This is a genomic window from Streptomyces sp. NBC_00704 (genome assembly GCF_036226605.1).
Classification (GTDB): Bacteria; Actinomycetota; Actinomycetes; order Streptomycetales; family Streptomycetaceae; genus Streptomyces.
Genome location: NZ_CP109000.1, coordinates 1092867 through 1148210, shown reverse-complemented (window position 1 = coordinate 1148210; position 55344 = coordinate 1092867). Strand labels below are relative to the sequence as shown.

Sequence of the window (55344 nt, the reverse complement as noted above, 5' to 3'; positions counted from 1 at the left end):
GCGCAGTTCACGGGCCGTGAGTTCCGTCGTGTTCAGGGTGCCCAGTCCGGCCGGGGCCACGACCAGTACCGGCGCCCGCAGCGACTGCGCCGCGTCGGCCAGCGTGCCGCCCGCCTCGTCGAACCGCACGAGCAGCCCGCCCGCCCCCTCGACGAGCACCAGGTCGTGCTCCGCGGCCAGCTTCTGCGCCGCCTCGGCCACGTCCTGCGGCCGCACCGGAGCCAGCCCCGCCCGGCGCGCCGCCGTGCCCGGAGCCAACGGCTCGGGGTAGCGGGCGAGTTCGGCCGTGGTGAGCGGTCCCACGAGCCGCGCGACCTCGTCGGCGTCCCCGCGCTCGTCCGGCCGCACGCCGGTCTGGGCGGCCTTCAGCACGGCCACCGACCGGCCCGCCGCCAGCGCGCAGGCGGCCACCGCGGCGGTGGTGACGGTCTTGCCGACCTCCGTGCCCGTCCCCGTGATCACCAGGATCGGCATGCTCATCCCTCCCGCGCCGCGGCGCACACCGCGCGCGCGATCCGTGCCACGTCGACGTCGCCGGTGACGTACGGGGGCATCGTGTACACCAGGTCGCGGAACGGCCGCAGCCAGACGCCCTCGCGCACGGCGGCGTCGGTGGCGGCCCGCATGTCCACGGCGTGGTCGAGCTGGACCACGCCGACGGCGCCGAGGACGCGCACGTCCCGCACCCCGGGCAGCTCCCGGGCAGGCGCGAGCCCGTCGCGCAGTCCGGTCTCGATCCGCTTGACCTCCGCGAGCCAGTCCTGGCCGAGCAGCAGCTCGATCGAGGCGCAGGCGACGGCCGCGGCGAGCGGATTGCCCATGAACGTCGGCCCGTGCGCCAGCACCGGCACCTCGCCCCGCGAGATGCCCTCGGCCACCCGGGACGTGCACAGGGCCGCCGCCATCGTCAGATAGCCGCCGGTCATGGCCTTGCCGACGCACATGACGTCCGGTGTGACGGCGGCGTGCCCGGCCGCGAACAGCGCGCCCGTGCGGCCGAAGCCGGTCGCGATCTCGTCGAACACCAGCAGCACGCCGTGAGCGTCGCACGCCTCGCGCAGCACCCGCAGGTACGCCGGGGAGTGGAAGCGCATCCCGCCCGCTCCCTGCACGACCGGCTCCACGACGACCGCGGCCAGTTCGTCGGCGTGCCGCTCGATCGCGGTGCGCAGCGTCTCGGCGTACGCCTCGTCGTACTCGGCGGGCGGGGCGTCGACGAAGACCTGACGGGGGAGCACGCCGGTCCACAGGTCGTGCATCCCGCCGTCGGGGTCGCACACGGACATCGGCTGCCAGGTGTCGCCGTGGTAGCCGCCGCGCCAGGTCAGCAGCCGCTGCTTGGCCGGGCGGCCCAGCGAACGCCAGTACTGCAGGCACATCTTCACGGCGACCTCGACCGACACCGAGCCCGAGTCGGCGAGGAACACGTGCTCCAGACCCTCGGGCGACATGTCGACAAGGAGCTTCGCCAGCCGGACGGCGGGCTCGTGGGTGAGCCCGCCGAACATCACATGACTCATCCGCCCCAACTGCTCGCGCACGGCCTCGTTGAGCACGGGGTGGTTGTAGCCGTGGATCGCCGACCACCAGGAGGCCATGCCGTCGACCAGTTCCCCGGAGCCGTCCGCCATCCGCAGCCGGACGCCGCTCGCCGACTCCACGACCAGCGGATCGACCCGCCCGGGCATCGGACCGTACGGGTGCCACACGTGCCGCCGGTCCAGCTCCAGCAGTTCGGGCACGCCCAGGGGCGACGGCTCAGGCATTGGGCGCGAGATCGGTGCCGGCGCCGCGGCGGCGCACGGCGACCAGATCGGTACGGGCCTCGCCGGCCGCCGCCGCGACGGCCGCAGGCGCGGAGGCGGGCGCGGCGGCCGCGGCCGTGCCGCAGACCCCGCCGTCCTCGTGCGCGCCGCAGCCCGAGCCCTCGTGCCCGCCGCACCCGGCGGACTCCTGCGGGCCGCAGCCGCCGCCCCCGTGGGATCCGCAGCCCCCGCCGGCCGTCGCCCGGTGCCCGGGCAGCGTGACCTGCTCCGCGCCCTCCACCTCGAACCCGGCGTCCGCGATCATCTCCAGGTCGGCCTTGCCGGCCTGGCCCTCGGTGGTGAGGTAGTCGCCCAGGAAGATCGAGTTGGCCAGGTTCAGGGCGAGCGGCTGCATGGTGCGCAGGTGCACCTCGCGGCCGCCCGCGATGCGCACCTCGACGTCCGGGCACACGAACCGGACCATGGCCAGGATCCGCAGACAGCGCTGCGGGGTGAGGTTCCACTCCTTGGCCAGCGGGGTGCCCTCCACCGGGATCAGGAAGTTGACCGGGACCGAGTCGGGGTCCAGCTCGCGCAGCGAGAAGACGACGTCCACCAGGTCCTCGTCCGACTCGCCCATGCCGGCGATCAGACCCGAGCACGCCGACAGGCCCGCCGCGTGCGCCTTGGTGACCGTGTCCACCCGGTCGGCGTAGGTGTGGGTGGTCGTGATGTCGCCGTACGTCGCCTCGGACGTGTTGAGGTTGTGGTTGTAGGCGTCGGCGCCCGCCTCGCGCAGCCGCTCGGCCTGGCCGTCGGAGAGCAGGCCCAGACAGGCGCACACCTCGACGCCCTCGTTCTGCTCCTTGATGGCCTTGATGGTGCCGGCCACCCGGTCGACGTCCCGGTCCGTCGGGCCGCGCCCGGACGCCACCAGGCAGACGCGCTTGGCGCCGCCCGCGAGCCCGGCCGCCGCGGCCCTGGAGGCCTCGTCCGGCTTGAGCCACGTGTACTTCAGGATCCCGGCCGTGGAGCCGAGCCGCTGGGAACAGTAGGAGCAGTCCTCGGGGCACAGGCCCGACTTCAGGTTGACCAGGTAGTTGAGCTTCACGCGACGCCCGAACCAGTGCCGGCGCACCTTTCCGGCCGCGGCCACCACGTCCAGCACGTCGTCGTCGGAGGTGGCCAGCACGGCCAGCGCTTCCTCGCGGGTCGGCAGCTCGCGCCGAAGCCCCTTGTCCACCAGCGTGTTCAGCAGGTCCATGAGAGCCGATCCTGTCCTACGGACCCGCTCCGGGCCAAGGTAGGGATCACACAACACACCCGGTTCGACGTGTGGGTATTGCCACACCGAAGTCAGCCATTGCTGCCGCTAGTGTCTGTCCGCTACCTACAAAAGCCCCGGAGGACCCATGGCGTTCGGCTGGATCGACGAACAGGCGGAGCTGCGCCGCCGGGCCGGGCTCGTGCGGACCCTGCGGCCCCGTCCGGCCGACTCGCCGCTGCTGGACCTCGCGAGCAACGACTACCTGGGCCTGGCCCGTCATCCCGAGGTCGTGGCGGGCGCCGTGGCGGCGGCCCGCACCTGGGGCGGCGGGGCGACCGGCTCCCGGCTCGTCACCGGCACCACCGAACTGCACGGCGAACTCGAGCGCGCGCTCGCGGAGCACTGCGGCTTCGAGGCGGCCCTCGTCTTCTCCTCCGGGTACGCGGCCAACCTCGCGGCGGTGACCGCGCTCGCGCCGCACGGCTCGCTGATCGTCTCCGACGCCGGCAACCACGCCTCGCTCATCGACGCGTGCCGGCTGGCCCGCGGCGCCGCCCAGGTCGTCGCGCACGCCGACCCGGACGCCGTCCGCAAGGCGCTCGGCACCCACGACGGGCCGGCCGTGGCGGTGTCCGACACGGTCTTCTCGGTCGACGGCGACGCCGCCCCGCTGGCCGCCCTCGCCGCCGCCTGCCGCGAGCACGGCGCGGGCCTGGTGATGGACGACGCCCACGGGCTCGGCGTGCTGGGGGAGGGGGGCCAGGGGGCCCCGTACGCGGCGGGTCTGGCGGGGGCCGACGACGTGGTCGTCACGGTCACGCTGTCCAAGTCCCTCGGCAGCCAGGGCGGCGCCGTGCTGGGGCCGGCCCGGGTGATCGAGCACCTGGTGAACGCGGCCCGCACCTTCATCTTCGACACCGGCCTCGCCCCGGCGGCGGCGGGCGCGGCGCTGGCCGCCCTGCGGCTGCTGCGGCGGGAGCCGGAGCGCGCCCCGCGCGCGCGTGCGGTGGCGGGCGAGCTGCACGCACGCCTGACGGCCGCGGGCCTGGAGGCGGTGCGCCCCGACGCCGCGGTCGTCTCCGTGCGCGCGCCGTCCCCGGAGCAGGCCCTGCGGTGGGCGGCGGACTGCCGGTCGGCGGGCCTGGCCGTGGGGTGCTTCCGTCCTCCCTCCGTGCCCGACGGCGTCTCGCGGCTGCGGCTGACCGCCCGGGCGGACCTGTCCGGGGCGGAGCTGGAACGCGCTGTCCGGGTGATCGGCGAGACCCGGCCGTGAGTGCGCGTCACCCGGCCGTGGTCCCGCGGGACACGGCCGGGCACGTGCGGGACGCGGCCCCGCGGGTCCGCCGGGAACCGGCCGACAAGGTTGTCGCGCCGCTCAGCGCAGCGCGGACGTGAAGCCCGTCCAGCTCTCGGGGGAGAAGAGCAGGGCGGGCCCGGCCGGGTTCTTGGAGTCGCGTACGGCGAGCAGGCCGGCCCACGGGCCGGAGTCCGGCCGGGCCGTCTCGACGCAGTTGTTGGCTCCGGTGCTGTAGCTGCTGCGCAGCCATCGCGTCTGCGGGAAATCGTGGGAATCGGTAGGGGAAGGTACGTTCCGCGAAAGTGCGGACATGGTGCCTCCTTATGCGCCGGCTGCTGTCGCGGCGAGGTAATCCGATGAGTCCTCGGGCGAAAGGGCGTGTGCCCGGAGGGCGTTGAAGGCCTCGGTGTAAGCCTGGAGGTCTTCTTTCCGTTCGAGATAGAGGCTACTCGTCAAGTGGTCGAGAACAACCACGTCCAGATCAGAAGTGCGCGAAAATGAGAAGATAACGAAAGGGCCGGTTACCCCGATATGGGCACCGGCCGAGAACGGCAGAATCTGCAGCCGCACCTGGGGCAGCCGGGCGGCCTCGGCGAGCCGGGCGAGCTGGCGGGCCATCACCTCGGGGCCGCCCACCTCCCGCCGCAGCACCGCCTCGTCGAGCACCGCGCTGAGTTCCAGCGGCGGCTGCGCGCGCAGCACGTCCTGCCGTGCGAGCCGCACCTCCACCAGGGTGTCGAGCTGCTCCTCCTCGACGCCCTCCACGGCCGCGCTGGTCACCGCGCGCGCGTACTCGGGCGTCTGCAGCAGACCCGGCACCACGCTCGTCTCCAGCGTGCGCATGGCACTCGCCTGCGCCTCCAGGCTGATGAAGTCCCGGTAGGCGGGCGGCAGCACCCCGCGGTAGGCGTGCCACCAGTGGTCCCGGCCCCCGCCGCCGCCCGCGCCCGCCAACGCCAGCATCAGATCCCGCAGCCGCTGGTCGGTCACGCCGTAGGCGTCGAGGAGTAACCGCACATCGGCCGGTTTCGATCCACTGGTGCCCGTCTCGATGCGGCTCACCTTGGACTGGTGCCAGCCCACGAGCCGGGCCGCCTCACCACTGGTGAGGCCCGCCCGGGCGCGTAAACCGCGCAGTTCGGCGCCGAGCTTGCGGCGGCGCACCGCGGGACCGTGCTGCACAGGCTCCTCCTCGCCCCTCGCGGGGCTCCGTGCGGGCCGACCAAATACGCTCTGTCGTCGCAGAGTTCACCGCATCGGGCGACAGATATATGCATATCTTGGTGGATCGCCACCCGTGACCGGCGCGGTAATGGCAGTCTGGCGAAGAAGCACCGGTCCGGGACCGTACTCGAAACCACACGCACCGTGTCGGACCCCGGTCCCGTGGGAAAGGGACGACGTCGCCATGGCAGATCACCTGGAAGCATCCGTCACTCTGCCGAGCGATCCCGCCTCGGTCTCCACGGCCCGCGGATTCGTGCTCGACACCCTGGCGGAATGGGGTCTGCCGGCGGACACGGAGGCGGCCGACACCGTACGGCTGATCGTCTCGGAACTCGCCACCAACGCCGTACAGCACACCTTCGGGCAGTCACCCACCTTCACGGTGGGTCTCGCCCTCGACCGTGACGAACACCTGCGCGTCGGGGTCACCGACAGCCACCCGCGTTTCCCCCGACGGCTGCCGGCCGCCGTCCAGCAGGACAACGGCCGGGGCATGGTGATCATCCGCTGGCTGACCGCGGAGTGCGGCGGCAGGCTCAGGGTGCGGCCCACCCGGGAGGGCGGCAAGACGGTCACCGTCGAACTGCCCTGGGCCGCTCCGGCGGCGGAGCCGGTGGCCGGGGTGCTCGCGGCTCCGGCGGAGGGCGAGATCCCGGGGCGGTGACGGCGCGTCAGGACGTCGTGCGCCGCCCCGGGAGACCCGGCGGACCTGCGGACCGGCGGTTCAGCGCACCCGGCCGTACCAGACGCTCTTGGTCCAGATCTTCTGCAGCTTCACCACGTCGCCGGTCTTCGGCGAGTGCCAGATCTTGCCCTTGCCCGCGTAGATCCCGACGTGGTACACGTTCGACCCCGAGTGGAAGAAGACCAGGTCGCCCGCCTTGCGGCCGGACGCCGAGATGTGCTTGGTCTTGTTGTACTGCTGGGCCGCCGTCCGCGGCAGCTTCTTGCCGGCCTTCTTGTACGAGTACAGCGTGAGCCCCGAGCAGTCGAACCTCTTCGGCCCGGTGGCCCCGTACCGGTACGGGGCGCCCTTCTTGGACGCGGCGATCTGGAGCGCCTTGGTCGCCGGTGTGGCGGCCGCGGCGTCCGAGGCGAGCCCCGGGACCACGACCGTGCCGCCCACGGCGGCGATGGCGAACGCCGAGGCGGTACCGGCCCGGGCCATGAGCGACGGGACACGATTGAGCGCAGTCATGCGCAACCCTTCGTCAGCCGCCTGTGAAGGATGACCTGTCGGATTCGGGCTGGCGAAGTTGCCCGGCCGCGGATGCGGCTTCACCCCAAGGGCTGCTCGGTCCGACGGCTCCTCGCGGAGCCGGCCGGGCCGGCGACCCGTCATGCTCGGGTCCTCCACTCCTGCCGGTGCACTTCTGTCGACCGGTCATCCGGGCGGCGGCAGGACTCGGCGTCCGCCCGGACCGCCCCGCCGCTTGTGGCGGGGGCTTGTCGTCAGTCAGGGATCTTGGCTCACGGATGTCCGAAAATCCCAACGGAACCGAGCATTTGTGGGGTTACTCACCACTCACCCGTTCGGGTGAACACTCTGATGGATGATCAGGTGGCGTACCGCCGCAGTGGCTCTCACCAGCCATAATGTGATCGATTTCGCTCGCCGGGCGTCCCTGCGCGCAACTTTTCGGTGTCCGGACGGACAGTGGACGTTCTGCCGAACGGGGGTACGCCTTCTGGGTCGTTTGGTCTCCGGCCCGGCCGTCACGCGCGCACCGCGTGACGGCCGGACCGGAGGCGCTCCGGGCCGATGCGGAGTCAACTCTCGGCGAGCGGGGGCAGCGTGACGCGCGCCGTGCGGCGCTCCCCGTCCAGGACCCGCAGCGCCCGCGCCAGCGTCGGCGCGTGCAGCTCGCTCTCGCCCCGCTGGTGCATCAGCGTCAGCGCGTCGCGCAGCGCCGTCGCCTTGGCCACCAGCGCCTGGGCGGCGCGCAGCCCGCGGTAGGTGTCGCCGTGGTGGGCGGGGTTGATGCGCCCGAGCAGGTCGACGACGTCCAGGTATCCGTCGATCAACTCGGCCTCGGCCCGCGTCAGGGCGGGCAGCGGTGGCAGTTCGGGCACCATCGGCGCCTCACCCCCGGCCCTGGGACTCGGCGGACGTCCCGCGGCTCCGAGAACCGGCGGACGTCCCGCGGCCGGGGACGACCCCGTCCAGCGGGCCGCGCTCCACGGCCTCCCGCGCGGTCAGGTCCGGGTCCCGGTGCTCCACGTGCATGAGCCGGGCCGTCACCTCGCCGGCCGAGTCGTCGACGGCCGGCGCCTCCGGCAGGACGATCCGCTCCTCCGGCGGCTCCGCGTACGGATCCGGTGTCCGGCGCCCGGTGCTCGTGCGTTCGGTGAACCCGGGCAGGACATGACGGGCTGACGGCGGTCGCTGCATCGGTGCCCCCTCCTTCTGCGCCTGGCCTCCTGCGCCCGGCCTCCTGCGGCGGGCCTCTGCGTCCGGCCTCTGCGTCTGGCGCCTCTGTCAAAAATGTACAGGACGTACGTGACGTTAGAATGAGGCATGGCCTACGAGATTCCGGTGACGCAAGCCAGGGCGGAGCTCGCCGATCTGATCAACCGCGTGGTGTACGGCGGCGAGCGCGTGGTCGTGACGCGGCACGGCAAACCCCTCGTCGCCCTGGTCTCCGCCGCCGACCTGGAGCGACTCGACGCACTCGACCGGCCGGCGGAGCAGCCGGTGGTCGGCTCGGTCACCGGCGTGCGCGAGGTCGCGTCCGCTCCCCGCGAACAGCACCGCTTCGGCGTCACGGCGGAGTACCGGGGACCGGGCCCGTCGTAGCCGCTCCCCCCGGCCGCCGGGCCGGCCGCGTGGACGCGCCCGCGGCCGTCTCCGCCTGCCGCGCCGCCCTCGGCCCCTCCGTATACGGGCGGCCGCTCCCGCCCCCGCCCGGGTGGCCGCCGGACGGCCCGGACGCCGTCCGGTGACGACCCCGGGCGTCTCGCGACTCCGCTCCGCCGGTGCGGCGGGGCGGTGCGGGACGCGCCGCTTGGTTAACGTGCTCGAAACGCGGTCCCACTAGCCTGCCGATCCAGCCACCAGGGGCTTTCTCCCGTGGCCGCGGCAGCCGGGCCCCGCACGGCCCGCAGCGAGGATGTGAGGTGGGACGTGCAACTGACCCCGCACGAGCAGGAGAGGCTGCTGATCCACGTGGCGGCGGACGTCGCCGGGAAGCGCCGGGCCCGCGGCCTCAGGCTCAACCACCCCGAGGCGGTGGCGCTCATCACCTCGCACATCCTGGAGGGCGCGCGGGACGGCCGGACGGTCGCCGAGCTGATGGCCTCCGGCCGCAAGCTGCTGACCCGCGACGACGTCATGGAGGGCATCCCGGAGATGATCCACGACGTCCAGGTCGAGGCCACCTTCCCGGACGGCACCAAGCTCGTCACCGTCCACGACCCGATCGTCTGACGGGGGAGGCCGCCGTGATTCCCGGAGAGATCCTCTTCGCCGAGGACGCGATCGTGTTCAACGAGGGCCGTGAGGTCACCCGGCTCACCGTGCTCAACGCCGCCGACCGGCCCGTCCAGGTCGGCTCCCACTACCACTTCGCCGAGGCCAACCCCGGGCTGGAGTTCGACCGCGCGGCCGCCCGCGGCAAGCGGCTCAACGTCGCCGCCGGCACCGCCGTGCGCTTCGAGCCGGGCATCCCCGTCGACGTCGAACTCGTCGCCCTCGCCGGAGCCCGCGTCGTCCCCGGTCTGCGCGGCGAGACCGGAGGCCCCCTCGATGCCTGAGATCTCACGGCCCGCCTACGCCGACCTGTTCGGCCCCACGACCGGCGACCGCATCCGGCTCGCCGACACCGACCTGCTGATCGAGATCGAGGAGGACCGCTGCGGCGGCCCCGGGCTCGCCGGCGAGGAGGCGGTGTTCGGCGGCGGCAAGGTCGTCCGCGAGTCGATGGGGCAGTCGCGTGCCACGCGCGCGGACGGCACGCCCGACACCGTCGTCACCGGAGCGGTCGTCGTCGACCACTGGGGAGTGGTGAAGGCGGACGTCGGCATCCGCGACGGGCGCATCACCGGCATCGGCAAGGCCGGCAACCCCGACACCATGGACGGCGTCCACCCCGGCCTGGTCATCGGCCCCGAGACCGAGATCATCGCCGGCAACGGGCGCATCCTGACGGCCGGCGCGGTCGACGCGCACGTCCACTTCATCTGCCCCCAGATCGCCGACGAGGCCCTGTCCTCGGGCGTCACCACCCTGGTCGGCGGGGGCACCGGGCCCGCCGAGGGCTCCAAGGCGACCACCGTGACCCCCGGCCCCTGGCACCTCGCCCGGATGCTGGAGGCGATGGAGCAGTACCCGCTGAACGTCGGCTTCCTCGGCAAGGGCAACACCGTCTCGCAGGACGCGATGCTGTCGCAGATCCGGGGCGGGGCGCTGGGACTGAAGCTGCACGAGGACTGGGGCTCGACCCCGGCCGTCATCGATGCCTCGCTGACCGTCGCCGACCGGACCGGCATCCAGGTGGCCATCCACACGGACACCCTCAACGAGGCCGGGTTCGTGGGCGACACGCTCGCCGCGATCGCCGGCCGCGGCATCCACGCCTACCACACCGAGGGCGCGGGCGGCGGGCACGCGCCCGACATCATGACCGTCGTCTCCGAGCCGCACGTGCTGCCCAGCTCGACGAACCCGACGCGCCCCTACACGGTGAACACCGCCGAGGAACACCTCGACATGCTGATGGTGTGCCACCACCTCAACCCGGCCGTGCCGGAGGACCTGGCGTTCGCCGAGTCCCGGATCCGGCCGTCCACGATCGGCGCCGAGGACGTCCTGCACGACCTCGGGGCCATCTCGATCATCTCCTCCGACTCCCAGGCCATGGGCCGGGTCGGCGAGGTGATCCTGCGGACCTGGCAGACCGCGCACGTGATGAAGCGCCGGCGCGGCGCGCTCCCCGGGGACGGCCGGGCCGACAACCACCGCGTCCGCCGCTACATCGCCAAGTACACGATCAACCCGGCCCTCGCGCAGGGCCTCGCCCGCGAGATCGGCTCCGTCGAGAGCGGCAAGCTCGCCGACCTCGTGCTGTGGGAGCCGGCGTTCTTCGGCGTCAAGCCGCACCTCGTCCTCAAGGGCGGGCAGATCGCCTACGCGCAGATGGGCGACGCCAACGCCTCCATCCCGACCCCGCAGCCGATCCTGCCGCGTCCGATGTACGGCGCGATCGGCCGGGCGCCCGCCTCCAACTCGTTCAACTTCGTGGCGCCGCTCGCGATCGAGGACGGACTGCCCGAACGGCTGCAACTCGGCAAGAAGTTCGTCGCCATCGACTCCACGCGCGCGGTGACCAAGGCGGACATGCGGGAGAACGACGCCCGCCCGCACGTCCGGATCGACCCGGACAGCTTCGCCGTGCACATCGACGGCGAACTCGTCGAGGCGACCCCGGCCGCCGAACTGCCCATGGCCCAGCGCTACTTCCTGTTCTGACCGGCGCGGAGCAGAGGACATCCACGTGACAGCGGCAGCACTTCTCGTCCTGGCCGACGGCCGCTTCCCCGCCGGAGGGCACGCGCACTCCGGCGGGGCGGAGGCGGCGGTGAAGGCGGGCCGGATCACCGACGCGGCGAGCCTGGAGGCGTTCTGCCGCGGGCGGCTGCACACGGCGGGACTGGTCGCCGCGGCGCTCGCCGCCGCGGCGGCCGCCGGGGCGGACCCGGCCCTGCTCGACGCGGCGGCGGACGCCCGCACGCCGTCCCCCGCGCTGCGGGCCACCTCCCGCAGACTGGGCCGGCAACTGCTGCGGGCCGCCCGCGCCACCTGGCCCGGCGACGAACTGGACGCCGTGGCACAGGGGTTCCCCAAGGGCGCCCATCAGCCCGTGGTGCTGGGCCTGACGGCGCGGGCGGCCGGTCTCGGACCGGCCGACGCGGCGTACTGCGCCCTGTACGAGAGCGTGAGCGGACCGGCCACCGCCGTGGTACGGCTGCTGAGCCTCGACCCCTTCGAGGCGACGGCGGTGCTGGCCCGGCTCGCGCCGGAGCTGGACCGGGTGGCGGACCGGGCGGTGGCGTCCGCGGCGGCGGTACCCGCCGAGGGCGCCGACGCGCTGCCCGCGGCGTCCGCCCCGCTGCTGGAGATCGGGGCGCAGGCGCACGCGGCGTGGCCGGTACGGCTCTTCGCCTCGTAGCCCTTCTCGCCCCCGCCCCCGCCCCCCGCCGCCTCTTCCCCTCCCGACCCCGGGGGCTTCGCCCCCCCCAGGCCCCCGTTCGGCCCTGAAAGGGCCGCGTCCCCGAACGCCGGACGGGCTGACAAGACCAGGAGCCGTCAGCCATGCATCTCGACCACACCCCGCACGGTCCCGCCGCCGTCGGCGCCGACGCCCGCCGGCCCGACGGCTCGCGCCGCGCCCTGCGCATCGGACTCGGCGGTCCCGTCGGCTCCGGCAAGACGGCCACCGTCGCCGCTCTGTGCCGCGCCCTGCGCGACCGGCTGTCCCTGGCCGTCGTCACCAACGACATCTACACCCGCGAGGACGCCGAGTTCCTGCTGCGCGAGGCGGTGCTGCCGCCGGAGCGGATCACGGCCGTGGAGACGGGCGCCTGTCCGCACACCGCCATCCGCGACGACATCTCCGCCAACCTCGAAGCCGTGGAGGACCTGGAGGACGAGGTCGGCCCGCTGGACCTGATCCTCGTCGAGTCCGGCGGGGACAACCTCACCGCCACCTTCTCCAAGGGGCTCGTGGACGCGCAGATCTTCGTCATCGACGTCGCCGGCGGGGACGACATCCCCCGCAAGGGCGGGCCCGGCGTCACCACCGCCGACCTGCTCGTCGTGAACAAGACCGACCTCGCGCCGCACGTGGGCTCCGACCTCGCCCGGATGGCCGCCGACGCTAAGGCCCAGCGGGGTGAACTGCCCGTCGTCTTCCAGTCGTTGCGCGGCGAGAACGGGGTCGCCGACGTCGCCGCCTGGGTACGGGCGCGGCTCGCCGCCTGGACGGCGTGACATGGGCGGGGTGCACGCCACCGCCCGGATCGAGGCGCGCGCGGACGCGCGCGGCGGGACCTCGCTGCCCGTCCTGGAGAGCGACGGGCCGCTCGCCCTGCGGCGCACCCGGGGGACCGGCGCCGAGGCGCGCGTCCTGCTCGTCGGGGCGATGAGCGGCCCCCTCGGCGGCGACCGCTTCGCCGTGCGGGCCGACGTGGGCGACGGCGCCCGGCTGCGGGTGGGCTCGGCCGCCGCGACCATCGCCCTGCCCGGACAGACCAAGGACGACGCCCGCTACGACGTGTGCCTGCGCGTCGCCGACGGCGGTGAACTGCACTGGCTGCCCGAGCCGTTGATCTCGGTCCGGGGCAGCGACCTGACCGTCGTCACCCGTGTCGAACTCGGCGCCGGGGCGCGGCTGGTGTGGCGGGAGGAACAGGTGCTCGGGAGGGCGGGGGAGGAGTCCGGCCGGCTCACCGGCCGCCTGGTCGTGCGGATCGCGGGCCGGGTCGTGCTGGACCAGGAACTGGCCTGCGGACCCGGCGCGCCCGCCGGCTGGGACGGCCCGGCCGTGCTCGGGGGGCATCGCGCCGTCGGTCAACTCGTTATCGCGCGACCGGAGTTCGCGCAGCGCCCGGTGGAGCCCGCGATCCTCGGAGAACACGCCTGTGTCATGCCCTTGGCCGGCCCCGCCGCCCTGGTCACCGCCGTGGCGCCCGACGGACTGCGGCTGCGGCGCGTGCTCGACGAGGCGCTCGCCCAGCTGCCCATCCGGTGAGCGGTACTTCTCTTTCCGGTTATCGGATTGGCAAAGAAGGTCAACGACACCTTTTCTCAGGAGCCTCACAGCCGCAAGGATCCTGACTGCCGCCATAAAACAGGGGAGTTTGCACTTGAAGGACATACGACCGAACAAGCGCATCGCAGCGCTGGGCTCGGCGGGCGCACTCGTCACCGCGACCCTGATCGCCGGTGCCGTCGCGGCGCCCACGGCCGGCGCGGCCAGCGGCCGCCCGGGTCAGGACCGCGAGGCCCGGGGCGCCGCCGTCGCCGCCGAGCGCGCGGCGAAGGCGGGCATCGACTGGCAGGCCTGCCCGGCCGACTGGGGCCTGGAGAAGCCGATCCAGTGCGGCTGGGTCACCGTCCCGCTGGACTACGCCCGGCCGAACGGCAAGAAGATCAAGCTGGCCGTGGACCGCATCGGCAACACGGGCACGGCGAAGCAGCGCCAGGGCGCGCTCGTCTACAACCCGGGCGGCCCGGGCGGCTCCGGTCTGCGCTTCCCGCGCCGCGTCACGACCAAGACGCCGGTGTGGGCCAACCTGGCCAAGGCCTACGACTTCGTGGGCTTCGACCCGCGCGGCGTCGGTCACTCCGCGCCGATCTCCTGCACCGACCCGCAGGAGTTCGTCAAGGCGCCCAAGGCCGACCCGGTGCCCGGCAGCGAGGCCGACAAGCTCGCCCAGATCAAGCTCGCCCGCGAGTACGCCGACGGCTGCTACGAGCGCAGCGGCGAGATGCTGCCGTACATGACCACGCCGAACACCGTGCGCGACCTGGACGTCATCCGGGCCGCCCTCGGCGAGAAGAAGCTCAACTACCTGGGCGTCTCCTACGGCACCTACCTCGGCGCGGTCTACGGCACCCTCTTCCCGGGCCACGTGCGCCGGATGGTCGTCGACAGCGTCGTCAACCCGTCCCGCGAGAACATCTGGTACCAGGCCAACCTCGACCAGGACGTCGCCTTCGAGGGCCGCTGGAAGGACTGGCAGGACTGGGTCGCCAAGAACGACGCGGCCTTCCACCTCGGCGCCACCCGTGCCGACGTCCAGAGCAAGTGGCTGCAACTGCGCGCCGCCGCGAAGAAGAACCCCATCGGCGGGGTCGTCGGCCCGGCGGAGCTGATCTCCTTCTTCCAGAGCGCCCCGTACTACGACTCCTCGTGGGTCCCGGTCGCCACCGTCTTCAGCAAGTACGTCGCGGGAGACACCCAGGCCCTCGTCGACGCCGCCGCGCCGGACATGACCGACACGGCCGGCAACATCTCCGCGGAGAACGGCAACGCCGTCTACACGGCCGTGGAGTGCACCGACGCCAAGTGGCCCACCAGCTGGCGGAAGTGGAACGACGACAACACGCGGCTCAACAAGGACTACCCGTTCATGACCTGGGCCAACGCGTGGATGAACCTCCCGTGCGCCTACTGGCCGGTCAAGCAGCAGACCCCGGTGGACGTCACCACCCACAAGGGCCTGCCGCCGGTCATGATCGTGCAGTCGACCGACGACGCCGCCACCCCGTACGAGGGCGCCGTCCAGCTGCACCGCCGCTTCAAGGGCTCGCGCCTGATCACCGAGAAGGACGCGGGCTCCCACGGTGTGACCGGGCTGGTCAACACCTGCATCAACTCCCGGGTGGACGCCTACCTCCTCACCGGGAAGCTGGACCGAGCGGACGTGACCTGCGCGCCGCACGCCACGCCCGCGCCGTAAGCACCCGCGGCAGGCAGTGAGGGGCGGCCGGATCGATCCGGCCGCCCCTTCGGTGTTCCCGTGCGCGTCTGCTGACGTGACGTCAGTCCTGCCGCGTGCGCCGGAACGGGCGCGGCCGCTCCCGCTTCTCGCCCCTGGCCTCGGCCTCCTGGGCCTTGGCGACCGCCGCGTACTGGTCCACGTACTCCTGCCCCGACAGCGTCAGGATCGCGTACATGATCTCGTCGGTGATCGCCCGCAGCACCGCCTTCTCGTTCTCCATGCCGAGGTAGCGGGAGAAGTCGAGCGGCTCGCCGAAGCGGATCGCCACGGGGTGCAGGGTCGGGATCTTCTTGCCGGGCGGCTGCGCCTCGAAGGTGCCGATCATCGCGCAGGGGATCACCGGCGCGCGGGACGTGAGGGCCATCACCGCCACGCCGACCTTGCCCTTGTAGAGGCGGCCGTCGTGCGAGCGGGTGCCCTCCGGGTAGATGCCGAGCAGCTCGTCCTTCGCGAGCACCCCCAGCCCCTCCCGGATCGCCGCCTGGCCGGCCTCCTTGCCGGAGCGGTCGACCGGGATCTGGCCGGCGCTGCGGAAGAAGGCCGCGGTCAGCCGTCCCTTGATGCCGGGACCCGTGAAGTACTCGGCCTTGGCGAGGAAGGTGATGCGGCGTCTGAGGATCGCGGGCATCAGGAAGTGGTCCGAGAACGACAGGTGGTTGCCCGCGATGATCGCCGCTCCCGAGTCCGGCACATGCTCCAGGCCCTCTATGCGGGGGCGGAAGAGGAGTCTCAGCAGCGGCCCCAACACCACGTATTTCAGGAGGTAGTAGAACAAAGGGAGTCGCTCCTCGTGTCCGGCGGATCGGCTCGCCGCCGTGTTCCAGCAGGTCAACCGGCGTGGCGTGGGGTGTCAGTGTAGGGGCAGGCGGCGACCGCCGGAACCGTGCCGATCCGGCCCCCTCGGGCTCGTCCCGTCACAGCCGCACGACGACCAGGGCCGTGTCGTCGGTCGCGCCGCCGGTCGGCAGGAGTTCCCACAGGACCGCGTCGGCGAGGGCCTCGGGCTCGGCGGCGCGATGCCGGGCCAGGGCGTCGGCGAGGCGGTTCAGACCGGTGTCGATGTCCTCCCGCCGCCGTTCCACCAGTCCGTCGGTGTACAGGGCGAGGGTGGCGCCGGTGTCGTACGAGGTGCTCGCCTCGGTCCTCGGGACCGGGTCGGGGAGGGCGTCGAGCGGCGGGTCGGTGGCCCGGTCGAGGAACTCCACGCGCCCGTCGGCGTGGACGAGGACCGGCGGCGGGTGCCCGGCGCTGCTGTAGGCGATGGTGCGGTGGTCGAAGTCGATGAACGTGGTGACCGCGGTGGCCGACTCGGCGCCGTCCACGACGTGCGCGTACCGCCCGAGCACGTTGAGCGCCTCGGCCGGGCCCTCCGCCACCCGGGAGGCCGCGCTCAGCGCGCTGCGCAGCTGGCCCATCACCCCGGCGGCCTCCAGGCCGTGTCCCACCACGTCGCCGACGGACACGCCGATACGGTGTCCGCCGACCAGGTCGACCAGGTCGTACCAGTCCCCGCACACGTTGAGCGAGCCGACCGCCGGCCGGTAGCGCACGGCCGCCCGGTGGTGACCCCCCTGACGGCGGGCCGGCAGCATCGCCTCCTGGAGGGCCAGCGCCACCTCGCGTTCGCGCGCGTGCGCCAGGCGCAGCCGCTCGTTGAGCTCCTGTAGCTCCCGGGCCCTGGTGTACAGCTCGGCCTCCAGGACCCGGCCCCGGCTGCCGGACCGCGCCCCGCTCCCGTGCCCGTCCGCCGCCCGCCCGCCGCGCGCCCGGATCAGCTCGGTGACCTCCTCGACGCGGTGCGCCAGCAGGACCACCGACCCGTCCGGGCCGAGGACCGGCGCGTTGACCGGGCTCCAGTAGCGCTCGTCCCACTCGCCGGGGCGCTCGGCCGACTCCACGTCGTAGCGCTGGAGGGCCATCGCGTCCCGCTCGCCGGTGGCCAGCACCCGGCGCAGGGAGGCCTCCAGGTTGCGCATGCCGTTCGCGGAACCGTCGTCGGGGTTGTCGGGGAAGACCTCGAAGAGGTGCCGGCCGATCATCTGCTCGCGGCTGCGGCCCGTCACCCGCAGGAACTCGGCGTTGACGTCGGCGTACACCAGCTCGGGCGTCAGCAGCGCCACCATGCCGGGCAGGGCCTGGAACACCGCCGCGTAGTCGATCGCCGTGTCGTTCATGGCTCGCGCCCCATCCGCCGGTTTCGCGCCATTTTCTCACGGTGTGCCGCCCATCGGCTCGGCGGTCGGCCCGGCGGTCACCCGTCGGGGCCGGTGAGCGACTGCTCCGCCCAGATGACCTTGCCCTCGGGCAGGAACCGGGTGCCCCAGCGCCGGCTCACCTGGGAGACCAGCAGCAGCCCGCGGCCGCCCTCGTCGGTGGCCCGCGGATGGCGCAGGTGGGGTGCGGTGGCGCCGCCGTCGAAGACCTCGCAGACCAGGGTGCGCTCGCGGATCAGCCGCAGCCGGATCGGTCCGCTCCCGTGCCGGATGGCGTTGGTGACCAGCTCGCTGACCACCAGCTCGGTGGTGAACGACAGGTCCTCGAGCCCCCACTGAGCCAGCCGGCGGCTCGCGGTCTTGCGGGCCTCGGCGACCGCCGACGGTTCGGCGGGCAGCTCCCAGTCGGCGACCCGGTCCGGGCTCAGCCGCCGGGTGCGGGCCATGAGCAGCGCGACGTCGTCGTGCGGCCGGGCGGGCACGAGGGCGTCGATCACGGTCCGGCAGCGCAGGTCCAGGGCGCCCGCGGACCGCTCCAGCGCGCGCCGCAGCCGCTCCCGGTCGCTGTCCAGCGCCCACTGCTCGCCGCGGGCCAGCAGCCCGTCCGTGTGCAGCGCGAGGGTGGCGCCCTCCGGCAGGATCACCTCGGTCGACTCGAACGGCGGGCCGCCCGCGCCGAGCGGCGGCCCCTGGGGCAGGTCGACGAACGTGACGGCGCCGTCGGGGGCGACCACGGCCGGGGCGGGATGTCCCGCCGCCGCCATCACGCACCGCCCGTCGACCGGGTCGTACACCACGTACACGCACGCGGACCCCGCCGCCCGGACGCCCTCGGTCCGGGGGCCCGCGGTCACGTCCTCCTCCTGGTCCATGCGGGCCACCTGGTCGTCGAGGTGGGCGAGGATCTCCTCGGGCCGCAGGTCGAGGGCGGCGAGGGTGCGCACGGCGGTGCGGACCCTGCCCATCGCCGCCGCCGCGTCGATGCCGTGTCCGGGCACCTCGCCGACCACGAGGGCGACGCGGGCCCCGGACAGCGGGATCAGGTCGTACCAGTCGCCGCCGAGCCCGGTCAGCTCGTCGGCGGGCCGGTAGCAGGCGGACACCTCCACCGCGTCCTGCTCGGGCAGCCGTCGGGGGAGCAGGCTGCGCTGGAGCACCAGGGCCGCGTCGCGCTCCCGCGTGTAGCGGCGGGCGTTGTCGACGCAGACGGCCGCCCGCGAGACGAGATCCTCGGCCAGGACGAGATCGTCCTCGTCGAAGGGCTCGCGCCGGCCGTCCCGCAGGAACGTGGTGACGCCGAGGATCGTGCCGCGGGCCCGGACCGGCACGATCAGCGCGCTGGGCGGCTCGGACCCGGCCGGCAGCCGCGGCAGCCAGTCCTCGGCGGCCGGGTCCAGCCGGTCGGCCCGCCAGGGCCGCCCGCCGACCAGACAGCGCACCGGCGGCGAGTCCCCCCGGTAGACGACCACGGGCGGCCCCTCCTCCTCGCCGTCGCCGCTCGCGTCGCCCCCCAGATCCGGGAGCCCGGTCCCGCCGCCGGCCCCGCCCCCGGGGTCGTCGTCCTCGAGGGCTCCGGTCGTGCGGTGGCCCGCTCTGCGCAGGCGGACGTGGTCGCCGGGCTCGTCCGTTGTCGTGGCCGACGCGGGCTCGGCGCCCCGCAGCACCCGCTCCGGCAGGTCGACGGCGACGACGTCGGCGAACCCGGGCACGGCCGCGTCGGCGAGCTCCTGGGCGGTGCGGCCGATGTCCAGGCTGCTGCCGATGCGCCGGCTCGCGCTGTCGAGCACCGCGAGCCGCTGCCTGGCGCGGTGGCGGTCGGTGATGTCGACGACCGTGTAGTAGACGCCCATCGGACGGCCGTGGTCGTCCTCCAGCCGGGTGAACGACAGCATGTGCGCGGTCTCCCGGTGCGGCGCGGCGCGGACGTGCCCCACCTGCTCGTAGCCGACGACGGGCTCGCCGCTCTCCAGCACCTGCCGCATCCGCGCCTCGATGGCCTCGGAGTCCAGACCGGGCTGCACGTCGGCCATCCGCAGCCCCAGCCGCAGCTCGGGCGGGCCCCCGCCGAACGCGGAGAGGGCCTCGTTGGACCACACGTAGCGCAGGTCGGTGTCCACGATCGCTATGCCGACGGGGGCGCCGCCGACCATCTGCTCCAGGACCGAGCGGCTCATGCTCCAGCCGTGCGCGTCGCCCATCTCGTTGAGCATCACCAGCCAGCGCGCCCGGCCGCCCGGCTCGTGCGCCGAGGTGATCCGGGCCATGACCGGGACCGGCCGGCCGTCCCGGCGCAGGGCGGACAGCAGCCCGGCCCACCCGCCCTCCCGCCGGCACCGCTCCAGGACGTCGGGGACCCGTCCGGCGTCCCCGTGCGCGAGCAGACGGGACATGTCCTCGCCCACCGCCTCGGAGGCCGGGTAGCCCAGCAGGCGCTCGGCGTCCCTGGTCCAGCTCGTGACCACTCCCCGCGTGTCCAGCAGCAGGGGGGCGGTGTCCGCCACGTCGAACCGCCGACGGGCAACGTCGTCCTCATCGTGTGCGCCCACGTCGACCTCTCTGTCGCCGAGAGTGGTCTGCCACCTCCTGACCCAGTCCTCACACTGCCCGCACGACAGCGACCGGGCCACCCGAGCGCCGGCCGCGCCGCGCCGCCGTTCAGGCCCCCCGCGTCAGCACCTTCTCCAACGAGGCGAGCGCGCCGGCCAGTTCCTCGGCGGTGATCGTCAGGGGCGGGGCCAGCCGGACGGTCGAGCCATGGGTGTCCTTGACCAGCACTCCCTCCCGCATGAGCAGCTCGCTCACCTCGCGGCCGGTGCCGAGCGCCGGGTCGACGTCGACGCCCGCCCACAGCCCCCTGGCCCGGAAGCCGACGACGCCCCTGCCGACCAGCCCGGACAGCCCGTCCCGCAGGACGACGCCCAGCTCGGCCGCCCGGCGCTGGAACTCGCCCGTCTCCAGCAGCTCCACCACCGCCGTGCCGACGGCCGCGGCCAGCGGGTTGCCGCCGAAGGTCGAGCCGTGCTCCCCGGGGTGCAGCACCGACAGCACCTCACGCCGCGCCACCACCGCGGACACCGGTACGATGCCGCCGCCCAGCGCCTTGCCCAGCAGCAGGACGTCGGGGGTCACCCCCTCGTGCTCCACGGCCAGCGTCCGGCCGGTGCGTCCGAGACCGGACTGGATCTCGTCCGCGACGAACAGGCAGTTCCTGCGCCGGGTCAGCTCCCGCACCCCGGTCAGATAGCCGTCGTCGGGCACGATGACGCCCGCCTCGCCCTGGATGGGCTCGATCAGCACCGCCGCCGTCGTCTCGTCGACCGCCGCCTCCAGCGCGGCCAGGTCGTTGTACGGGACGACGCGGAAACCCGGCGTGAACGGTCCGAATCCGGTGCGGGCCGTCTCGTCCGTGGAGAAGCTCACGATGGTCGTGGTGCGGCCGTGGAAATTGTCCGCGGCGACCACGATCGTCGCCCGGTCGGCGGGCACGCCCTTCACCTCGTACGCCCATTTGCGCACCACCTTGACGGCGCTCTCGACCGCCTCGGCGCCCGTGTTCATGGGCAGGACCATGTCCAGGCCGGTCAGCCGCGCGAGCCGCTCGGCGAACCCGGCCAGCCGGTCGTTGTGGAACGCGCGGGAGGTCAGCGTGAGCCGGTCCAGCTGGCGGTGGGCCGCCTCGATCAGCGCCGGATGACGGTGGCCGAAGTTGAGGGCCGAGTAGCCGGCCAGCATGTCGAGGTAGCGGCGGCCCTCGACGTCCTCCACCCACGCGCCCTCGGCCCTCGCGACGACCACGGGCAGCGGATGGTAGTTGTGCGCGAGGACGGGCTCCTCGGCGCGGATCAGAGCGGCGGAGGAGCGGACGGGCACGACGGGTGCGGTCATGAACGGATCTCCTGGGTGCAGCACTTGATGCCGCCGCCGGCCTTCCGGAACTCCGAGAGGTCGACGGGGACGGGGACATAGCCGCGCTCGCCGAGCCGCGCGGCGAGCGCCTCGGCCTGCGGCGCGATGAAGACATGGCGACCGTCGGAGACCGAGTTCAGACCGAACGCCATGGCGTCGTCGCGCGTGGCGAGGACCGCGTCCGGATACAACCCGGCGAGCACCGCGCGGCTGCCGGCGGAGAACGCCTCCGGGTAGTAGGCGATGTTTCCGTCGTGTCCGCCGTCGAGGACGAACAGCGCCGTGTCGAGGTGGTAGAAGTGCGGGTCCACCAGGGTCAGGCTGATCACCGGGTGGCCGAAGAACTCCTGCACCTCCCGGTGCGCCTCCCGCGTGGTGCGGAACCCGGTGCCGGCCAGCACGTAACGGCCGGTCCACACCAGGTCTCCCTCGCCCTCGCAGACGGACGTGGGCCGGTGGACCTCGTAGCCCGCCGCGCGGAACCAGGTGTCGTAGTGATCGGACTCGGGCCGCCGCTCGGGCGCGTGGAAGAGGGAGCCGAAGACCCGGCCCGCGACGACCACGGCCGAGTTCGCGGCGAACACCATGTCGGGCAGACCGGGGGCCGGTTCCACGGTGTCCACCGTGTGGCCGTGGTCGCGGTAGGCGCGGATCAGCGTCTGCCACTGCTCCCGGGCGAGGTCGGCGTCGACGGGGCTGTCGGGACGCATCCAGGGGTTGATCGCGTACTGGACGGCGAAATGCCGCGGTTCGCAGACGAGGAAGCGCCGGGGGCGCCGCACACGGGTCTCGGACACAGAGGGGGTCCTCCGTTTTCCCTGCGGGTGTCGACTGAGGGTTGACACCACGGTAGGAACTGACAGCCACGCACGACAAGCGAGGAGCATTGCGTGTCCGCGCAGTAATGCTGCGTGATGATCCGGGGAAACGCAGGCTTGGTGCGCCGCCGGAGGTTTATTCGGGAGCGGGCTGGGTCGCGCCCGCCTCCGGGGCGTCCGGCAGCAGGTGGGACAGGACCATCACGCTGATCGTCTTGCGGATGAACGGCTCGGCCCGGATCCGCTCCAGCACGTTCTCGAAGTGCTCCACGTCCCGCGCCCGCACATGCAGCAGGGCGTCCGCGCCGCCGGTCACCGTCATCGCCGCGGCGATCTCCGGATGGTTGCGCACCACCTCCGCCAGCCGCCGGGGAGGTGCGGCGCCCTCGCAGTACACCTCCACGTACGCCTCGGTGCGCCAGCCCAGCGCCGACGGCTCCACGGTCGCCGTGAACCCCGTGATCACCCCGGTCTCCCGCAGCCGGTCCACCCGGCGCTTGACGGCCGTCGACGACAGACCGACCGCGGTGCCGATCTCGGCGAAACTCGTCCTGGCGTTCGCCATCAGAGCGTTGATGATCTTCCGGTCGAGTTCGTCGAACGGGGCGGGCGCGCTGCTCATGCGGGCACTGTAGGACAGCACGGCCGCCCGCACCCCCGTACGTGTCCAGCGGCGCCGATCGCCCCTACACTCCACCTTCATGCTGCGCGCCCTCGCCGTCGACGACGAACGTCCCTCGCTGGAAGAGCTGCTCTACCTGCTCACCGCGGATCCCCGCGTCGGCAGCGTGGAGGGCGCCGGCGACGCGACCGAGGCGCTGCGCCGCATCAACCGGGCCCTGGAGTCCGGACCGCACGGCCCCGAGGCCGTCGACGTCGTCTTCCTCGACATCCAGATGCCCGGCCTCGACGGGCTCGACCTCGCCCGCCTCCTCACCGGCTTCGCGCGACCGCCCCTGGTCGTCTTCGTCACCGCCCACGAGGACTTCGCCGTCCAGGCCTTCGACCTCAAGGCCGTCGACTACGTCCTCAAGCCCGTGCGCAAGGAACGCCTCGCCGAGGCGGTCCGCCGGGTCGTCGAACGCAGGACCGCCGAACTGCGCGGCGCCGCCCCGCCCATCCCCGTGCACGAGCCCGACCCGGACCAGATACCCGTCGAACTCGGCGGCGTCACCCGCTTCGTCGCCGTCGACGACATCACCCACGTCGAGGCCCGGGGCGACTACGCCCGCCTGCACACCGACCGCGGCAGCCACCTCGTCCGCATCCCGCTGTCCACCCTGGAGGAGCGCTGGCGCGCCCGCGGCTTCGTCCGCATCCACCGCCGCCACCTCGTCGCCCTGCGTCACATAGGCGAACTGCGCCTGGACGCGGGCACGGTGAGTGTCCTGGTCGGCGGCGAGGAACTCCAGGTCAGCCGCCGCCACGCCCGCGAACTGCGCGACCTGCTGATGCGGAGGCCGTAGCCGTGCCCCACCAGGACCCCGCGGAACGCCGCGTCGTCGTCACCGGCCCCGCCCGCCGCACCCTCCCGCACGCCCGGCAGCGCTCCCGCGGCCGCCACCCCCAGCCCTCCGGCCACCACCGCCCGCGCACCGAGATCGACGAGCAGACCACTCTCGGCCACACCTACGTCCGCTCCCTGATGCGCTCCCAACTGCGCGCCGCCCTCACGGTGTTCGCCGTCCTCGCCCTCCTCGTCGGCCCGCTGCCCCTGCTGTTCGCGGCGATGCCCGACGCCCACCGCCTCCAGTGGGCGGTCCTCGGCTTCTGCCTCTACGCGCCGCTCGTCCTGCTCGCCCGCTGGTACGTGCACCGCGCCGAGCGCAACGAACGCGACCTCGTGCGCCTGGTCGAGGACCGGTGAACCCGGCCTTCGCCGTCCCGGCCGTCGCCCTGGTCGTGGTCGCGACCGTGCTCGTCGGCGCGTTCGGCCTGCGCATCTCCCGCACCACCTCCGACTTCTACGTCGCCTCCCGCACGGTCGGCCCCCGCCTCAACGCGGCCGCCATCAGCGGCGAGTACCTCTCCGCCGCCTCCTTCCTCGGCATCGCCGGCCTCGTCCTGGTGCAGGGCCCCGACATGCTCTGGTACCCGGTCGGCTACACCGCCGGCTATCTGGTGCTGCTGCTGTTCGTCGCCGCCCCGCTGCGCCGCTCGGGCGCCTACACCCTCCCCGACTTCGCGGAGGCCCGCCTCGCCTCGCAGGCGGTCAGACGGCTCGCGGGCGCCTTCGTCGTCGGCGTGGGGTGGCTCTACCTCATACCCCAGCTCCAGGGCGCGGGACTGACGCTGACCGTGCTGACCGGCGCCCCCGACTCGCTCGGCGGGGTCATCGTCGCCGTCGTGGTCACGGCGACCGTCGCCGCGGGCGGCATGCGCAGCATCACCTTCGTACAGGCCTTCCAGTACTGGCTCAAGCTCACCGCGCTCCTCGTCCCCGCCCTGTTCCTGGCACTCGCCTGGCACGGCGACGGCGCCCCCCGCGGCGCCTTCGGGGAACCGCCCGCCTTCCGCGACCAGCGCGTCGTCCGCGTCGACGCCACCCTCGACCTCGCACTGGAGCGCCCGCTGACCGTCACGGTGGACGGCACGGTCGACGGCCACCCCTACGAGGGCGCCGTGCTGCGGCTGCCCGCGGGCTCCCACCACATCGAACAGGGCGCGCGCCTCACCTTCGCCCGCGGCGCCGCCGTCCCCGCCGCCGAGCGCGGCAGCAACGGCGGCATGTCGACCTCCCTGGCCGCCGGCCGCGAGGAACGCCCGCTGTACGCCACCTACGGGCTGATCCTCGCCACCTTCCTCGGCACCATGGGCCTGCCGCACGTCGTCGTGCGCTTCTACACCAGCCCGCACGGGGTCGCCGCCCGCCGCACCACCGTCGCCGTCCTCGCACTGATCGGCGCCTTCTACCTCCTGCCCCCGCTCTACGGCGCCCTCGGCCGCCTCTACACCCCTGAACTGGCCCTCAGCGGCGACGCCGACGCCGCCGTCCTGCTGCTGCCCGACCGGGTGATCGGCGGCCTCGGCGGGGACCTGCTCGGCGCACTGATCGCCGGCGGAGCGTTCGCCGCGTTCCTGTCCACGGCGTCCGGGCTGACGATGGCCGTGGCGGGCGTCCTCACGCAGGACGTGCTGCCCACCCGGGGCGTACGGCACTTCCGGCTGGGCACCGGGCTCGCCATGGCCGCGCCCCTCGCGGCGAGCTTCCTGGTCGGCGGCCTGCCGGTCGCCGACGCGGTCGGGCTGGCCTTCGCGGTGTCGGCGTCCTCCTTCTGCCCACTGCTGGTCCTCGGCATCTGGTGGCGGCGGCTGACCCCGCCCGGCGCGGCCGCCGGGATGCTGGTGGGCGGCGGGTCGGCCTTCGTCGCCGTCGCGGCGACCATGGCGGGCCTGCCCGGCACGGGCTCCGTGCACGCCCTGCTCGCCTGGCCGGCCCTGTGGTCCGTGCCGCTCGGCTTCCTCACCATGGTCCTGGTGTCCCTGGCCACGCCGGGGCGCGTCCCGGCCGGCACGGCGGCGATCCTGGCCCGCTTCCACCTGCCGGAGGAACTGCGCACCGACGAGTTGCGGGCCGCGGAGGCGGGGGCGTGAGCGGCTTCCTCGCGGGCGTGTGCATCGCGATCCTGCCGTTCCTCGCCGCCGGCTTCTGGCTGGGCCGCCGCACCGCCCGCCCGCAGAGCCTGGGCGGCCTGGGCACTCCCGTCGAGCACGCCACCTTCCAGACCCTGCACACCGCCTCCCTCGCCTCGCCCCCGCTGCGGGCCGGCCTCACCGAGGAGACGGCCCGCAGATCGGCCCGCCGGCTGCGCACCCTGCTCGGCACGGACGCGCTGTGCCTGACCGACCAGCAGGAGGTGCTGGCCTGGGACGGAGTGGGATCCCATCACCGCACCGAGATCATGGAGCGGCTGGCCGGTCCCCTGGAGAGCGGCCGGGGCGAGGCCTTCCCCCTCACCTGCGAGCACGCCGACTGTCCCGTGCGCTGGGCCGTGGTGGCCCCGCTCACCGTCGACGACCGGGTGCACGGCGCCCTCGTCGCGTGCGCGCCCCGCGAGTCCGCCGTCCTGGTCCGGGCGGCCGGGGAGGTGGCCCGCTGGGTGAGCGTCCAGCTGGAGCTGGCCGACCTCGACCGGTCCCGCACCCGGCTCATCGAGGCCGAGATCAAGGCCCTGCGCGCCCAGATCTCCCCGCACTTCGTGTTCAACTCGCTCGCCGTGATCGCCTCGTTCGTGCGCACCGACCCCGAGCGCGCCCGCGAACTGCTCCTGGAGTTCGCCGACTTCACCCGCTACTCGTTCCGCAGGCACGGCGACTTCACCACCCTCGCCGACGAACTGCACGCCATCGACCACTACCTGGCCCTGGTCCGGGCGCGCTTCGGCGACCGCCTCGCCGTCACCCTCCAGATCGCCCCCGAGGTCCTGCCGGTGGCCCTGCCGTTCCTGTGCCTGCAACCGCTCGTGGAGAACGCCGTCAAGCACGGGCTGGAGGGCAAGGCCGACAAGTGCCACATCCGGATCACCGCGCAGGACGCGGGCGCCGAGGCCCTGGTCGTCATCGAGGACGACGGCGCAGGCATGGATCCGGTCGTGCTGCGCCGCATCCTGGCCGGCGAGGCCAGCCCGTCCGGCGGCATCGGCCTGTCCAACGTGGACGACCGGCTGCGCCAGGTCTACGGCGACGACCACGGCCTCGTGATCGAGACCGCGCTCGGGGCGGGCATGAAGATCACCGCCCGGCTGCCGAAGTACCAGCCGGGCGTCCACTCGGCGGGCCGGCTCGCCCCCGGCTGATCAGCCCGTTCTCGTCACCACCAGGGCCAGTGTGATCAGCCCCAGCACGACCCAGCCGAACCACAGCCAGCCGTTGCTGCCGAGCGCCACCGTGTAGGCGGTCACCATGACGAGCCCGCCGACGGTGAGCACCCCCATGGTCTTCGTGGAACTGTCCGTGGTTCCGGCCATCGCGACACCCTCCTAGGGGCCGCCCCTGCGCAGGGCGCGTCCCCCTCCATGGTGCCCCGCGTTCAGCGCCCGCGTGCGTCGAGTGACGCAAGATAGGCGTTGTACGCCTCCAGCTCCTGGTCCCCGTCGCGGTCCGCGGCGCGGTCCTTGCGCCTGGCCTGCCGCTGCTCGGAGCCGTACCACTGGAACAGCAGCGCTATCAGCACCAGCACGGACGGGACCTCGCTGAACGCCCACGCGATGCCTCCGGCCGCGTTCTGGTCGGAGAGCGCGTCGATGCCGAGCGAGGCGGGCGGATGCTCGAACGTCGAGACCATCGGCTGCGACGCCATCATCAGCGCGATGCCGAAGAACGCGTGGAACGGCATGCCCGCGAACAGCTCCAGCATCCGCATCAGGTAGCCCGGCCGGTTCGGCCCCGGGTCCACGCCGATGATCGGCCAGAAGAACACCACGCCGACGGCCAGGAAGTGCACCATCATCGCCAGGTGCCCGGTCTTCGAGCCCATCAGGAAGTCGAACAGCGGCGTGAAGTACAGCGCGTAGAGACTCGCGATGAACAGCGGGATGGTGAACGCGGGATGGGTGACGATCCGCATGTACCGGCTGTGCAGCAGCATCAGCAGCAGCTCGCGCGGCCCCTTGCGGCCCCGGCCGGCGGCCGGCAGCGCGCGCAGCGCGAGCGTCATGGGCGCGCCGAGCAGGATCAGGATCGGCGACAGCATGCTGATCACCATGTGCTGCACCATGTGCACGCTGAACATGACCATGCCGTAGTCGTTCAGCCGGGTGCACGTCACCAGCGCGACGGTCAGCACGCCCACGACGAACGACACCGTCCGCCCGGCCGACCAGGAGTCGCCGCGCCGGCGCAGCCGCAGCACGCCCCAGCCGTACAGGCCGAGGCCGACCGCGCAGGCGACGAGGAAGAACGGGTCCGCCGACCAGTGAAGACCGCGTCCCAGCGTGAACGGCGGCAGATCCATGGTCATGCCGTGCCCGCCGTGATCCATTGCGCCGGCTCCTGATTCGTGGGGGGTTGTACGTTTCCTGCCGCCCCAAGAGTAGAGCCGCCCCCGGCGATCACTGTCACCGGGGGCGGCCCGCCGTCGTGGCCCGTCGCGCGCTACAGGACGGTCTCGGCCTCCTCGTACCGCTGCGCGGGAACCGTCTTCAGCGTCTCGACGGCCTCGGCCAGCGGCACCATGACGATGTCCGTGCCGCGCAGCGCCGTCATGTGACCGAACTCGCCCCGGTGCACGGCCTCCACCGCGTGCCAGCCGAACCGGGTGGCCAGCACCCGGTCGTAGGCGGTCGGCGTGCCGCCACGCTGCACATGGCCGAGGATGACCGGCCGGGCCTCCTTGCCGAGCCGCGACTCCAGCTCGATGGAGAGCTGGCGGGCGATCCCGGCGAACCGCTCGTGCCCGTAGACGTCCTTGGCGCCCTCGTCGAAGGCCATGCCGCCGGGCGCGGGCTTGGCGCCCTCCGCCGCGACGACGATCGCGAACCGCTTGCCCGCCTCGAACCGCGCGCCGACCCGGCGGGCCAGCTCCTCGATGTCGAAGGGCCGCTCCGGCACGACGATGGCGTGCGCGCCGGCCGCCATGCCGGAGTGCAGCGCTATCCAGCCGGTGTGCCGTCCCATGACCTCGACGACCAGCACCCGCTGGTGCGACTCGGCGGTGGTCTTCAGCCGGTCGAGGGCCTCGGTCGCGACGCCCACGGCGGTGTCGAAGCCGAAGGTGACGTCGGTGACGGCGATGTCGTTGTCGATGGTCTTGGGCACGCCCACGATGGGCAGCCCGTTGTCGGACATCAGCCGGGCCGCCTTGAGGGTGCCCTCACCGCCGATCGGGATGATCGCGTCGAGGCCGAGTTCCTCGACATGGCCCCGGGCGCGCTCCACGCCGTCCCGCAGATGCGAGGGCTGGACGCGGGAGGAACCGAGGATCGTGCCGCCGCGGGCGAGGATGCCGTTCACCGCGTCGAGGTCGAGCTTGAGGTAGTCGCACTCCAGGAGGCCCTTCCAGCCGTCCCGGAAGCCGATGACCTCGTCGCCGTGGTCGGCGACGGCGCGGTGCACGACGGACCGGATGACGGCGTTCAGGCCGGGGCAGTCGCCGCCGGACGTGAGGACACCAATGCGCATAGCCCGAAACAACCTTCTTCACGAGGGCCGGTCCGGACCACGCTGTCCGGCTCGAATCCCCGCCACCCTAGCGTCAGGAGGGGGCGGGGCCGAAGAACGCGTCCGCCTGCTGGACGTGCCTGCTCACCTGTGCGGACGCGGCGTCATACGGGCTGCCGCCGGCGTCCGGGAAATCAGGTGAACATACAGGTCACGCGGGCTGCTGGGCGGCCGCGATGCGCTCGTTGCGCAGCGCCTCGTACCAGTGGTCCTCGATCGGCGGGAGCGCGTTGACGTCGAGGGCCAGCTTCAGCAGCAGGTCCGCGATCAGCGGGTTGCGCGCCAGCACCGGGCCGTGCATGTAGGTGCCGAACACGGTGTCGTTGTACGCGCCCTCGGTGCCGTCGCCGGTGCCGTTGCCCTTGCCGAGCGTGACACGGGCGAGGGGGCGGGCGGTCGGGCCGAGGTGGGTGATGCCCTGGTGGTTCTCGAACCCGGTCAGCGGGGGCAGGCCGAGCCGCGGGTCGATGTCCCCCAGGACGTCGCCGACGCAGCGCTCGCCCTCGCCGCGCGTCGTCGTCACGTCCAGCAGGCCCAGACCCGGCTCGCGCTGGCCGAGGTCGTTGACGAACTCGTGGCCGAGGATCTGGTAGCCGGCGCAGACCGCGAAGACGATCGCGCCGTTGTTCACCGCCTGGTACAGGTGGCCGTCACGGCGCAGCCGCTCCGCCGCGAGCCGCTGCGGCCGGTCCTCGCCGCCGCCGATCAGGTAGATGTCGCCGGAGGTCGGGATCGGCTGGTCGCTGCGCACGTCGAGCCGGGCCACGTCCAGCCCGCGCTGGCGGGCCCGCCGTTCGACCACGAGGGCGTTGCCCTGGTCGCCGTAGGTGCTCAGCAGGTCCGGGTAGATCCACACCAGCCGCAGTTGGTTGTCGCTCATGGGAATGGGATCGTCCTTCGGGTCAGTTGCCGACGCGGCGGCGGAGGTCCTGGAACGCGGTGTAGTTCGCGATGACCTCGATCCGGCCCGGCGGCGCCTGCTGCACGGCCTGGTCGAGGTTCTCGCACACCTGGAAGTGCTGGTTGGCGACCTCCAGGCGGACCGCCAGGTCCAGCTTGCGGTCGCCGACGACGAAGATCGGGTGACCGGTCAGCCGGGTGTAGTCGACGTCCCACAGCCAGGAGGTGTCGGTGCCGTCGGCGCCGCGCGCGTTCACCGAGAGGATCACCGGGGTCGGCGGCGGATCGATCAGGCTGAACGTCTCGAGCCAGCCCGCGGGGTTCTTCGCCAGCAGCAGGCGCAGGTCGCGGCCCTGGAACTGGACGACGTCATAGCGTCCGGCGACGGCCTGCACCGCGTACATCCGCTCCAGCGCCACCTGCGGCGGCACCCCGAAGACGGCGGCCACGGCGGCGGAGGAGGCCGCGTTGGCCTTGTTGGCGCGGCCCGGCAGCTGGAGGTGGATCGGCCAGGCCGAGCCGTGCGGGTCGAGGACGTGGTCGCCGCTGAGCGCCCAGCTGGGCGTCGGGCGGCGGAAGCCGCACTCGCCGCAGAACCAGTCGTCGCCGGGACGCTGCATGACGCCGCCGCAGGACGGGCACGACCAGGCGTCGTCCTTCCACATCTGCCCGGCGGCGACCCAGACCACGTTGGGGGAGGACGAGGCCGCCCACACCACCAGCGGGTCGTCGGCGTTGGCGACGACGACCGCCTTGGAACCGGCGAGGCCCTCGCGCCAGTTCTCCGCGAGCATGCGGGTCTCGGCGGCGCGGTCCAGCTGGTCGCGGGAGAGGTTGAGCAGCGCGATGCACTTGGGGGCGGTGTCCCGGGCGACGCCCGCGAGGTACTTCTCGTCGACCTCGATGACGCCGTAGCGGGCGTCGGAGCCGCCCGCGAGGGCGGAGGTGATGCCGGCCGGCATGTTGGCGCCGAGCGCGTTGGACACGACCGGCCCGGCGGCGCGCAGCGCCTCGGCGATCAGCCGGGTGGTGGTCGTCTTGCCGTTGGTCGCCGAGACGAGGACGACGTCCAGGTTCTGGGCGAGCCGGGCGAGGAGGTCGGGGTCGAGCTTGAGCGCCACCCGGCCGCCGATCACCGAACCGCTGCCGCGCCCCGCGGCGCGCGACGCCGCCGCGACCGCCTTGCCGGCGGTCACGGCGATCTTGGCCCGCGGCGTGAGCGGGTCCGAGTTGCCTGCCATCAGTTCTCGATCCTCCTTGCGTACGCGCCGCGCCTCTGCCGTACGGCAACGTGGTAGGCGGTCAGCCTATCGAGATCCCCCCGCACTCCCGAATCCCGGGACCGCCTCCCGTCCGTGGACGGCATGCGCGTGTCACGGAGGACCGTACCCTTGCCGGCATGCGACACCGCTCCATCCCGGGCGCCCACGGGCGCGTCCGGCCCCTCACCCTGCTCGGCGACCCCGTGCTGCGGGCCCGCTGCGAGGACGTCACCGGCTTCGGCCCCGAACTGGCCCGGCTCGTCGAGGACATGTTCGCCACGATGTACGCGGCCCGCGGCGTCGGCCTGGCGGCCAACCAGGTCGGCGTGCCGCTGCGGGTGTTCGTCTACGACTGCCCGGACGACGACGACGTCCGCCACCTGGGCCATGTGGTGAACCCGACGCTGGTCGCGGCGGGCGGCCTCGTGCTGCGCGGCCCGGAGGGCTGTCTGTCCCTGCCGGGCCTGGAGGCGGGGACGGAGCGTTACGACGAGGCGGTGGTCGAGGGCTTCACGGCGGCGGGCGAGCCGGTCACCGTGCCCGGCACCGGGTTCTTCGCCCGCTGCCTGCAGCACGAGGCCGACCATCTGGACGGCCGGGTGTACGCGGACCGGGTTACGGGCCTGCGCGGGCGCAGACTGGCCCGTCAGGTGCGCCGGGCGGCGTGGAGCGGCTGAGCCGGTGCGGCGGCCGGCGCGGCGGCCCGGCGGTTCAGAAGCCGGGGCCGCCGACCCGGTCGCCGGCCGCGGCGAGGCGGCCCCACAGCAGGTCGGCCAGGCTGCGCACCAGCTCCGCGCGGGAACAGGGCCGTTCGCCCAGCCACCAGTCGCCGGCCGCGTGCATCATCCCGACGATGCCGTGGCCCCAGACCCGCGCGAGCTGCTGGCTGCCGGGCCCGAGGTCGACCCGGTCCTCGATGACCTGCGCGAGTTCCTCGCCCATCCGGCGCAGCAGCGGCGCGGAGTGCTTGCCGACGTCGAACCCCTGCTCGCCGGCCGAGCCGTCCGAGGGGTGCATCAGGAACCGGTACACCTGCGGCCGGGCCTCGATGGCGGCCAGGTAGGTGTCGAGCGTCGCCTCGACCCGTTCCCGGCGTTCCGCCGGGGCGTCGAGGGCGGCCCGCAGCGAGTCGAGCAGCGCGTCGGTGTGCCGCTTGGCGAGGGCCGCGTACAGTCCCCCCTTGTCGCCGAAGTGGCGGTAGAGGATGGGCTTGGTGATGCCGGCCTCGGCGGCGATGGCGTTCATCGAGGCCTGTGGGCCGTCGCGGAGCACCACCCGGTCGGCGGCCTCCAGCAGTTCGCGCCGTCGGCGGTCGGCGGACCGCTGTTGCTCGGTCCGCTGCGTGGTGTCCATGTGCTCTCCCCACCCGTGCTTGTTCGGTGACGCCTGCGCAAACTAACACCTGGCAGCAGCCTGGCATCGAACGGGCCGCGGGGCTCCGGGGCCGTCATCAGGAGTTGACTTTTCCTACCGACCGGTAACAGACTCTCCAGTTACCGCTAGTAACACGCACGTTCCGCCGCTGGAGGGGACATGGCCGAGTTCACCATGGAGCTCAACGACGAACAGAAGGAGGTCCGGGACTGGCTGCACGGCTTCGCGGCCGACGTCATCCGCCCCGCGGCCGCCGAATGGGACGAGCGTGAGGAGACTCCCTGGCCGGTCATCCAGGAGGCCGCGAAGGTCGGCATCTACTCCCTCGACTTCTACGCGCAGCAGTACTTCGACCCCACCGGGCTCGGCATCCCGATGGCCATGGAGGAGCTGTTCTGGGGCGACGCGGGCATCGCCCTGTCCATCGTGGGCACCGGGCTGGCCGCCGTGGGCGTCCTCGCCAACGGGACCGAGGAGCAGATCGGCACCTGGATCCCGCAGATGTACGGCGACGCCAACGACGTCAAGGTCGCCGCCTTCTGCTCCTCCGAGCCCGACGCCGGCTCCGACGTCGCCTCCCTGCGCACGCGGGCCGTCTACGACGAGGCCAAGGACGAGTGGGTGCTCAACGGCACCAAGACCTGGGCCACCAACGGCGGCATCGCCAACGTCCACGTCGTCGTCGCGGCGGTCGACCCCGAGCTGGGCTCCAAGGGGCACGCCTCCTTCATCGTCCCGCCGGGCACGCCGGGGCTGACCCAGGGCCAGAAGTTCAAGAAGCACGGCATCCGCGCCTCGCACACCGCCGAGGTCGTCCTCGACCAGGTGCGCGTCCCCGGTTCCTGCCTGTTGGGCGGCAAGGACAAGCTGGACGAGCGGCTGGCGCGGGCGCGCGAGCGGGCGAAGTCGGGCGGCGAGCGGGTGAAGAACGCGGCGATGGCCACGTTCGAGGCCTCGCGCCCCGCGGTGGGCGCGATGGCGGTCGGCACGGCCCGCGCCGCCTACGAGGTCGCCCTCGACTACGCCAAGACCCGTGAGCAGTTCGGCCGCCCGATCATCGACAACCAGGGCGTCGCCTTCCAGCTCGCCGACATGCGCACCCAGATCGACGCCGCGCGGCTGCTCGTCTGGCGCGCCTCGTGGATGGCGGTCAACGGCAAGCCGTTCACGGCGGCCGAGGGCTCGATGTCGAAGCTGTACGCCAGCGAGACCGCGAAGAAGGTCACCGCGCAGGCGATCCAGATCCTCGGCGGCAACGGCTACACCCGCGAGTACCCGGTGGAGCGCATGCACCGCGACGCCGCAATTTATACGATCTTCGAAGGCACCAGCGAGATCCAGCGCCTGGTGATCGCGCGGACGCTCTCCGGGATGCCCATCCGGTAGGGCCGCGGCCGCGGACGGGCGGGTGCGCGGGGGCCGGTCGCGCCGGGCTGCGGAGCGGACCGCTACGGCGCGCCCCCGCTGCTGTGCGCGATACAGGCCACGTCGATGCGGTCGGCCAGCTTGGCCAGTTCGATGGTAAGAGCGGCCACCGTGTCCTCGTCCAGTCCGTCCGCGCCCGCCTCGACGAGGTGCAGCCACCGCCCTCCCAGCGTCCGGAGCAGCTTGCTCACGTCGGCCGCGGCCACCTGCAAGGTCCCGCGGTCGTCGACGATCAGAGGCAGAGTCACTTCGCGGTTCACACCCGGGATCGTAGCCGCGCGACGCTCACGCACCGTGCCAAACCGTGGTGATGTTGCAGAACTCCCGGATTCCGTGCCCCGACAGCTCACGGCCGTACCCGGACCGCTTCACCCCGCCGAACGGGAAGCCTGGATGGGACGCCGTCATCCCGTTGACGAACACCCCGCCGGCCTCCAGATCCCGGACGAAACGGTCGACCTCGGCCTCGTCGCGCGTCCACACGTTGGAACTCAGCCCGAACGGCGAGTCGTTGGCGATGAGGACCGCCTCGTCGACATCGGCCGCCCGGTACAGCGTCGCGACCGGCCCGAACGCCTCCTCCCGGTGGACGCGCATCTCGCGCGTGACACCGGCCAGGACCGTCGGCGGGTAGTACCAGCCGGGCCCCTCGGGGCGCTCGCCCCCGCACAGCACGGCCGCCCCGGCGCGCCGGGCGTCGTCCACCAGCTCCTCCAGGTCCGCCCGGCCCTGTTCACTGGCCAGCGGACCCACCTCCGTGTCCTCGGCCAGCGGGTCGCCGACCTTCAGGGCCGCCATGCCCGCCACGAACCGCTCGGCGAACGCGTCGTACACGTCCGTGTGAACGATGAACCGCTTGGCGGCGATGCACGACTGCCCGTTGTTCTGCACCCGCGCGGTCACCGCGACCTGCGCGGCCCGGTCGACGTCCGCCGAGGGCATGACCACGAACGGGTCGCTGCCGCCCAGCTCCAGCACCGTCTTCTTGATCATCTCCCCGGCGGTGGAGGCGACCGCCCGGCCGGCCGGCTCGCTGCCCGTGAGGGTCGCCGCCTTCACCCGCTCGTCGCGCAGCAGCGCGTCGATCGCGCCGGAGCCGACCAGCAGCGTCTGGAAGCAGCCCTCGCCGAAGCCCGCCCGGTGGAACAGGTCCTCCAGGTACAGGGCGGTCTGCGGGACGTTCGAGGCGTGCTTGAGCAGCCCCACGTTGCCCGCCATCAGCGCCGGCGCGGCGAACCGGACCACCTGCCACAGCGGGAAGTTCCAGGGCATCACCGCGAGCACCGGGCCCAGCGGCCGGTAGCGGACCAGGGCCCGCGAGCCGCCGGAGTCCTTCACGTCGGCGGCGGCCGGCTCCTCGTCGGCGAGCAGCTCCCGCGCGTGTTCGGCGTACCAGCGCATCGCCTTGGCGCACTTGGCGGCCTCCGCGCGCGCCTGCTTCACCGGCTTGCCCATCTCGGTGGTCATGACCCTGCCGATGTCGTCCTGGTCCTCGTCGAGCAGGTCGGCGGCCCGGTTCAGCAGCCGGGCGCGTTCCGCGAACGCCGTCGTCCGGTACGTGCGGAACGTGGCCTGCGCGAGCTGGAGCCGGCGTTCCAGCTCCTGCTCGTCCATGGCCTCGTACGTCTTGAGCGTCTCGCCGTTCGCCGGGTTCACCGTCGCGATGGGCATGACCGACCTCCTGAAGAGCTGGCTGTGCTTCGACCTTCCCGCGCCGGGCCCGGGGCCGCAACGCGTGCGCGTCCGCTCAGACCGAGTGCTCCGCCAGCCGGTCGAGAAACGCGGTCTGTGCCGTGACGATCACCTCGCGCGCCCGCTCCAGCCCGAACCAGGCCACCCGGTCGAGCTCCGGGAACTCCTGGACGCGCCCCGAACGCGGCGGCCACTCCATGGCGAACGTGCCGGGCACGACGGACGCCGGGTCCAGGTCGGCCTCGACCGCCCACGCGGTGACGGTCTTGCCGCCCGCCTGCCGGACCTCGCCCAGCGCGATCGCCTCGCCGTCGGGCGGCGCCAGCCCCAGCTCCTCCTCGAACTCGCGGCGGGCCGCGTCCCAGGCCGTCTCGCCGGGCCCGTACTCGCCCTTGGGGACGGTCCAGGCCCCGGCGTCCTTCCTCGCGAAGTACGGGCCGCCCATGTGGCCCAGCAGCACCTGCGGTCCGTCGCCGGTGCGGCGGAACAGCAGCAGGCCCGCGCTGCGCCGGGGAGCCGCCGCCGTCACGGACGCACCTGCGGGTGGGCGGCGAGCAGGGCCTCCACCGTGTCCGCCTCCTCGGGGCGCTTGTCCTCGCGGTAGCGCAGCACGCGGGCGAAACGCAGGGTGACGCCCGCCGGATAGCGGGTCGAGCGCTGGAGCCCGTCGTAGGCGATCTCGACGACGAGTTCGGGCCGCACGGTCACGACGTGCCCCTTCTCGTCCACGGCCAGCTCCCGCAGGCGTTCCGTCTGCCAGGCGAGCATCGCGTCGGTCATGCCCTTGAACGTCTTGCCGAGCATCACGAAGCCGCCGTCCGCCGAGCGTGCGCCCAGGTGCAGGTTGGAGAGCCTGCCGGTGCGCCGGCCGTGGCCCCACTCGGCGGCCAGCACCACCAGGTCGAGGGTGTGCACGGGCTTCACCTTCAGCCAGGACGCGCCCCGCCGCCCCGCGCTGTACGGCGCGTCCAGCGCCTTGACCACCACTCCCTCGTGGCCGCGCAGCAGGGTCTGCCGGGAGAACTCCTCCGCCGCCGCGACGTCGTCGGGGCCGGACACGAGGGCGCGGCGCACCCGCATCGGCTCGGGCGTCAGCCGGGCCAGCTCCGCGTGCCGTTCGGCGAAGGGCAGATCCAGCAGGTCGCGGCCGTCCACGGACAGCGCGTCGAAGAACACCGGGGAGACGGGCACCGCCTCGGCCGCCGCCGCCACGTCCACCCGCGAGCCGACGCGGCCGGCGGTCTCCTGGAAGGAGCGGGGGCGTCCCGTCCCGTCGAACGCGATGACCTCCCCGTCCAGCACGAAACGCGAGCCCGCCAGCCGCCGTGCCGCCTCGGTCACCTCCGGCAGCCGGTCGGTGATGTCGTCGAGCGTGCGCGTGTAGAGGCGGACGTCGTCGCCGTCGCGGTGCACCTGGACGCGGATGCCGTCCAGCTTCTCCTCCACGGCGCAGACGCCGAGCCTGCCGACCGCCTCGGCGACCGTGGACGCGGTGTGCGCGAGCATGGGCAGCACCGGGCGGCCGACGGTGAGCCGGAACGCCGCCAGCGCCGCCGGCCCCTCCCCGAGCAGGGCCTGCGCCACCGACTCCAGCGACCCGGCCAGCATCACCGCCCGGCGCACGTCGGCCGCGGGCGCGCCGGTGGCCTGGGCCAGGCCCTCCACGGCGACGGCGTCCAGCGCGCCCTGGCGGACCTCTCCGGTGAGCAGGCCGAGCAGGAAGCGCTGCTCCTGCTCGGTGGCCGCGCCCATCAGCCGCTCGACCAGCCGCACCCGCTCGGCCTGCGAGCCGGGGCCCGCGACCCTGCCCAGCTCGCCGAGGAGGGCGTCCACCTCGCGCACCGTCAGGGTCGCCGATCCGGCCGGGGCGACCGGGCGGCCGAGCACCTTCCAGCCGACGCCCAGGCGGCCCTGGGGCAGCCGTCCGGCCAGATACGGGATCACCACGGGCACGTCGTCCGGCTCCGCCTCCCGGAAGAGCCCGGCGAGCAGGGCGATCTTGCGGGAGCGCGCCGAGGTGGCGGCGACCTCCCGGGACACGTCGGCGAGCCGGGTCAGCAGCATGCAGCCATGGTGCAACGCCCCACCGACAACGACACCCGGACGGCCCGGCCCGTGGACACCGTCACCCCAGGACCCCGGCGGGGCCGGGGGAGCAGGGGGAGCAGGGGGAGCCGGTCACCGGCGGCCCGCCGCGTCGAGGTCCGTCATCAGCAGTTCCATGTTGATCGCCGCCCCCGCGCGGTAGCCGCGGCTGGCCGCGTTCACGATCTGCTCGGCGTAGCCGGCGGCGTTGCCGACCGCCCACAGGCCGGGCACGCTCGTCAGACCGCGCTCGTCGGTCAGCGGGTACTCCCCGAACGGCGTCCGGTCCGTCCTGGCCCCCAGCCGGACCGCGAGCTGCGTCCTGGGCACGGGCCGGGGCGCGACGAACAGCACCTCACGCGCGTGCTCCCCGCCGTCCCCCGCGAGCCGGACCCCGGTGAGCCGGTCCTCCTCGACGACCAGGGCGGCCACCTCGCCCCGGACGACGTCCACCCCGGCCGTGTCCAGCCTGCGGCGGTCCTCGTCGGTCAGTTCCTCCTCGCCGACCGTGTGCAGGAAGAGCGTGACGTCCTTGGACCACTGCGAGACGATCAGCGTCTGGTGGACGCTCATCGGAGTCGTGGCGAGCACGCCGAAGGCCCGGTCGCGGACCTCCCAGCCGTGGCAGTAGGGGCAGTGGAGCACGTCCCGGCCGAAGCGCTCGGCCACGCCCGGCACGGGCGGCAGCTCGTCCGCCAGCCCGGTCGCGAGGACGAGCCGCCGCGCGTGCACGGTGCGGCCTGCCCCCGCGCGGGCGTCCCCGGCGAGCCGGACGGCGAAGCCGCCGCCGCCGCGGGTCACCTCCACCACCCGGTCGCGGACCAGGTCGACGCCGTACCGCGCGATCTCCTCGCGGCCCGCGGCCAGGAGGTCGGCCGGGGCCATGCCGTCCCGCGACAGGTACCCGTGCAGATGGGCGGAGGGCGCGTTGCGCGGCTCGCCCGCGTCCACGACCAGGGTCCGGCGCCGGGACCGGCCCAGGACGAGCGCGGCCGACAGTCCCGCCGGGCCGCCGCCGACGACGATCACCTCGTACGGCCCGTCCCCGGCGGCCTCCGCGCTCGCCGGGGCGCTGCCGGCGCTCCCGGCCCGCTCGCGGTCCTCGGCGCCCTCGATGTGCCGGTCGTGTTCGGTCCGTCCGGTGTTCCCGCTCTGCTCGGTCATGGTGACCACCTCCGCCGTCACGGTCGCGGTGCCGGTGCGGGATTGACAAACTTCTTTGCCGGTTCCGCAATATGGGGGCATGACTACGGATGACGTGCTCGCGGAGGTCGGCCCGAGGCTCAGGCGGCTCAGGAAGGAGCGGGAGGTGACGCTCGCGGCGCTGTCGGAGTCGACCGGCATCTCCGTCAGCACCCTCTCCCGGCTGGAGTCCGGGCTGCGCAGGCCCAGCCTGGAGCTGCTCCTGCCGATCGCCCAGGCCCACCAGGTGCCCCTGGACGAACTGGTCGGGGCGCCCCCGGTGGGCGACCCCCGCGTGCGGAGCAGGCCGCTGGTGCGGCACGGGCGCACCTTCTGGCCGCTGTCGCGGCAGCCCGGCGGGTTGCAGGCCTTCAAGGTGCTGGTGCCGCAGAGCGACGAGCAGCCGGAACCGCGCACCCACGAGGGCTACGAGTGGCTCTACGTGATGTCCGGGCGGCTGCGGGTGGTGCTCGCGGAGCACGACGTGGTGATGGCGGCGGGGGAGGCCGCCGAGTTCGACACCCGTGTGCCGCACTGGTTCGGATCGACGGGGGAGGGGCCCGCGGAGTTCCTCAGCCTCTTCGGACCGCAGGGCGAGCGGATGCACGTGCGGGCCCGTCCGTCGCGCAGGTGACGTGCGCAACTGTTCCCCCGGGGGCAAGCGACCGCTTAGTATGCAGTCGACCAGGGTTCGACGACGCAGTCCCGTGGAGGCTCCGCATGCAGGCATGGCAGGTGCACGAGAACGGCGAGCCGAGCGAGGTGATGCGGCTCGCGGAGGTGGATCGGCCCACGCCCGGCGACGGCCAGGTCCTGCTCCGGGTGCGCGCCGCCAACGTCAACTTCCCGGACGCGCTGATGGTCCGGGGCCAGTACCAGGTGCGGCCCCCGCTGCCGTTCACCCCGGGGGTGGAGATCTGCGGCGAGACCGAGGACGGCCGCCGGGTCATCGCCAACCCGGCCCTGCCGCACGGCGGCTTCGCCGAGTACGCCGTCGCGGACGCCGCCGCCCTTCTTCCCGCCCCCGGCTCGCTGGACGACGCCGAGGCCGCCGCGCTGCACATCGGCTACCAGACCGGCTGGTTCGCCCTGCACCGCAGGGCCCGCCTGGAGGCCGGCGAGACGCTTCTCGTGCACGCCGCCGCGGGCGGCGTCGGCAGCGCCGCCGTCCAGCTCGGCAAGGCGGCGGGCGCGACCGTCGTCGGCGTCGTGGGCGGCGCCGAGAAGGCCGCCGTCGCCCGGGAGCTGGGCTGCGACGTGGTGATCGACCGGCGCGCCGAGGACGTCGTCGCCGCCGTGAAGGAGGCCACCGGCGGCCGGGGCGCCGACGTGGTCTTCGACCCCGTGGGCGGTGAGGCCTACACCCAGTCCGCGAAGACGGTCGCCTTCGAGGGCCGCATCGTGGTCGTCGGCTTCGCCGGCGGGACCATCCCGAGCCCCGCGCTCAACCACGCCCTCGTGAAGAACTACTCGATCCTCGGCCTGCACTGGGGCCTCTACAACACCAGGAACCCCAAGCTCGTGCAGCACTGCCACGAGCAGCTCACCGAACTGGCCGCCCGGGGCGCGATCCGGCCGCTGGTCAGCGAGCGCGTGGCCCTCGACGGAGCCGCGGCCGCCGTGCAGCGGGTCGCCGACGGCGTCACCACGGGCCGCATCGCCGTCGTACCGCAGAACGGAGCCGCCGCATGACCGACGCAGCCGAACTCACGCGCCGCACCGCCCGGTTGCTGGCCGACCACCCGCCCGCGACGACCGCGCGGCAGGACTTCCTCAAGGCCCGCTTCGACGCCGGCCTGGCCTGGGTGCACTACCCGCAGGGCCTCGGCGGCCTCGGCGCGCCCCGCTCCCTCCAGGCCGTCGTGGACGCCGCGCTGGAGGCCGCCGGCGCCCCGGACAACGACCCCCGGCGCATCGGCATCGGCCTCGGCATGGCCGCCCCGACGATCCTCAAGTACGGCACCGAGGAGCAGAAGCAGCGCTTCCTGCGGCCCCTGTGGACGGGCGAGGAGGTCTGGTGCCAGCTCTTCAGCGAACCCGGCGCCGGCTCCGACCTGGCCGCCCTCGGCACCCGCGCCGTCCGGCAGGACGACGGCGACTGGATCGTCAACGGCCAGAAGGTGTGGACGTCCAGCGCCCATGTCGCCCGCTGGGCCATCCTCATCGCCCGCACCGACCCGGACGTGCCCAAGCACGCGGGCATCACCTACTTCCTGTGCGACATGACCGACCCCGGCGTGGAGGTCCGGCCGCTGCGCCAGATCACCGGCGAGGCCGAGTTCAACGAGGTCTTCCTCACCGGCGTCCGCATCCCCGACGCACGCCGCCTCGGCGAGGTCGGCGACGGCTGGCGGGTCGCGCAGACCACGCTGAACAACGAGCGCGTCGCCATCGGCGGCATGCGGCTGCCCCGCGAGGGCGGCATGATCGGCCCGGTCGCGAAGACCTGGCGCGAGCGACCCGAACTGCGCACCCACGACCTGCACCAGCGCCTGCTGAAGCTGTGGGTCGAGGCCGAGGTCGCCCGGCTCACCGGCGAACGCCTGCGCCAGCAGCTCGCCCAGGGCCAGCCCGGCCCCGAGGGCGCCGGCATGAAGCTCGCCTTCGCCCGCCTCAACCAGGAGATCAGCGGCCTGGAGGTGGAACTGCGCGGCGAGGAGGGCCTGTTGTACGACGACTGGACGATGCGCCGCCCGGAGCTGGTGGACTTCACCGGCCGGGACGCCGGGTACCGCTACCTGCGCTCCAAGGGCAACAGCATCGAGGGCGGGACCAGCGAGGTCCTGCTGAACATCGTCGCCGAGCGCGTCCTGGGCCTGCCCTCCGAACCGCGCACCGACAAGGACGTCGCATGGAAGGACCTGGCCCGGTGAACACACAGCCCGACCTGCTGTACTCGGAGGAGGAAGAGGCGCTGCGCGCCGCCGTCCGGGACCTGCTCGCCGACCACTGCGACGCGCCCGGCGTCATCGCCCGCACGGAGTCCGACGCCCCGCACGACCTGGCGGCCTGGAAGGCGCTCGCCGACGGCATGGGCCTCGCCGGCCTGCTGGTGCCCGAGGCGCACGGCGGCCAGGGCGCCACCCACCGCGAGGCCGCCGTCGTCCTGGAGGAACTGGGCCGGGCGGTCGCCCCGGTGCCGTATCTCACCAGCGCCGTCGTCGCCACCGAGGCGCTGCTGGCCTGCGGGGACGGCGAACTGCTCGGGCGGCTGGCGTCCGGGCGGACGATCGGCGCGCTGGCCGTCGGCCTGCACCTCGCACCAGGCGCCGCCCACCCGGTCGCGCACGTCGGGAACGGCGTCCTGAGCGGGGAGCTGACCGGGATCGCGGACGCGGCCGTCGCCGACGTCCTGCTCGTGCCCGGCGACGACGGCGCCCTGTACGCCGTGCGCGCGCAGGACGCGACCGTCACCCCGCAGACCTCCTTCGACCTCACCCGCCCCCTCGCCACGGTCACCCTGGCCGACGCGCCCGGCCGCCGTCTCGGCGAGGCCGGACCCGCCGTACGCCGTGCGCTGCGGGCCGGCGCGGGCCTGCTCGCCTCCGAGCAACTCGGCGTCGCCGACTGGGCGTTGACCGAGACAGTGCGCTACCTGAAGGAGCGCAAGCAGTTCAACCGGCCCGTCGGCGGCTTCCAGGCGCTCAAGCACCGGCTGGCCCAGCTCTGGCTGGAGGTCGTCAACCTCCGCGCCGCCGCCCGGGCCGCGGCCGACGCGCTCGCCGCCGGGGAGCCCTCCGACGAGACGTCCGTCGCGGTCGCGGTCGCCCAGGCCTACGCCGCGCCCGTGGCCGTCCGGGCCGCCGAGGAGGCGCTCCAGCTGCACGCCGGCATCGGCATGACCTGGGAACACCCCGTCCACCTGTACCTGAAGCGGGCCAAGGCCGACTCGATCGCCTACGGCACGGCGGGCGCCCATCGCGCGGCGCTGGCCGAACTCGTCGACCTGTCGGCCCCCTGACGGTCACCCGGCGAAGCCCGCCCCGACCGGGCGGGCTTCTTCGCGCACCCGTGCGCGCCGCCTGGTCACCGTGACGCGGCGGCGCGCACGGCCGACTCCGGGCGGGGCGTGGGCCGTTCGCGGTCCGGCCGACTGCTCCCGCGAGCGGGTCCGCAGGGGCATCCGGCCGCCGCCCGCTCCCCGCGTATGTCCCGCGGCCGCGTCCATCCGCGGGGGAGCGGTACAGCCTCCGTCGCTCCCCACCACAGCCCCCCGGCCGTCGCACCGCCACGCGCCCGGTCCGGCGGCACCGGCCCGCGTCGGCGACCTCGGCCGGGGCGCTTCCGACGTCTCCGGCGGCCGGGGCGGCCAGGCGGCCATCGCGGCCAGGGCGGCCAGGGGCCGGTCAGCCGGGCGGTGCGCGGCCCGCACCTGCCCCGCGGGCCCGCACCTGCCCCGCGGCCCGCACCCGCCCCGCCGTCCTCGCAACCGCCGGATGTCGTGACGTCCGTCTGACACCACTCGTTCGGCGGACGGCCGCACCGCACGGAGGAACCCTCCTTTACGCCACACTTACGGCCGAACGCCGCGAAAGCGGACGTGGCGGAGGAGGTTGACGGTGGCCATTTCGATTTCCGCGGTGCTGTTGCTGGCGGTCCTGGCGATGATCTTCACGCGCAACGGCGGCCTGAAGGTCTCCCACGCGCTGGTCTGTCTGCTGCTCGGGTTCCTCCTGGCCGGCACCAGCATGGCGCCCACCATCCACAGCGGGCTCATCGCGACGGCGGACATCGTCGGCAGCCTGCGGCCGTGAGTCCGCGCGGGGCGGCGGCGTCAGCGGACGAAGACCCCGATGCCGTTCGGCACGGGCCGCTCCGATCCGTCGGACGGATGGTTGCGCACCGTCACGCGGGCCGCGCCCGGCCGACGGGCCACCAGCGTCGACGACCCGCCGCCGTCCAGGCTGAAGCCCTCCCCGGCGCCGAGGTCCCGCAACGCGGCGGCGACCTCCGCGACGGTCAGGCCCCCGCGGTACGCGGCGGATCCGTCCAGGGCCAGCAGGAACACCCGCCTCCCGCCGGCCGCGATGCCCACGGCGGTGCGCACGGCCGACGCCGAGGTGTCGAGACCGGGCAGCGGCAGACCGCCCGACAGGACCGGGTACCCGCCGACGGCGAAGGCGTACGACGAGCGCGACGCGGAGCGCAGCCCGTAACGGACCGTCACCCGCTGCCCCGGCGCGAGCCGCTTGAGGCGCTGCGCGCCCGCCTCCCGCCCGAGGAGGACCGTGGTCCCGACCGCGACGGCGCCGCCGCCGGGTGTGACCGACGCGGAGACGACCCTGCCCCTCCTGAGCGTCACCTCGTAGGTGCGCGCGCTGCACGCCCCGGCCCGCGAGGTGTCCGTGCCGCAGGTGGCCCGCCGGCGTGAGACGCCGCCCCAGTCCGGGGTGTACGCGCCGACGGAGTTCTCCGGCAGCGCGAACTGGTTGACTCCGCCCAGCGGGAGCCGACGGCCCGAGGCGCTGTACGAACCGTCCAGGGTCAGGCTGTCCAGCCGGGCCCTGCCGTCCGTCCCCACGCCGATCACGGCCCTGGTGTCCGTGCCCGGCGGCAGCGGGGGCCCGAACCGCTGCGCGTCGGGGACGGCGCCCTTGAGGGCCCGCCCGTTCGCGACGGCCGGGCCGACGCTCGATCCGGTCGACTCGACGCCCGGATGCTGCGCGGCGGAGATGTCGAAGAAGTCGCCGTTGACGCCGGCGACGGCCTGCTGCCGGTCGGCCAGCGCGGACAGCGGCGCCCGGGCGGCCACCGCGCCCGGGTACAACAGCCCGAGGCGCACACGGGGGTTGGCGAGATCGACGTCGAGCACGTGCGCGTGCGCGGTCCCGGCGGCTCCCCGCAGATCGAAATGCCGGTACGACACGCCGGCCGCCACGGCGGTCGCGCTGCCGCCGGGGGCGACGGCGCCGGCCGGGGCCGTCCCGGCGAGCGTCGCGGCGCCCAGCGCGACGAGCAGCAGCAGGCGCTTTCCGCGCACCCCGGACCGCCGGTGACGCCGCGTCATGGACCCCCCTGGGTTGATCGGGGCGCAACTCTCTCATGACCTGCGGGAACGACCTGCGGGGAGTCGGTGTGAAGACCACGGAACGGGTGAGGAAACCCACGATTGCGAGTGGCGTGCTGCGCCGTTCGGCCGCGCCGCACGGCAGGTTGTGCTAGCCGAATGCGAAGGAGCGCGCGTCCCCACGGCGGCGGGCCTCAGCTCGCGGCCGCAGGCCGGTCCGCGGGCGGCGCCGCGTAGCAGTTCAGCAGCACGCTGCGCCCCGGACCCCACTGCTGGACGACGCCGCCGAGGGCCTGCCAGCCCAGCCGTTCGTAGAACGCGGCGGCCGGGTCGGCGGCGACCACGTCCAGGACCGGATGCAGACCGCGGGCCCGCGCCGCCCCGACGGCCCGCTCCAGCAGGGCCGCGCCGATCCCGTGGCCGCGGGCGGCCGGCGAGACGTACAGCCGGCTGACGACCGCGGGCGCCGGCCGGCCCGGACGGCTGCTCCAGGCCGCCGCCGCGGCGTCCCCCTCCTCGGCCGCGCACAGCGCGGCATGCCCGACGACCCGCCCGTCCAGTTCGGCCGTCCACGCCGCGAGCAGCGCGGGCGGAGTCAGCCAGGCGGCGGGACGTGCGGGCCAGTCGACGGGGTAGCCGCTGTGCTCGTGGACGAGGGCCAGCACCGCCACGCAGGCGTCGAGGTCGGCCGGCAGGCGGGGCCGCACCGCGGCGGAGGGGTGGGCCGCGGGGTCAGTCATCGTCGCCCGCCTCGGGGGCGAAGGCGGCGAAGCGGGCCGGGGCGTGATCGATCGGCAGGTCCGGACGCCATGCGGTGAGGGACTGGGCGCTGCACACGAACAGCGACGGCGGCAGCCGGTCCAGCGGGTACCAGCGCCAGTCGCCGACGCTCTCGCCGGGCTGGTCCGCGGGCTCGCCCCGCCAGGCCGTGACGACGGCGCCGACCGTCATCCGCACGACCCCGTCGACCTGGTCGAGGAGCGTGCCCAGCAGGCGCACGTCCGAGGGGGCCGCTCGCAGGCCGGTCTCCTCGCGCAGTTCGCGCACGACCGTCTCGCGCAGCGACTCCCCGGGCTCCACCGTGCCGCCGGGCAGCTCCCAGGTGCCTCCCCGGTGCCGGCCGAGGAGCAGCCCTCGCTCACCGTGCACGATGGCGCCGACGCCGAGCGTCGCGTGCGCGGCGGGCGGACGGCCCGCGCGGGGGCGGGCCCGCACGCGCCGCGGCCGCCGCGCCCGGTAGACGCGGTAGGCGGCCGCGTTGCCGGGATCGGGCGAGGGCACCGGCACCACGTCCTCGACCACCAGCCCGTGATCGGTGAGCAGCGCCTCCCACACCTCGGGGGCGGGCACCCACATGTGGACCGTCGTCTCCCCGCCGCCCGCGAACCGCAGTGTCTCGGGCCGCGCGGCGAGTTCCGGACTCGGCCCCTCGCCGAGGGAGTCGGTGTGCAGCGCGGAGAAACAGAGCGTGCCGCCGGGCACGAGGGCGGTCGCCAGGGCCGGGAACAGCCGGCGCGGGTCGACGAACGGCACCGCGTTCACGGAGCAGATGACGTCGTACGGCGGCGCCGCCCGCAGGTGCGCCACGGCGTCGGCGTGGATCAGGCGCAGCCCGGGCAGGGAGCCGTAACGGGCCCGGGCCCGCTCGATCTGACCCTCCGACGAGTCGACGGCGTCCACCACCGCGCCGTGCGCGCGCACCAGGCGGGCGGCGTGCCGGGCCGTGCCGCACCCGAGGTCCAGGACGCGTCGCCCCCTCAGCTCGCCGAGGAAGGAGTCGTCAGGCCCGGCGCCCGGGAACCCCCAGTCGATCCGCTCCGCGTCGTCCAGGACGGTGCCGCGCCGCAGATGGTGCGCGGCGTAGGCCTGCCAGGCCGCGGCGTTGGCCGGCTCGGGTCCGCCGGGAGCGAGGGGACGGGACATGGGCGGGCGCCTCCAACAGGATCCGGGACCGGGCGGTACGGCATTCTCGCGGACCGGAGGGCCCCTGTCCGCTCAGCGCACGGGATCGCTGCCGCGGAGGGACGCCCGGTCGCGGGCGTGGACGGCGACGGCCGCCGGGCGGAGGCCGGACCGGCGGACCGGCGGCGACGGACGCGCGGTGCGGGTCACCTGCTCAGCCAGAGGTCGGGGCCGAACACCTCGTAGTGGACGGCGGCCGGGCTCAGCCCGCGGGCGAGGAGGCCGCCGCGGACCGCCCGCATGAAGGGCAGGGGGCCGCAGAGGTAGGCGGTGGTGTCCGGGGGCAGCGTCAGGGCGCCGACGTCGGCACGTCCCTCGCGCACGTGCACGCGGGACCCGTCCGCGGGCCGCGCGCCGGCCTCGTACCACAGGTGAACGGTGGAGTGCGGGAGCCGCTCGGCCAGTTCGGCCTGCTCGTCGCGGTGCGCGTGGTGGGCGGGGGAGCGGTCGGCGTGGACGACGGTGACCTGTCGGTGCGGGGAGACGTCGCCGAGGTGGTCGAGCATGGACAGCAGGGGCGTGACGCCGATCCCGGCGGAGGCCAGCAGAAGGGGGCTGTCGTCCTGCGGGAGGACGAGGTCGCCGAACGGCAGGGAGACGCGCAGGACGTGGCCGGGCCGGGCGTGGGCGTGCAGCCACGTCGAGACCTCGCCCTCGGGGAGGCCGCCGTCGGCCGGGCGCTCGCGCTTGACGGTGATGCGCCAGGTCTTGTGACCGGGGGCGGCCGAGAGACTGTACTGGCGTATCTGCCGCGCCCCGTCGGGCAGTTCGACCTGGACGCTGACGTACTGGCCGGGGGCGAACGGCTCGGTGGGCAGTCCGTCGGGGCGGCGCAGCACGAAGGAGGCGGCGTCCACCGCCTCCTCGGTGCGCTCGGCGATCTCCATCTCGCGCCAGACCTGCCCGTCGTCGACCTGCGCGCGGGCGTACAGGCGGGCCTCCAGGGCGATGAGGGCGTTGGCCATCAGCCAGTACACCTCGTCCCAGGCGGCCGCGACCTCGGGCGTGACGGCGTCGCCGAGGACCTCCGCGACGGCGCCCATCAGATGGCGTCCGACGACGGTGTACTGGTCGGAGGTCACGCCGAGCGAGGCGTGCTTGTGGGCGATGCGGCCGAGGACGGCGTCGGGACGCTCGCCCGGCCGTTCCACCAGCACGGTGGCGAAGGCGGCGACGGCGCCGGCGAGCGCCTCGCGCTGCGCGCCGCTGGCCTGGTTCGCCCGGTTGAACAGGTTGCGCAGCAGGGCCGGGTGCTCCTCGAACAGGCGGCGGTAGAACAGCTCGGTGATCGCGCCGAGGTTGGCTCCCACGGCCGGGAGGGTGGCTCGGACGATCGGGACGGAAGGCGCGGAGAGCATCGCGGTCCTCTCGGTATCAGGATGCACAGCGCGAACTGTGCGCGGCGGCGGGCGGCCCTGGCTGCATCGTAGATAACTTGCATATGAGATACCAATTTAGATCGGGGTCGGATGCGTGTGCCGTGCGTCACGGAGGCCGTTCGCGGGGCGGCATGGCGTCGCGCGCCGTCGGCCCGGTCGGCGGGGGCGGCCGGGCGTTGGTAGCGTCCGCCTGTGCCTGGCCGGCCGGCCCGGCGCCGCCGCACGACCGAGGGAGACGCGATGTCCCCGACGATCCGCAGGGCCGTCATCCCCGCCGCCGGCCTCGGCTCCCGTCTGCTGCCGCTGACCAAGGCGACGCCCAAGGAGATGCTGCCGGTCGGCGACAAGCCGGTCATCGAGCACACCGTGCGCGAACTGGTGGACTCCGGCATCACGGACATCACCATCGTCGTCTCCGGCGGCAAGTCCCTGATCCAGGACCACTTCCGGCCCAGTCCCGCTCTCGTCGAGCAGTTGCGGGCGGGCGGCAAGGCGCACTACGCGGACGCGGTGGAGGAGGTCGCCGAACTGGCCCGCCGGGGCCACATCACCTACCTCGACCAGTACGGCCCCTACGGCAACGGCACCCCGGTGCTGAACGCGGCCCGCGTCTTCGGCGACGAACCGGTGCTGGTGCTGTGGCCCGACGACGTCTTCGTGGCCGAGGTCCCGCGGGCCCAGCAGCTGATGCGCGCCTACGAGCAGACCGGCTGCCCGGTGCTCGCCCTGCTGCCGATGGACCCCGCCGACTCGCGGCGCTACGGCGTGCCGATCGTCAAGGAGGACCTGGGCGGCGGCCAGTTGCGCATCACCGGGCTGGTCGAGAAGCCCGAGCCGGCCGCGGCCCCGTCGGCGTACGCGGCCATCGGCGGCTACGTCGTGACCCCGGGCATCATCGACGAACTGCGGGAGCAGACCCGCCGCTGGTACGAGCACCGGACCGGCGAGATCTACCTGACCGACGCCATCAACGCCTACGCCGCCACCCGCGCGGTGTACGGACAGGTCATCGAGGGTCGCTGGTACGACACCGGCAACCCGGCCGACTACCTCGTGGCCCAGATGGCGTTCGCCCTGGCGCACCCCGAGTACGGCCCGGTGCTGCGCGGCCTGGTCGCCGGCCTCGACGCCGGAGCCGCGGGCGCCCGCCCGGACGGAGGAGCGGCCGGCGCCTGAGCCCGGCCCCGGACCGGCCGCGGGAACGCCGGCCGGCGCGGCGGGGCCGACGTGGCCGACGAGGGCTGACGGGGTGACAGAAAGGCGGTCGCCGGCCGGTGGGAGAATGCGGGGGAGGTCCACGCCGCCGTGGCGGCCGGCAGCCCGTGCGCGCGGGGGACCGGGAAGGAGGCGTCGCGGTGATCGAGTGGGTGTCCCTGAGGACCGGCGCCAGACCCGTGCCCCAGCCCGTCGCCAACCCCGTCGTGTGGGTCACGGCCTTCGGCGGGGCGTCGCTCCTGGTGGCGGCGCACAACGCGCTGGTCGGCTCGGACCGCCCCGGATGGGCGCTGGCGGCGGTGTCCCTGCTGGCGGCGCTGCTGGGCCTGTGCGCCCGGTTCACGGCGGCGCCGGGCACCGCCGTGCTGTGCTGGCTCATCCTCAACGGCTTCGCCGTCCCGCCGGCCGGCACGCTCACCTGGACCGGGCCCCGCGACGCGTTCTGGCTCACCTGCCTGTGCTCCGCCGCCCTGGTCGGCACGGTGCTGGCGCGCGTCGTCCACGCCCGTGCGGCCTACCGCCGGATCGCGGGCCGGGCGGCCCCGCCCGCCCCGGACCTCGACGACGGCCGCCTCGGCCTCTGACGGTCCGTCCCGGCGAGCCCGATCCCGGGGCCGGTATGGACCGGACCCTTGACACACTCATTGCTCACTTCTTAAATCACGTAATGAACTAAGTCTCGTCGAGGGTGGGTTCGCTTCCTTCCGGCAGACCGTCACGGCGGCGCGTCGCGGCTCAGGACGGCTCGGGCCCTGAGCCCCCGCGCTCCCGTGACCGTCCCCGCTCTGTTGCCGCATCTGTCATGAGCATGGCTATTCGGACTCCGCGTCCATGCCCCGCCGTCCTCGTCCGCACCGTCCGCCCCATCGCCCCACCCCCACGGGAGAACACATGTTCCGGTCCCCACGACCATCCCTCGCCGCCCCCTGGATCGCGGCCTGCGCCGCCGCCGCCACGGCCGTCGGCGTCCTCACCGGCGTCCAGCCCGCCCGTGCCGCGGCCGAAGCCGCCGCCGCCCTGCCCACCGGCTGGTCCACGGTGGTCAACAGCGGCAGCGGCAAGTGCCTGGACGCCCGGTCCGCCGCGACCGCGAACGGCACCGCGGTGCAGCAGTACGCCTGCAACGCCACCACCGCCCAGCAGTGGAGCTTCACCTCCACCGGCGACGGCTACGTGCGGATCGGCAACCGCAACGACCCCCAGCAGGTCGCGGACGTCAGCGACGTCTCCACCGCCGACAACGCGGCCGTGCACCTGTGGACGTACGGCGGCGGCGCCAACCAGCAGTGGCAGGCCGTGGACGAGGGGGCCGGGGCGTACCACTTCGTCAACCGCAACAGCGGCAAGTGCCTCGACGTGCCCTCCGCCTCGACGGCCGACAGCGTCCAGCTCGTGCAGTACGCCTGCAACGGCACCGCGGCGCAGCGCTTCCAGGTCGCGCCCGTGAGCACCGCGCCGGGAGACGTCGACCTCGGCCCCAACGTGGTCGTCTTCGACCCGTCCATGCCGTCGTCCGCCATCCAGAGCCGGCTGAACTCGATCTTCCAGCAGCAGGAGACCAACCAGTTCGGCTCCCAGCGCTACGCGGTGATGTTCAAGCCGGGCACGTACGGCAACGACGTCAACGTCGGCTTCTACACCCAGGTGCTGGGCCTCGGACAGTCGCCGGACTCGGTCACGATCAACGGCGCCGTGCACGTGGAGGCCGACTGGTTCCCGCCGCAGAACGCCACCCAGAACTTCTGGCGCGGCGCCGAGAACCTGTCGGTGAACCCCGCCGGAGGCACCGACCGGTGGGCCGTGTCGCAGGCGTCCGGATACCGGCGCATGCACGTGCGCGGCAACCTGGAGCTGAGCGACGGCGGCTGGTCCAGCGGCGGGTTCATGGCCGACAGCAGGATCGACGGCCAGGTGCGCTCCGGCACCCAGCAGCAGTGGCTCACCCGCAACTCCCAGCTCGGCTCGTGGACCGGCTCCAACTGGAACATGGTCTTCGTCGGCAGCCAGGGCGTGCCCGGCAACAGCTTCCCCAACCCGCCCTACACCACCGTGAACCAGACCCCGAAGGTCCGGGAGAAGCCCTTCCTGTACGTCGACGCGGCCGGCGCCTACAAGGTGTTCGTGCCGTCCGTGCGCACCGCCTCCTCCGGCGTCAGCTGGGCCGGCGGGACCGCGGCCGGCGCCTCGCTCGGCCTCGACCAGTTCTTCGTCGTCAAGCCCGGAGCGACCGCCGCCCAGCTGAACGCCGCCCTCGCCGACGGCAAGAACCTGCTGGTCACCCCAGGCGTCTACCACCTGAACCAGACCCTGCGGGTGACCCGCCCGGACACCGTCGTCCTCGGCCTGGGCCTCGCCACCTTCGTCCCGGACAACGGCGTCACCGCCATGACCGTCGCCGACGTCGACGGCGTGAAGATCGCGGGCGTCCTCTTCGACGCCGGCACGACCAGCTCGCAGACCCTGCTCGAACTCGGCCCGGCCGGCGCCGCCGCCGCCGACCACTCGGCCGACCCCACGTCCCTGCACGACGTGTACTTCCGGGTGGGCGGCGCCGCGGTGGGCAGGGCGGCCACCAGCCTCGTCGTCAACAGCGACGACGTGATCGGCGACCACATGTGGATCTGGCGCGCCGACCACGGCAGCGGGGTCGGCTGGAACACCAACACCGCCGACACCGGACTCGTCGTCAACGGCGACGACGTCACCATGTACGGCCTGTTCGTGGAGCACTACCAGAAGCACCAGACCGTCTGGAACGGCAACGGCGGCCGGACGTACTTCTACCAGAACGAGATGCCCTACGACCCGCCGAACCAGGCGGCCTGGATGAACGGCGCCACCCAGGGCTACGCCGCCTACAAGGTCGCGAACTCCGTGACCAGCCACCAGGCCTACGGGCTGGGCAGCTACTGCTACTTCAACGTGAACCCGGCGGTCACCGCGGAGCACGCCATCGAGGCGCCCGACAACCCGAACGTCCGCTTCCAGAACATGGTGACCGTCTCGCTCGGCGGAACCGGCACCATCCGGCACGTCGTCAACGACCGCGGCGGACCCTCCGGCCCGGCGTCCGACGTGGCGAACCTGGTGAGCTACCCGTGAGGCGGTTCGCGGCACGACTGCTCGGCCTGACGGCCCTGCCGGCGGTGACGCCGGGGCCGACCGCCCCGGCCCACGCCGGCCCCACCGCGCCCGCGGCGACCCGGGCGGCGCCCCAGCAGTACACCTGCAACGGGACCACGGCCCAGCAGTTCCGGTTCCGCCCCACCGACAGCGGCTACGCCCGGATCGAGATCCGCGGCGACCCGCGGCAGGTGGTCGACGTCACCGGCGTCTCGGGCGCCGACGGCGCGCCCCTGCAACGGTGGTCCTACGGCGGTGGCGGCAACCAGCAGTGGCGGCCCGTGCCGGAGCCGGGCGGCGGATACCGCTTCACCGCACGGCACAGCGGCAAGTGTCCGAGCACCACGGGCGGTTCGGCCGACTGCGTCGCCCTGGTGCAGCGCACCTGCGACGGCTCGGCCGCCCAGACCTTCCGTCTGACGTCCCACCCCTGAGGCACCGTCACCTCTGCCACCATGGGGCGATGACCGGATCCGGCACCGCCCCGACCACCCGCACCGCGCGCAGACCCGTCCCCGCCGTCGTCCCCGCGGCCGTCCTCGCTCTGGCGGCGGCGGTGACGGGCGGGTGCGCGCGGTCCGCAGCCGGCGACGCGGCCCCGCCCGCGTCGTCGCCCGGCTGGGAGGGGAAGGACGACCAGGAGCTGGCGATGCGGCGGGCCGGCCGCGCGCTCGACGCCGTCGAGCCCGAGGGCGCGCCCCTGCTCGACTCCGGCATGGCCGACACGATCCGGGGCTTCGACCGGACGTTCGCGGGCACGGCCGACGGACCCCGGTCCCTCACCCTCGCCTGCCAGGCGCCCGTGCCGCACATCCTGACCGTGACCCTGGAGCGGGGCACGCGGCGCGACGCGGGCGAGGTGCGGTGCGGCGACCGCGAGGGCGACCGGTTCGACGTCCCCGCGGGCGTCGCGTTCACGGTCCGGATCGCGCCCGCCCCGCTCGACGGCATCGTCCTGTGGCGCCTTAACGCCTTGGCCCCCGACGAGTGCGAGGACGATGTCACGGAGTGCGCGGGGTGAGCCCGCGCGCGGCCGGCCGGCGGCGGACCCAGTCGAACAGCAGCACCGACCACACCGCCGCGAAGGCGCACCAGGTCGAGACGAACTCGAGGCGCCACAGCGCGAAGCACAGCGCCGCGCCCGCGCCGGCCACCACCCCCAGCACCAGCAGCCGCCGGTCGCCGGAGAGCAGCAGCGAGCCGACGGTGGCCAGCAGATAGCCCGCCACCAGCAGCGGCGGATGCGGCACGTCGAGGCGGTAGCCGACGGTGTGGCCGCGGATCTCGGCCGTCACCGGCCCGGTGGCGATCCCGTACGCGAGCACGGCGGCCGTGGCCAGGCCGACGGCGAGCGCGCACGCCGGCCCGCGACGCCGCACCCCGGCCGGGGCGGCCGCCCACACGCCCGCGGGCACCCACACGGCCAGCAGCGGCAGCGCGACGACCGCCCAGGCGACCGTGGCGGCCCCGTCGCCGCCGCCCGCGTGCCACACCGCCGCCTCCACGAGCTGGTGCGCGCCGAGCAGCAGGGGCAGCGCGGCGAGGGGCAGGTCCCTGCCGTCGCGCACCCGCGTCACACAGGCCACCCCGACGGCGGCCACTCCCGCGCCCGCCACCAGATCGGCCGTCGCACTCCAACACATCGCGTCACCCCCGGTTCGACCGTGTCACCGTGCGGGTCACGCTACTTCGCGCGCGGGGAGTCCACCGGCGCGTCGGCGGACGCCGGACGAGGCCCGGCCGGGGCCCGGCGGAGGCCCGGCGGACCCCGAAGGAAGCGGACCGGGTCGACCGCGGTCGAACGCAACCCCCGGACACGGCGGCGGCGGCGCCGGGGCCCGCGTTAGGCTGACAGGGCGGGCGGCGGTCGTCCGGGGGCGGGACCCCGGCGCGGCGGGACGACCCGAGGACATCAAGGAGGACACGGGTGGTGGACCCCTCGCAGAGAGCCGGCGGGTGCGAGCCGGTGCGCGGCGGGGCCGCGCTGGAGGTCGGCCCGCTGGCCGGCCGGCCCGGCATTCGTGCCAGGGGTGAGATCAGCGAGATCACCCGCTCGCCGTGGGAAGCCGCACTGGCGGGCCTCGCCCGGCGCCACGCCGGCGTGTCCTACGTCGAGCTGTCGGAAGTGGGGTTCGTCGACGTGGCCGGAGTCGCGGCGCTCGCCGTCACCGCGCTGCGCCTGCCCGGCGGCCGCATGGTCGTCGAGCATCCGCCGCCGCAGGTGCCGCGCGTGCTGGGCCTGTTCTGGCCGGGCCTGCACCGGATCGAGGTGGCGCCGCGATGAGCACGGTCGTGACCGACGAGGCGTTCGACCATCCCGCGCTGTTCTACCGCGGCGAGCGGGAGTACCTGGACGGGACGGTGTCGTTCGTCCGGGAGGGCCTGGGCCTCGGCGAGCCGGTGGCGGTGGCGGTGCCCGGCCCCCGCCTGGAACTGATCAGGACGGCGCTGGGCGACGACGCCGAGGACGTCCTGCTGCTCGACATGACGCGGGCCGGCCGCAACCCGGGCCGGATCATCCCCGGAGTGCTCCGCTCGTTCGCCGACGCCCATCCGGACACGCGCGCGCGGATCATCGGCGAGCCGGTCTGGGCCGGCCGCAG

58 protein-coding genes (2 of these 58 running past the window's edge) are annotated in these 55344 nt (G+C 74.0%); 28 read left to right on the top strand and 30 right to left on the bottom strand.

Features of this window, described 5'->3' with window-relative positions:
* The 3 genes in view from bioD to bioB are tightly spaced (at most 2 nt apart) and all read right to left on the bottom strand, a layout consistent with a single transcriptional unit that may run on beyond the window.
* Window positions 1-474, bottom strand: the 5' portion of a protein-coding gene (gene bioD / locus OG802_RS05030) for a dethiobiotin synthase (RefSeq protein ID WP_329416938.1). Its footprint begins 249 nt before the window's first position; the window shows 474 of its 723 coding nt (coding positions 1-474); the start codon lies at window positions 472-474; its stop codon lies off the left edge, out of view.
* A gap of 2 nt (window positions 475-476) precedes the next feature.
* The gene (locus tag OG802_RS05025; protein WP_329407577.1) at window positions 477-1766 is read right to left on the bottom strand and encodes an adenosylmethionine--8-amino-7-oxononanoate transaminase; all 1290 of its coding nucleotides are present in this window, start codon (window positions 1764-1766) and stop codon (window positions 477-479) included.
* Window positions 1759-3009 (bottom strand): biotin synthase BioB, encoded by a 1251-nt coding sequence (bioB, locus tag OG802_RS05020; RefSeq protein WP_329407575.1) that lies wholly within the window; start codon window positions 3007-3009, stop codon window positions 1759-1761. Before bioB ends, OG802_RS05025 begins: the two co-directional genes overlap by 8 nt.
* Before the next feature lie 148 nt (window positions 3010-3157).
* On the opposite strand from bioB, the gene OG802_RS05015 reads away from it, so the two are divergent.
* Window positions 3158-4285 carry an 8-amino-7-oxononanoate synthase gene (locus OG802_RS05015; RefSeq protein ID WP_329407574.1) on the top strand — a complete coding sequence of 376 codons (1128 nt, stop codon included), beginning with the start codon at window positions 3158-3160 and terminating at the stop codon, window positions 4283-4285.
* 102 nt (window positions 4286-4387) lie between these two features.
* Here OG802_RS05015 and OG802_RS05010 read toward each other — a convergent pair whose 3' ends face one another.
* Together OG802_RS05010 and OG802_RS05005 are read right to left on the bottom strand one after the other, a co-directional pair.
* Entirely contained in the window at window positions 4388-4621 is a 234-nt protein-coding gene (locus OG802_RS05010; protein WP_329407572.1) for a DUF397 domain-containing protein, read from the bottom strand.
* Between the two features lie 9 nt (window positions 4622-4630).
* Complete coding sequence (locus tag OG802_RS05005; protein ID WP_329407570.1) at window positions 4631-5491, bottom strand: helix-turn-helix domain-containing protein; 861 nt, start codon at window positions 5489-5491, stop codon at window positions 4631-4633.
* Window positions 5492-5717: 226 nt separating this feature from the next.
* Here OG802_RS05005 and OG802_RS05000 point away from each other — a divergent pair, with 226 nt between their 5' ends.
* Window positions 5718-6200: an ATP-binding protein gene (locus OG802_RS05000; protein ID WP_329407568.1), complete on the top strand. Its 483-nt coding sequence runs from the start codon at window positions 5718-5720 to the stop codon at window positions 6198-6200.
* A gap of 60 nt (window positions 6201-6260) precedes the next feature.
* Here OG802_RS05000 and OG802_RS04995 read toward each other — a convergent pair whose 3' ends face one another.
* The 3 genes from OG802_RS04995 to OG802_RS04985 all read right to left on the bottom strand — a co-directional run bounded on the left by OG802_RS04995 (window position 6261) and on the right by OG802_RS04985 (window position 7928).
* Window positions 6261-6734 (bottom strand): C40 family peptidase, encoded by a 474-nt coding sequence (locus OG802_RS04995; protein WP_329407565.1) that lies wholly within the window; start codon window positions 6732-6734, stop codon window positions 6261-6263.
* Window positions 6735-7306: 572 nt separating this feature from the next.
* Window positions 7307-7612 (bottom strand): hypothetical protein, encoded by a 306-nt coding sequence (locus tag OG802_RS04990; protein WP_109000869.1) that lies wholly within the window; start codon window positions 7610-7612, stop codon window positions 7307-7309.
* 7 nt (window positions 7613-7619) lie between these two features.
* On the bottom strand, window positions 7620-7928 hold the full coding sequence (locus tag OG802_RS04985) for a hypothetical protein (RefSeq protein WP_329407561.1): 309 nt from the start codon (window positions 7926-7928) through the stop codon (window positions 7620-7622).
* A gap of 126 nt (window positions 7929-8054) precedes the next feature.
* Here OG802_RS04985 and OG802_RS04980 point away from each other — a divergent pair, with 126 nt between their 5' ends.
* The 8 genes from OG802_RS04980 to OG802_RS04945 all read left to right on the top strand — a co-directional run bounded on the left by OG802_RS04980 (window position 8055) and on the right by OG802_RS04945 (window position 14998).
* A complete protein-coding gene (locus OG802_RS04980) occupies window positions 8055-8333 on the top strand; it encodes a type II toxin-antitoxin system Phd/YefM family antitoxin (RefSeq protein ID WP_329407559.1) in 279 nt (92 codons plus the stop codon).
* Between the two features lie 327 nt (window positions 8334-8660).
* Complete coding sequence (locus tag OG802_RS04975) at window positions 8661-8963, top strand: urease subunit gamma (protein ID WP_256917076.1); 303 nt, start codon at window positions 8661-8663, stop codon at window positions 8961-8963.
* 14 nt (window positions 8964-8977) lie between these two features.
* Window positions 8978-9289 (top strand): urease subunit beta, encoded by a 312-nt coding sequence (locus OG802_RS04970; protein ID WP_329407555.1) that lies wholly within the window; start codon window positions 8978-8980, stop codon window positions 9287-9289.
* Window positions 9282-11003 (top strand): urease subunit alpha, encoded by a 1722-nt coding sequence (locus OG802_RS04965; RefSeq protein WP_329407554.1) that lies wholly within the window; start codon window positions 9282-9284, stop codon window positions 11001-11003. Before OG802_RS04970 ends, OG802_RS04965 begins: the two co-directional genes overlap by 8 nt.
* A 25-nt stretch (window positions 11004-11028) precedes the next feature.
* Complete coding sequence (locus OG802_RS04960) at window positions 11029-11703, top strand: urease accessory protein UreF (protein ID WP_329407552.1); 675 nt, start codon at window positions 11029-11031, stop codon at window positions 11701-11703.
* A 143-nt stretch (window positions 11704-11846) separates the two neighbouring features.
* Entirely contained in the window at window positions 11847-12524 is a 678-nt protein-coding gene (ureG, locus tag OG802_RS04955) for an urease accessory protein UreG (protein ID WP_329407551.1), read from the top strand.
* Window position 12525: 1 nt separating this feature from the next.
* A complete protein-coding gene (locus tag OG802_RS04950; RefSeq protein ID WP_329407549.1) occupies window positions 12526-13284 on the top strand; it encodes an urease accessory protein UreD in 759 nt (252 codons plus the stop codon).
* A 115-nt stretch (window positions 13285-13399) separates the two neighbouring features.
* Window positions 13400-14998, top strand: coding sequence for an alpha/beta hydrolase (locus tag OG802_RS04945; RefSeq protein ID WP_329407547.1), 1599 nt, complete (start codon window positions 13400-13402; stop codon window positions 14996-14998).
* Between the two features lie 82 nt (window positions 14999-15080).
* Here the strand turns inward: OG802_RS04945 and OG802_RS04940 are convergent, their stop codons facing one another.
* From OG802_RS04940 to OG802_RS04915, 6 genes are all read right to left on the bottom strand, one after another.
* A complete protein-coding gene (locus OG802_RS04940; protein ID WP_329407545.1) occupies window positions 15081-15815 on the bottom strand; it encodes a lysophospholipid acyltransferase family protein in 735 nt (244 codons plus the stop codon).
* A gap of 139 nt (window positions 15816-15954) precedes the next feature.
* The gene (locus OG802_RS04935) at window positions 15955-17214 is read right to left on the bottom strand and encodes a PP2C family protein-serine/threonine phosphatase (RefSeq protein ID WP_329407543.1); all 1260 of its coding nucleotides are present in this window, start codon (window positions 17212-17214) and stop codon (window positions 15955-15957) included.
* A 77-nt stretch (window positions 17215-17291) separates the two neighbouring features.
* Complete coding sequence (locus OG802_RS04930; RefSeq protein WP_329407542.1) at window positions 17292-19799, bottom strand: SpoIIE family protein phosphatase; 2508 nt, start codon at window positions 19797-19799, stop codon at window positions 17292-17294.
* A gap of 109 nt (window positions 19800-19908) precedes the next feature.
* Window positions 19909-21138, bottom strand: a complete 1230-nt coding sequence (rocD, locus tag OG802_RS04925; RefSeq protein WP_329407540.1) for an ornithine--oxo-acid transaminase — start codon at window positions 21136-21138, stop codon at window positions 19909-19911.
* Window positions 21135-21956: a dimethylargininase gene (ddaH, locus tag OG802_RS04920; RefSeq protein WP_329407539.1), complete on the bottom strand. Its 822-nt coding sequence runs from the start codon at window positions 21954-21956 to the stop codon at window positions 21135-21137. Before ddaH ends, rocD begins: the two co-directional genes overlap by 4 nt.
* Window positions 21957-22113: 157 nt before the next feature.
* Window positions 22114-22599: an Lrp/AsnC family transcriptional regulator gene (locus OG802_RS04915; RefSeq protein ID WP_329407536.1), complete on the bottom strand. Its 486-nt coding sequence runs from the start codon at window positions 22597-22599 to the stop codon at window positions 22114-22116.
* 79 nt (window positions 22600-22678) lie between these two features.
* Here OG802_RS04915 and OG802_RS04910 point away from each other — a divergent pair, with 79 nt between their 5' ends.
* From OG802_RS04910 to OG802_RS04895, 4 genes are read left to right on the top strand one after another with little or no spacing between them, the layout of a single operon-like run.
* On the top strand, window positions 22679-23443 hold the full coding sequence (locus OG802_RS04910; RefSeq protein ID WP_329407534.1) for a LytR/AlgR family response regulator transcription factor: 765 nt from the start codon (window positions 22679-22681) through the stop codon (window positions 23441-23443).
* Between the two features lie 2 nt (window positions 23444-23445).
* A complete protein-coding gene (locus OG802_RS04905) occupies window positions 23446-23844 on the top strand; it encodes a hypothetical protein (protein ID WP_329407532.1) in 399 nt (132 codons plus the stop codon).
* Window positions 23841-25571 (top strand): sodium/solute symporter, encoded by a 1731-nt coding sequence (locus tag OG802_RS04900; RefSeq protein WP_329407530.1) that lies wholly within the window; start codon window positions 23841-23843, stop codon window positions 25569-25571. Before OG802_RS04905 ends, OG802_RS04900 begins: the two co-directional genes overlap by 4 nt.
* Window positions 25568-26773: a sensor histidine kinase gene (locus OG802_RS04895; protein ID WP_329407529.1), complete on the top strand. Its 1206-nt coding sequence runs from the start codon at window positions 25568-25570 to the stop codon at window positions 26771-26773. The genes OG802_RS04900 and OG802_RS04895 overlap by 4 nt, the downstream gene beginning before the upstream one ends.
* Here OG802_RS04895 and OG802_RS04890 read toward each other — a convergent pair whose 3' ends face one another.
* The 5 genes from OG802_RS04890 to OG802_RS04870 all read right to left on the bottom strand — a co-directional run bounded on the left by OG802_RS04890 (window position 26774) and on the right by OG802_RS04870 (window position 31276).
* Window positions 26774-26944, bottom strand: coding sequence for a hypothetical protein (locus tag OG802_RS04890; protein ID WP_329407527.1), 171 nt, complete (start codon window positions 26942-26944; stop codon window positions 26774-26776).
* A 62-nt stretch (window positions 26945-27006) separates the two neighbouring features.
* The gene (locus OG802_RS04885) at window positions 27007-27957 is read right to left on the bottom strand and encodes a cytochrome c oxidase assembly protein (protein ID WP_329407525.1); all 951 of its coding nucleotides are present in this window, start codon (window positions 27955-27957) and stop codon (window positions 27007-27009) included.
* Window positions 27958-28070: 113 nt separating this feature from the next.
* On the bottom strand, window positions 28071-29096 hold the full coding sequence (locus OG802_RS04880) for a 6-phosphofructokinase (RefSeq protein WP_329407524.1): 1026 nt from the start codon (window positions 29094-29096) through the stop codon (window positions 28071-28073).
* Window positions 29097-29286: 190 nt separating this feature from the next.
* Window positions 29287-30015 (bottom strand): type 1 glutamine amidotransferase, encoded by a 729-nt coding sequence (locus OG802_RS04875; protein WP_329407523.1) that lies wholly within the window; start codon window positions 30013-30015, stop codon window positions 29287-29289.
* Window positions 30016-30037: 22 nt separating this feature from the next.
* Window positions 30038-31276, bottom strand: coding sequence for a MurT ligase domain-containing protein (locus OG802_RS04870; RefSeq protein ID WP_329407520.1), 1239 nt, complete (start codon window positions 31274-31276; stop codon window positions 30038-30040).
* A 158-nt stretch (window positions 31277-31434) separates the two neighbouring features.
* Between OG802_RS04870 and def the strand changes: the two genes are divergently transcribed.
* Window positions 31435-31974, top strand: coding sequence for a peptide deformylase (def, locus tag OG802_RS04865; RefSeq protein WP_329407518.1), 540 nt, complete (start codon window positions 31435-31437; stop codon window positions 31972-31974).
* 34 nt (window positions 31975-32008) lie between these two features.
* On the opposite strand, the gene OG802_RS04860 is transcribed toward def, so the two are convergent.
* The gene (locus OG802_RS04860) at window positions 32009-32650 is read right to left on the bottom strand and encodes a TetR family transcriptional regulator (protein ID WP_329407517.1); all 642 of its coding nucleotides are present in this window, start codon (window positions 32648-32650) and stop codon (window positions 32009-32011) included.
* Between the two features lie 180 nt (window positions 32651-32830).
* Here OG802_RS04860 and OG802_RS04855 point away from each other — a divergent pair, with 180 nt between their 5' ends.
* A complete protein-coding gene (locus OG802_RS04855) occupies window positions 32831-34057 on the top strand; it encodes an acyl-CoA dehydrogenase family protein (RefSeq protein WP_329407515.1) in 1227 nt (408 codons plus the stop codon).
* Between the two features lie 62 nt (window positions 34058-34119).
* Here the strand turns inward: OG802_RS04855 and OG802_RS04850 are convergent, their stop codons facing one another.
* The 5 genes from OG802_RS04850 to OG802_RS04830 all read right to left on the bottom strand — a co-directional run bounded on the left by OG802_RS04850 (window position 34120) and on the right by OG802_RS04830 (window position 39037).
* Window positions 34120-34356, bottom strand: a complete 237-nt coding sequence (locus OG802_RS04850) for a DUF6213 family protein (protein WP_028807142.1) — start codon at window positions 34354-34356, stop codon at window positions 34120-34122.
* Window positions 34357-34381: 25 nt separating this feature from the next.
* Window positions 34382-35767 carry an NADP-dependent succinic semialdehyde dehydrogenase gene (locus OG802_RS04845; protein WP_329407512.1) on the bottom strand — a complete coding sequence of 462 codons (1386 nt, stop codon included), beginning with the start codon at window positions 35765-35767 and terminating at the stop codon, window positions 34382-34384.
* Between the two features lie 76 nt (window positions 35768-35843).
* On the bottom strand, window positions 35844-36317 hold the full coding sequence (locus tag OG802_RS04840) for an NUDIX domain-containing protein (protein ID WP_329407510.1): 474 nt from the start codon (window positions 36315-36317) through the stop codon (window positions 35844-35846).
* Window positions 36314-37852: an ATP-dependent DNA ligase gene (locus OG802_RS04835; RefSeq protein WP_329407509.1), complete on the bottom strand. Its 1539-nt coding sequence runs from the start codon at window positions 37850-37852 to the stop codon at window positions 36314-36316. The genes OG802_RS04840 and OG802_RS04835 overlap by 4 nt, the downstream gene beginning before the upstream one ends.
* A gap of 114 nt (window positions 37853-37966) precedes the next feature.
* The gene (locus tag OG802_RS04830; RefSeq protein ID WP_329407508.1) at window positions 37967-39037 is read right to left on the bottom strand and encodes an NAD(P)/FAD-dependent oxidoreductase; all 1071 of its coding nucleotides are present in this window, start codon (window positions 39035-39037) and stop codon (window positions 37967-37969) included.
* Between the two features lie 79 nt (window positions 39038-39116).
* Here OG802_RS04830 and OG802_RS04825 point away from each other — a divergent pair, with 79 nt between their 5' ends.
* From OG802_RS04825 to OG802_RS04805, 5 genes are all read left to right on the top strand, one after another.
* The gene (locus tag OG802_RS04825; protein ID WP_329407506.1) at window positions 39117-39689 is read left to right on the top strand and encodes a helix-turn-helix domain-containing protein; all 573 of its coding nucleotides are present in this window, start codon (window positions 39117-39119) and stop codon (window positions 39687-39689) included.
* 86 nt (window positions 39690-39775) lie between these two features.
* Window positions 39776-40747 (top strand): NADPH:quinone oxidoreductase family protein, encoded by a 972-nt coding sequence (locus tag OG802_RS04820; protein WP_329407504.1) that lies wholly within the window; start codon window positions 39776-39778, stop codon window positions 40745-40747.
* Window positions 40744-41928 (top strand): acyl-CoA dehydrogenase family protein, encoded by a 1185-nt coding sequence (locus OG802_RS04815; protein WP_329407502.1) that lies wholly within the window; start codon window positions 40744-40746, stop codon window positions 41926-41928. Before OG802_RS04820 ends, OG802_RS04815 begins: the two co-directional genes overlap by 4 nt.
* Window positions 41907-43016: an acyl-CoA dehydrogenase family protein gene (locus OG802_RS04810; RefSeq protein ID WP_329407500.1), complete on the top strand. Its 1110-nt coding sequence runs from the start codon at window positions 41907-41909 to the stop codon at window positions 43014-43016. The genes OG802_RS04815 and OG802_RS04810 overlap by 22 nt, the downstream gene beginning before the upstream one ends.
* Window positions 43017-43614: 598 nt before the next feature.
* Entirely contained in the window at window positions 43615-43809 is a 195-nt protein-coding gene (locus tag OG802_RS04805; RefSeq protein WP_329407498.1) for a hypothetical protein, read from the top strand.
* Window positions 43810-43829: 20 nt separating this feature from the next.
* Here the strand turns inward: OG802_RS04805 and OG802_RS04800 are convergent, their stop codons facing one another.
* The 4 genes from OG802_RS04800 to OG802_RS04785 form a co-directional block, all read right to left on the bottom strand.
* A complete protein-coding gene (locus OG802_RS04800) occupies window positions 43830-45062 on the bottom strand; it encodes a phosphodiester glycosidase family protein (RefSeq protein WP_329407496.1) in 1233 nt (410 codons plus the stop codon).
* A gap of 194 nt (window positions 45063-45256) precedes the next feature.
* The gene (locus OG802_RS04795; protein ID WP_329407494.1) at window positions 45257-45802 is read right to left on the bottom strand and encodes a GNAT family N-acetyltransferase; all 546 of its coding nucleotides are present in this window, start codon (window positions 45800-45802) and stop codon (window positions 45257-45259) included.
* Entirely contained in the window at window positions 45795-46985 is a 1191-nt protein-coding gene (locus OG802_RS04790) for a bifunctional class I SAM-dependent methyltransferase/NUDIX hydrolase (RefSeq protein WP_329407492.1), read from the bottom strand. Before OG802_RS04790 ends, OG802_RS04795 begins: the two co-directional genes overlap by 8 nt.
* A gap of 185 nt (window positions 46986-47170) precedes the next feature.
* Window positions 47171-48382, bottom strand: a complete 1212-nt coding sequence (locus OG802_RS04785) for a globin domain-containing protein (RefSeq protein WP_329407491.1) — start codon at window positions 48380-48382, stop codon at window positions 47171-47173.
* Window positions 48383-48643: 261 nt separating this feature from the next.
* On the opposite strand from OG802_RS04785, the gene OG802_RS04780 reads away from it, so the two are divergent.
* The 5 genes from OG802_RS04780 (at window position 48644) to OG802_RS04760 (ending at window position 53762) form a co-directional block, all read left to right on the top strand.
* On the top strand, window positions 48644-49579 hold the full coding sequence (locus OG802_RS04780; RefSeq protein WP_329407489.1) for a UTP--glucose-1-phosphate uridylyltransferase: 936 nt from the start codon (window positions 48644-48646) through the stop codon (window positions 49577-49579).
* A 179-nt stretch (window positions 49580-49758) separates the two neighbouring features.
* Window positions 49759-50202: a hypothetical protein gene (locus OG802_RS04775; protein WP_329407487.1), complete on the top strand. Its 444-nt coding sequence runs from the start codon at window positions 49759-49761 to the stop codon at window positions 50200-50202.
* A 307-nt stretch (window positions 50203-50509) separates the two neighbouring features.
* The gene (locus OG802_RS04770) at window positions 50510-52720 is read left to right on the top strand and encodes an RICIN domain-containing protein (protein WP_329407485.1); all 2211 of its coding nucleotides are present in this window, start codon (window positions 50510-50512) and stop codon (window positions 52718-52720) included.
* Window positions 52717-53175, top strand: a complete 459-nt coding sequence (locus OG802_RS04765; RefSeq protein ID WP_443055182.1) for an RICIN domain-containing protein — start codon at window positions 52717-52719, stop codon at window positions 53173-53175. The genes OG802_RS04770 and OG802_RS04765 overlap by 4 nt, the downstream gene beginning before the upstream one ends.
* A gap of 29 nt (window positions 53176-53204) precedes the next feature.
* Window positions 53205-53762 (top strand): hypothetical protein, encoded by a 558-nt coding sequence (locus OG802_RS04760; RefSeq protein ID WP_329407483.1) that lies wholly within the window; start codon window positions 53205-53207, stop codon window positions 53760-53762.
* Here the strand turns inward: OG802_RS04760 and OG802_RS04755 are convergent.
* Window positions 53743-54384 carry a DUF6629 family protein gene (locus OG802_RS04755; protein WP_329407481.1) on the bottom strand — a complete coding sequence of 214 codons (642 nt, stop codon included), beginning with the start codon at window positions 54382-54384 and terminating at the stop codon, window positions 53743-53745. The genes OG802_RS04760 and OG802_RS04755 overlap by 20 nt on opposite strands.
* A gap of 287 nt (window positions 54385-54671) precedes the next feature.
* Here OG802_RS04755 and OG802_RS04750 point away from each other — a divergent pair, with 287 nt between their 5' ends.
* Window positions 54672-55025: an STAS domain-containing protein gene (locus OG802_RS04750; protein WP_329407480.1), complete on the top strand. Its 354-nt coding sequence runs from the start codon at window positions 54672-54674 to the stop codon at window positions 55023-55025.
* On the top strand, window positions 55022-55344 hold the beginning of the coding sequence (locus OG802_RS04745; protein ID WP_329407479.1) for an anti-sigma factor RsbA family regulatory protein. It continues 607 nt past the right edge of the window; 323 of the gene's 930 nt are visible here — the first part of the coding sequence; its start codon is at window positions 55022-55024; the stop codon falls past the right edge of the window. Before OG802_RS04750 ends, OG802_RS04745 begins: the two co-directional genes overlap by 4 nt.

Coding starts and splice junctions, on each gene's coding strand:
- OG802_RS05025 (WP_329407577.1), bottom strand. CDS start 1,766: ATGCCTGAGCCGTCGCCCCTGGGCGTGCCCGAACTGCTGGAGCTGGAC.
- bioB (WP_329407575.1), bottom strand. CDS start 3,009: ATGGACCTGCTGAACACGCTGGTGGACAAGGGGCTTCGGCGCGAGCTG.
- OG802_RS05015 (WP_329407574.1), top strand. CDS start 3,158: ATGGCGTTCGGCTGGATCGACGAACAGGCGGAGCTGCGCCGCCGGGCC.
- OG802_RS05010 (WP_329407572.1), bottom strand. CDS start 4,621: ATGTCCGCACTTTCGCGGAACGTACCTTCCCCTACCGATTCCCACGAT.
- OG802_RS05000 (WP_329407568.1), top strand. CDS start 5,718: ATGGCAGATCACCTGGAAGCATCCGTCACTCTGCCGAGCGATCCCGCC.
- OG802_RS04995 (WP_329407565.1), bottom strand. CDS start 6,734: ATGACTGCGCTCAATCGTGTCCCGTCGCTCATGGCCCGGGCCGGTACC.
- OG802_RS04990 (WP_109000869.1), bottom strand. CDS start 7,612: ATGGTGCCCGAACTGCCACCGCTGCCCGCCCTGACGCGGGCCGAGGCC.
- OG802_RS04985 (WP_329407561.1), bottom strand. CDS start 7,928: ATGCAGCGACCGCCGTCAGCCCGTCATGTCCTGCCCGGGTTCACCGAA.
- OG802_RS04980 (WP_329407559.1), top strand. CDS start 8,055: ATGGCCTACGAGATTCCGGTGACGCAAGCCAGGGCGGAGCTCGCCGAT.
- OG802_RS04965 (WP_329407554.1), top strand. CDS start 9,282: ATGCCTGAGATCTCACGGCCCGCCTACGCCGACCTGTTCGGCCCCACG.
- ureG (WP_329407551.1), top strand. CDS start 11,847: ATGCATCTCGACCACACCCCGCACGGTCCCGCCGCCGTCGGCGCCGAC.
- OG802_RS04950 (WP_329407549.1), top strand. CDS start 12,526: ATGGGCGGGGTGCACGCCACCGCCCGGATCGAGGCGCGCGCGGACGCG.
- OG802_RS04935 (WP_329407543.1), bottom strand. CDS start 17,214: ATGAACGACACGGCGATCGACTACGCGGCGGTGTTCCAGGCCCTGCCC.
- rocD (WP_329407540.1), bottom strand. CDS start 21,138: ATGACCGCACCCGTCGTGCCCGTCCGCTCCTCCGCCGCTCTGATCCGC.
- OG802_RS04915 (WP_329407536.1), bottom strand. CDS start 22,599: ATGAGCAGCGCGCCCGCCCCGTTCGACGAACTCGACCGGAAGATCATC.
- OG802_RS04910 (WP_329407534.1), top strand. CDS start 22,679: ATGCTGCGCGCCCTCGCCGTCGACGACGAACGTCCCTCGCTGGAAGAG.
- OG802_RS04890 (WP_329407527.1), bottom strand. CDS start 26,944: ATGGCCGGAACCACGGACAGTTCCACGAAGACCATGGGGGTGCTCACC.
- OG802_RS04885 (WP_329407525.1), bottom strand. CDS start 27,957: ATGGATCACGGCGGGCACGGCATGACCATGGATCTGCCGCCGTTCACG.
- OG802_RS04880 (WP_329407524.1), bottom strand. CDS start 29,096: ATGCGCATTGGTGTCCTCACGTCCGGCGGCGACTGCCCCGGCCTGAAC.
- OG802_RS04875 (WP_329407523.1), bottom strand. CDS start 30,015: ATGAGCGACAACCAACTGCGGCTGGTGTGGATCTACCCGGACCTGCTG.
- OG802_RS04870 (WP_329407520.1), bottom strand. CDS start 31,276: ATGGCAGGCAACTCGGACCCGCTCACGCCGCGGGCCAAGATCGCCGTG.
- def (WP_329407518.1), top strand. CDS start 31,435: ATGCGACACCGCTCCATCCCGGGCGCCCACGGGCGCGTCCGGCCCCTC.
- OG802_RS04860 (WP_329407517.1), bottom strand. CDS start 32,650: ATGGACACCACGCAGCGGACCGAGCAACAGCGGTCCGCCGACCGCCGA.
- OG802_RS04855 (WP_329407515.1), top strand. CDS start 32,831: ATGGCCGAGTTCACCATGGAGCTCAACGACGAACAGAAGGAGGTCCGG.
- OG802_RS04845 (WP_329407512.1), bottom strand. CDS start 35,767: ATGCCCATCGCGACGGTGAACCCGGCGAACGGCGAGACGCTCAAGACG.
- OG802_RS04835 (WP_329407509.1), bottom strand. CDS start 37,852: ATGCTGCTGACCCGGCTCGCCGACGTGTCCCGGGAGGTCGCCGCCACC.
- OG802_RS04830 (WP_329407508.1), bottom strand. CDS start 39,037: ATGACCGAGCAGAGCGGGAACACCGGACGGACCGAACACGACCGGCAC.
- OG802_RS04825 (WP_329407506.1), top strand. CDS start 39,117: ATGACTACGGATGACGTGCTCGCGGAGGTCGGCCCGAGGCTCAGGCGG.
- OG802_RS04820 (WP_329407504.1), top strand. CDS start 39,776: ATGCAGGCATGGCAGGTGCACGAGAACGGCGAGCCGAGCGAGGTGATG.
- OG802_RS04815 (WP_329407502.1), top strand. CDS start 40,744: ATGACCGACGCAGCCGAACTCACGCGCCGCACCGCCCGGTTGCTGGCC.
- OG802_RS04810 (WP_329407500.1), top strand. CDS start 41,907: ATGGAAGGACCTGGCCCGGTGAACACACAGCCCGACCTGCTGTACTCG.
- OG802_RS04800 (WP_329407496.1), bottom strand. CDS start 45,062: ATGACGCGGCGTCACCGGCGGTCCGGGGTGCGCGGAAAGCGCCTGCTG.
- OG802_RS04795 (WP_329407494.1), bottom strand. CDS start 45,802: ATGACTGACCCCGCGGCCCACCCCTCCGCCGCGGTGCGGCCCCGCCTG.
- OG802_RS04790 (WP_329407492.1), bottom strand. CDS start 46,985: ATGTCCCGTCCCCTCGCTCCCGGCGGACCCGAGCCGGCCAACGCCGCG.
- OG802_RS04785 (WP_329407491.1), bottom strand. CDS start 48,382: ATGCTCTCCGCGCCTTCCGTCCCGATCGTCCGAGCCACCCTCCCGGCC.
- OG802_RS04780 (WP_329407489.1), top strand. CDS start 48,644: ATGTCCCCGACGATCCGCAGGGCCGTCATCCCCGCCGCCGGCCTCGGC.
- OG802_RS04770 (WP_329407485.1), top strand. CDS start 50,510: ATGTTCCGGTCCCCACGACCATCCCTCGCCGCCCCCTGGATCGCGGCC.
- OG802_RS04760 (WP_329407483.1), top strand. CDS start 53,205: ATGACCGGATCCGGCACCGCCCCGACCACCCGCACCGCGCGCAGACCC.
- OG802_RS04755 (WP_329407481.1), bottom strand. CDS start 54,384: ATGTGTTGGAGTGCGACGGCCGATCTGGTGGCGGGCGCGGGAGTGGCC.